Raw genomic sequence first — 53,259 nt, forward strand, 5'->3', positions numbered from 1 at the left:
CTGCTTGGGGTTGTCCGGATTCCGGTACCTCACTTGAGGAAGCTTGCGGCCTGGAGAAGGTCCGAACACCTCCTCGATCGTCAGGCCTTCGGCCTGGACGGCTCTCACGAGTTCCGAGCGCACCGTCTCCGCATTCTTTCGGTGTAACTCCCGTTTACGAATCGCGATCTGCGCCTCCAGGGCCTCGAGCTCGGAGTAGGAGAGGGCATCAATCGGGAAAGGCATGGACATACCGGGTGGGGGAGGTGCTTAGAATCTAGCCGGATCCCGCCGCCCTGTGTACCCGATGCCGCTCGGGCAGCTGGCCATTGTTGAGAGAGGACTAATCTGAGCTCGCTGCTCGGCTTCTAGGTCGTCGCGCGAGTAGCCGCAGTCGACCCACAGCAGTCGGTCGCCAAATAGTCGAGTCACTCGACATCGTGCCACCAAGCAGGCCCTCGCTGAGGAGCGTTCAGGTCCAATCGCTCTCCCGGGACCGGAGTTGAAAGCCGGACACGTCAGGCTGCCGCGTCGTCGTCCGGCGGCACCAGAATGCTCGTCATCGACCCGAGCGGGTGAAAGTCCGCGACTAGCCTACGGCAAAGGACCTGACCATCGGGTTGAAGGTGGTGATGCATGGCCGTCGGGAAGTGGCGCGGGTCCAGCGGGTGAACGGCGCGAGGGTTGTGGAAGATGTCCAGCCCTTCGGACCAGGTTTCTTGGTAGTCCTCGTCGACGGCCATCGCGAAGCGAAACGGTTCGGCTGCGTTCGGATCGGGATTAAAGGCCGTTCCCGTGCGCACCATCCGCACGCGGCGCGACCCGAAACCGGCTACGTAGCCCAACCGGTTGAACTTGGGCAGGGTCGCGCTGTTGTTGAACAGCACCGCGCTGACGTGCTCGGCGCCTTCTTGGTCGAAGAAACCGGACGGGATGACTTTGTCGCCCCAGCGATGCTCGGCGACCCGCTGCGGTTCGATTACCAGCTGGCCCTGCGCGTCGTGGTGCCAATCATGGTCGTAGCCGTATAGGTAGATGCCTAGGCCCGTGCGCGCGCGATCATGGATTGCGGTGCATGGAAGTCTTGAATTGCGAACAACAGCGGCCTGCCGGCAACGTGCGGCAGCTCCCAGTACCGGCGGCGCAGCTTCGAGAACAAGGCGCTTCCGAATTTGATCGGCATGTACTGCTTGAGGTAGGCCGTCGTCTCTTCGGGCGTTTCCGGCTCCGGGGCGGGGACGATCTGGCCGCGTTTGACTGTAGGATTGACCGTCGTGACCTCGATGGCGAGCTCGCCGCGGCCGTCATTGGCCAGGAAGTCGGGCGCGGCGCCTTGATGCCTCACGACGAAGCCGTTTTCCACCAGCAACGCGAACACGTACAGCTCCAGTAACCGGGCATCGAATGCGGTGGACTGAAACTGCTCGACGTAATTGCCGTCGATGTCATCGTGCCAGCGCATCAACGCGCTGATGAGCTCTCGCGCCGGGCTGTAGCCTTCGCCTTTGCGCAAGATGGCGAAGTGCGGGTGCAGGCGATCCTGCGGCACCTGCAGAGTGAAGAAATCCACGGCCCGGGCGGGCTCATCGCCCTGGCCGCGCTCGTCCTCCAGCCTGGCCAGCAACCCCGAGGCCTGCTCGTTCAACGCGGTGATCGCGCCCTCGGACATGTCGAAGAATTCCGTGCCGTGGATCCAGCGGAAGCGCTCGACACTGTCGCGGGCGAGGAACGCCGCCTGATAGTCGCCATCGGTGACGTCGCGCAGCACTAGGCCAAGCAGTCGGCCGTCCTCCGATTCGTACCACGAATGCTCCTCGATCAACCCCATGGCCGGTCCTAGACGACAGTAGGCGGCCAAGGCATCGAAGCGCGCCAGGCTGATCGGGTGCATCGAGGAACCTCCGTGGTCGAGTTGCATGGGGGGCTGCCGAAGCGGCTGACTGCGACGCGGAGGCATGAGGCGCCGGCGCGAAGCGACGAGGGGCACGCGGCACGGCGTCTCCGAAGTACGCGCGGTGGTCGCTGCCTACAACGCGTGGACAAGCGCAAACTGCGAGATGTCTTAGTGCTCCTCCAGTTTATCGCCGAATGCCATCCAATCGGCAGCGGGGTCACGCTTCCCGTGGAGTTCCTCCGTCAGGCCTGCACGGTCGCGGCCACCGAAACAGGGGGGGTGTTGGTTATCCTGGCCGATGAGACACGTCCAACAGCAGTGCCTACGCCGTTCAAGCCTTCCCGTCTGTCACGGCAATGCCGTCTCACGACTGAAGAACACCAACCCGACCCCTGTTTTCTGTGGTGGAGTTAGGTCTTGCTGGCGCGTTGCGATGCGTGGTCCCAGATCCTCGCGAGGATCTCCATGACGTGCTTCGGATACTCACCGCTGACGTACTCGCAGGTAAGCGGATTGGCTGTATAGAAGTAGCAGCAGAACTCAACCCAGCTTTCCGTTTTCAGCGGGCCATTGATCTTGAAGACCTTGCTTGACCTAGCCTTGATGTGCGCAGGGTTCTTCATCGTCATGTTGAAGTCGGAATCCCGCCGCTGAAAGTATTCCTCTTTTGTGAAGAGCTGGATCGCTTCGTCGAAGTGCCTGAAACAATTTGCCGAGAGGTCGACCTCTGCGTGCAGGGACTCTGCTAGCAGATAGCTCGCATTACTGGAGAAGGAGGTAGCCCCTTGCCTTAAGCTTTGGCACTGAGCCGAACTTCGCCTTCCAGCGGAAACCGCTACGCGGTTCCGCAGAGCTTGGGAGTCTTGCTTTTCAATCTCTTGCCAGTTTTCATTCGCTTTGTATACTGAACGCACCGGAACTACCTGGCCTCTTGGAAGACTAAAAGCTTCCCATCGCTTCCGCGCCTCAATGAGGTATCGGCTTCTGTAACTAAAGAAATGTCCCCATGGAACTTCAAAGGATCACGTATGGAACCCGACTTCCTCGTAATTGAACCGAATGAAAAGACGAATCTGAGTGAATTGGACCTCGAGTTGCTCGCAGCCAATGGAGACGACGTAAGCGTCTTCCTCGCGGACGAGCCACTCGATGCGTGCTGGAGCATCAACGTTTTCAAAGTTTGCGTAAAAAGCGTTTCGGCCGAAAAGATCGTTGTCGTCGCGTACCTAGCCGGCAGTCGCATCCTCACCGCGACGCTCACTGCTGAAAAGCCGTGCGTCAAGGTTAAGAAATCGGCGGGCGGAGATGCGGCCAGGATCAATGCAGAGATCTGCGCCAACTTCTCGAAGAAGGAAATCAGAACAAAGGGCCGTGTCTGTGCTTCATTCGTCTGCGTCAAGTTCAACCAGAAGATTCTGTCGTGGTGAGAACTGCCTAACCCTTCGATCAGCCGGACGTGCTCCGGTAAGCGGGGCCTGCCGGTTATCTTGAAGGCTAGGCGGAAGTGTGAGGGTTTCCCCATCGCTGTTTTCGACTGGCCCGATGGGACAATCCGCGGCCAACCGCGACGATGTCTGTACGATGGGCGGCCGCGAATCAGGCACGGCTTCGCGAACCAGCTGTGATTGGCACTGTTAAGAGCTTGGATAGTGCGTTCGCCTGAAGCGCGCCGTAAGCGCGCGTTCCAGTAGCACCGGCTGGCGCCAGTGTATCCTCTGAAAGTAGGAAAGGGCACTTGGAGAAGTGTATGCTAGACGCAGCAGAAGCAGCAGCAATTGCAACACGTATCAACATGATCGAGACCAATTCTTCACCGAGAGTGGCGCATGTTGTATGCAACGTAATCGGACCAAAAATAGCTGACGCAGCAAGCCGCGGTGAGCGTGCCGTAATGGACGTAGTTGGTGATAAGGATCTGGTTAATGATGTCGTGGCTGCGCTAGCTAGCTTGGGCTACGGCGTTCAGCCGACCACACTCACAACCCTGCACATCAGCTGGTAGCGTGGCCCAACAATTCATTCGAGCCGACGGTATGGCGGGTACGAAGACTTCGATATCGTCCTCGCTGCACCACAAGCGTTCGTCTTGAGCTGCGCGGCAGAAGCGGAGATCTCCCCCGTGTTTGTCTCCCACGAGTCTATCGAGCAGCACATCCCGCTTTTTGGGGAGCACGCAGGTGCCGGCTAACTTCCGTTAGGAGCTTCCCGTCAACTCTGCCCGAGTGATCTCCTGGCCTTGAGCTTTCTGGCGGCAGTTAGCGCCTGACTCCACCGGCTGCTTTTGGCCGACAGGCGCATGTCGACCCGAAGCCGACGTCGAGAGCATTCGAATACTATTGGAGGGGGACCTCCAAGGAGACGTCAGTGCCAGGAATCAAAACAACTGACGAAGCTGCAAACTCGAGTCAGAGGCCATGAGCCTGTCAGAGCCGCTTCAGCCCGGTGGTTTTGTGCCCATCGAAGCAAAGTTGACTATTTCTGACGCACGCAGCCCCGTTGTACTGTCGCAAGGTTCTGCGAAATTGTATTTTCCTAGCGAAACGCTTACTGGAAACGGTGAAATGCTTTTGCGATTTTTGCCGGAGCCGCGATTCTGTATCGAGACCAAATTTCAGCGCGCCCAAGACAATAATTTCGAGTACGTGTTCGTGGCTGGGGCTCTCGAATCGACCATGGAATTTGTCTTCGAAGGCCAACGAATTGACGGTTTTGCAACTAGACGTCAAGTTGTCAGGCCGGCATCAATCCTGAATTCGAGCGTAAGTAGTATCGAGCTGGACTGGAGCCCCGGCGCCATGCCGTTGTATTTTGGCGATATTGATTCCCGGTCCGTTACTTCTGTCATTCTGCACCTGTTTAATTTCCCGAATTTTAGGGGAAACCAGTCTGTACACTTTGGCGCGTCGTCGTTTGGCGCGCTACTCATTCTAGAGTCTCGGGAGAGTCGCGTTTGGATTCAAGGGCTTCCGCGAGGCGCAACAGGCAGCGCATGGAGGCGAATCAAAGCTGAAGGTGGTTGCCACCTGACGCATGTTGCCAAGCTGGAGCGAAAGGACTGTGCCGCGCTTACGCTCGCTGAGTTCGAGCTTCAGCGTGAAATGCTTGCAAGCTTCCTTTCTTTTGTCAAAGGCCGGAATTACTCGTTGGCCTACAATGTCGCGCTCTGTACTGATGGTGTCACAGCATGGCGTAGTTTTGATCACCCCACCAGCGATCACGAAGTGAACACATGGTTCTCAACAGAGGATGGGAGCCAAGCAGAGATGTTGTTTCCTCTGTTCGAGAAACGATGGAATCTATCTCCCAATTGGAGAGATTGCTTAAGTACCGCTATCTACTGGTATACGCAAGCGACGACTGAAGGAAGAATGCCCAGCATTGGGGCTGCCATAATATTAACCCAGTCCGCGTTAGAGCGACTCGCCCACCATCATGCTGTTATTGATCAAAAGGTTCTTTCCGCGGAACAGTTCAATGCGTTACGTGCTTCGGATCGAATACGCATGCTGTTGTCTAGCTTAAAAATACCGATCGAAATCACGGAAGATTTGCCGGAAATCAAGCGTTTTAACGAATTAAATAGCGGTTCGAAATTTACCGATGGGCCGCACGCATTTACGTACATCCGAAATTCGCTCGTCCACCCTGTTGCCAAGCAGGAGATGGAAGATTGTTACATTGATGCTTGGAGGCTAGGTCTCTGGTATCTAGAGCTCGCAATTCTTGCGCTATGCGAATACAGCGGGAAATATGAGAATCGCATGATAGGCGAGATGAGTTTCGTGCCATGGTATAAAAAACAGAAGGCAGGGATAACTTCATGAGGTATGCTTCTCCAGATTGCTCGCTGCGGATTTTCTGTAGAAAATGAAAGGCTGGCTAAAAGTTCTCAAGAATTGGTTGTTTAACCGTCACTTGAAAATGCGTGGGGTACACCGTTCACGCAGCACTTTTAGGGGGCAAGGAGTGACTATTGACAGCATCAGCGACAAGCTCATTCAATATCTCAACACTCCAACACCATCCTATGCGGTTCTGCTGCGAGGAGACTGGGGGGTCGGCAAATCTTTCTATTGGCAAGAATTCAAGAAGAAATACCTGCCGAAGGGGAGCCATGACATAACATTTTCAGTGGCAGGGTTGGCGACCTTGGAAGAAATTGAGCGCTCGCTCTTTCTAGCCTCAATAGAAGACATGGGACCCGGGATCCTCCAAGAAACCGGCGCTGTGGTAGGAAGAGCGCTGTTGCGTTGGGTGAAGGTTGAACCTAGCGACATCAAGCTCAAGGCAGATGTCAGACCTAACAGGACGGTTATATGCATCGATGACATTGAGCGCTTTGGCGGAGACTTTAAAGTGCTGCTCGGGTTCATTGTCTCCGTGCTAGATGACGCAAACCTACACGTTGTCCTAATCGCGGATGAAAAAAGAGCGCTTACTTTAAATGGCTATCCAGAGTGCAAAGAGCGAATCATTGCTCGCTCTTATGATGTGCAGCCGGCTTTGGAATCGTTTTTTTCGAGTACAGTAAACGAGTACCGCATTGAAAGAGTCCGGGCGTGCCTTCTTGAGAAAAAATCGGAGATGATTAGTCTGTTTTTGGAAAAAGAATTGCGTAACCTCCGCACGGTGCGCGCAGTGTTGGACGAAGTCAACACCCTTCTATCACGCATGGAGTGGCCTAATAATCGGTCGATCTCTCTAAATGCACTGCTTTCGGCCATCACTTTCCATACGATAGCGGTAAGCAGGAATCCGGCTAGTGCACCTCTTGTTGCTCATATTTTTGAACAGGGGGACTTGGGGATTGCCCTGGCCTTCAGGCAAAGTTTCAATGAAACCCAAGGGGCGGATGGCGAATCGTCAGACTCTCAGCAGTCTGGAGATCTCATGCAGAGTCTAGGGTTTGATACGGAAGCCTACGGGTGGCCCGCCTCTGCGAGCTTCGCCGCATATGTCCGAGGTCAACCTTATGACGCTGATGCTTTAGCTAATGATTTCGGTCTCTTTGGAGAACCAGATAGGCAGGGTCAAACGCTACTTGAGCAGTTCCGCAGCTACCGGTCTATGAGCGAAGACGATTTCGAAAAGGCGATAGTAGAACTCCATGCTTTACTTTCAAATCGCCACTTCGAAAGGCTCCAAGACATTCTGACTGCCCACGAAATTCTCGATCATCTGTCACGTGAGAGACTGATCCCAGAGGATGCAGATTGGTGTAGAGAGACGATTTTAGACATCATTAGTCGTTGTGATCCGGCCGGGGGAATCGGAGCTGAGCTCCATATCTGGCCGGAAAAGTCCGATGCCAATCGCGATGCGGTTATTAAAGCACTTGAGGAACTTGAAGTACGAGTCCGCGCTAAAGAGGAAGAAGCGGGAAATCGTCGCCTCCAGCTGGCAATTATTGAAGGTGAGGACGAGAGTGAGTGGGAGGCTACTGCCGTTCCCTTCGTTGATGCAGAGCCAGCCGAGATATACGAACGCCTAATCAGAGCTGGAAGGCCTGCGATCCACCGCATGTCGAAATTCTATGCGCGCCGGCTCTCCGTTTCAAACATTGCCGAATACACTGAGAAGGAGGCTCCGTTTGCCGTGCAGTTGGCGCGTGTAATTGATGCCGATCTGCCCGAGGAGGGTGTATTTACTCTGGAGCAGGCAGCACTTTGCGGGCTTGCGCGCGGACTGAAGCGGTTTGTATTGACGGTTACTGAGGGGCAGTCAACACGAACCAAGAATACCGATCTCCCTTGACAGGGGTGTAGGTAGTCACTGCTAAAATGTTAGCGCCTACCAACTTCAACGCGGTCCGCAAGTGATGCGATCGCCTGTGCCCCTTGCCTGCTCTGAAGCACAGTCAAGCTCAAGATTAGGCGAGAACGACCATTTCTGGCCGAGGCTGAGTGAAAAATCTTTGCCACTTCTGGCGGCCGCGCCACAAGTACGAATCTGAGCGCCTCTGAGAATCGAGCAGCCTCAGAATCTACATACGAGCGAGTCTCGAGGCGGCGAACTGAGCGTTAAACGGCATCGTCGGAGTTTTCACACAGCCTCGGCAGCAAGCGAAAGGTTCTTCATGAGCCAGGGAGGATCAATTTCTCCATTTGCGAAATAACTAGCTCGCGCTCTTGGTCCAAAGCTTTCGAGTCTCTTGGATCGTCGCGGGTACCTGCGTGATCGTAAAAGTGACCCATCATTTCAATCGCCAAGCGAGGCGCGATCTGTCGGCCGCGATGGTCGACGAGGTGTCGGAAGTGGATCCCAGTTTGGTACTTCGGCCAGCCCTTCTGAGCGATACGTGCTCCCAGAACGAGTTCGGCCTCCACGGCCTCAAGAAGGGACCTCGAAGCAGAGTAGGCGCTAAGGTCCCAGACGAAGAGTTGATAGCTACCCCGTCGCACGGACCATTGGTACTTATAACGAGCCTTGGCTCGGAAGCCGCCGTGGAACCGGGTAGCGATCGCCGAGATTGTCTGGCCGACGTAGACGATGGTCGCGTCATTTGGTGATCCGACTAGCATGTAGATCTTTCCACATCGCTTGATCGCGTGACCCGATAACGCAGGTGATGTCGACCATTTGCCACCGTCGCTGACAGTCAGCGAGAAAACTTCGAGGTTGCTTGCTTGGAGAAGAGCCATGGCGACCGCCGCAACTTAAGTAGCCCACAGCGTATCCGACCTACTAGCGCTTTGAGTGGATGGTTGAGCTCGGAGAAAGGATTCGCGCATTGGATCGTCCAGCTTTCTGTAGACGGCCTCACCGGCCGCTCCTGGCCGTATGTCGACCTAGTGACCGCTGCCCGAGGCCGATACGAAGCGGTCGTCCCGTATGTCTACGAAAAACTGGGCGGTCCGGGGAAACCGCTTTGCGGTTCCCCCCCGAAACGGGTTCTTGTTAGGCTTACCTCCTGTACGGGTATCGGAGTAAGGCATGAGCAATCGATTTTTTGGACTTTCCAACATCTACCTGCGTGCGGCAGTCCTGATGATCGTTGCTTCCGTGGTTTTGCTGTTTGCTACGCTCGTCATTCCTGCTGTTGGCGGTCCCGCAGTCAATTACGCCTTCGCCTTCCTGCTGCTAGCAGGTGCGCTCCTGTACGTTATCGGTCGCGTCACGAGTGTTCTTCGTTCACGGGGATCGGCACAGCAGCCCCGTTAGATCCTCCTCGTCAACTCTGACCGAGCGACCTCGTGGCCTTGAGCTTCTCGGCCGCGGCGACATGCCTGATGGCACTTTTTCCCCAATAGCCCTAGACAGCGACCAAGGGCCGCTTCTGGCGACAGCCGCTGGTCCCACTCGCGCCGATTGAAGCGCTTTGTAAATGAAGTTGGTCCATCGCCTAGAGAAACTGTCGGGGGAAGGTCAGGTCCGACGGCTACGCCTGTACCGCACAACCGGGGCCGTGTCGGAGACTACAGGCGTACTGTGCCGCTGGGCCTTCTCGTGGGCCTCAGGCCGAAGAACACGAACTTCAGGTGGCGCGGCTATGCCCAAGCGGATCTCGTTGCCATCGACGTTGACCACGACGACCTCGATGTCATCTCCGACCCGGATTCTTTGACCACGACGGCGGATCAGTGAAAGCATTCTGGCCTCCTTCCTTAGAGTGGCTTGCATACGGCGTTGAGTCTCGGCCCCGGGAGTGATGATATGCGAACAGTAGACGTGTCCGACGTCCGCCGGTTCTGCGGGTAGGAGCGTGATCGGTGCAGACGGCAGCGGCTGGTCTGATTCAAAGGACTCGGCGCTGCTTATGGTCCTTCTCGAACGGCGTCGAGGAACGATTCACACCGCGTAGCTATACTGACCGACTGACCCGCGCCTGCAGCCTGCCGATGAGCGACCGCTTCGAACTCGTATCGCCGTTCCAGCCCGCCGGCGACCAGCCGGCGGCGATCGAAAAGCTGGTGAAGGGCTTCGAGTCCGGCCTGGCGCACCAGACGCTGCTGGGCGTCACCGGCTCGGGCAAGACCTACACGATCGCCAACGTGGTCCAGGCGGTTCAGAAGCCGACGCTCGTGATGGCGCCGAACAAGACGCTGGCCGCGCAGCTGTACGGTGAGTTCAAGCAGTTCTTCCCGAACAACGCGGTCGAGTACTTCGTCAGCTACTACGACTACTACCAGCCCGAGGCCTACGTGCCGTCGACGGACACCTTCATCGAGAAGGATTCCAACGTCAACGAGCACATCGAGCAGATGCGGCTGTCGGCGACCAAGGCCCTGCTGGAGCGCAAGGATGCGTTGATCGTGTGCACCGTGTCGGCCATCTACGGCCTCGGCAGTCCCGAGGAGTACTTCCGGATGGTGCTGCACATGGTGCGCGGCGAGCGCATCGACCAGCGCGAGCTGATCCGGCGGCTGACCGAGATGCAGTACTCGCGCAACGAGTTCGAACTGCGCCGTGGCTGCTACCGCGTTCGCGGCGAGACGATCGACATCCACCCGGCCGAGTCTGAGATGGAGGCGCTGCGCATCGAGCTGTTCGACGGCGAGATCGAGAACCTGGCGATGTTCGACCCGCTGACCGGCGAGGTGCTGCGCAAGCTCCAGCGCTTCACGATCTACCCCAAGTCGCACTACGTGACCTCGCGGCGCACCGTGCTTGAGGCGATCGAGACGATCAAGGCCGAGATGAAGGAAACGCTGGAGCGCATGTATGCGGAGAACCGGCTGGTCGAGGCCCAGCGGCTGCAGCAGCGCACCACCTTCGACCTGGAGATGCTGGCCGAGGTGGGTTACTGCCAGGGCATCGAGAACTACTCCCGGCACCTGACCGGGCGCATGCCCGGCGAGCCGCCGCCGTGCCTGTACGACTACCTCCCGCCCGACGCGCTGCTGGTGGTCGACGAGTCGCACGTCACCGTGCCGCAGATCGGCGGCATGTACCGCGGCGACCGGGCACGCAAGGAAACCCTGGTGCAGTACGGCTTCCGCATGCCCTCGGCGCTGGACAACCGGCCGCTTCAGTTCGAGGAATGGGAGCTGCGCGCGCCGCGCTCGATCTTCGTCTCGGCCACGCCCAGCAAGTACGAGCTGGAGAAGTCCGGCGACCAGGTGGTGGAGCTGGTGGTGCGGCCGACCGGCCTGATCGATCCGGAGGTCGAGATCCGCCCGGTGGCGACCCAGGTCGACGACGTGCTCTCGGAGATCAACCTGCGCACGGCGATGGGCGACCGGGTGCTGATCACGACGCTGACCAAGCGCATGGCCGAGAACCTGACCGAGTACCTGTCCGAACACGACGTGCGCGTGCGCTACCTGCACTCCGACGTGGACACCGTCGAGCGGGTGGAGATCATCCGCGACCTGCGCCTGGGCCGGTTCGACGTGCTGGTCGGCATCAACCTGCTGCGCGAGGGCCTGGACATGCCCGAGGTGTCGCTGGTGGCGATCCTGGACGCCGACAAGGAGGGCTTCCTGCGCTCGGCCGGCTCGCTGATCCAGACCATCGGCCGCGCGCGCGAAACGTGCGCGGCAAGGCGATCCTGTATGCCGACAAGGTCACGAAGTCGATGCAGGCGGCACTGGACGAGACCGACCGCCGCCGCGCCAAGCAGGTGGAATACAACGCCGAGCACGGCATCGAGCCGCAGACCATCATCCGGCCGGTCACCGACATCATGGAAGGCGCGCGCGATGCCAAGGCCGACAAGGCCGGTCGCGGACGCGGCAAGGGCCGGCAGGTGGCCGACGAGGCGCCCAACTACGCCGCGATGAGTGCGAAGCAGCTTTCGGCCAAGCTCAGCGAGCTGGAGCAGCGCATGTACAAGCACGCCCAGGACCTGGAGTTCGAGGAGGCCGCGCGGCTGCGCGACGAGATCCACCGCGTCCGCGAGGCCTCGCTGCAGTCCTGAACCGGGGCCGGGGGTGATTGTGCGGGCCCGGAACTGCCGCTATACTGCGCGGCTCTTGGGCGGTTAGCTCAGCGGTAGAGCACTACCTTGACATGGTAGGGGTCACAGGTTCGAACCCTGTACCGCCCACCACGCCTCCACGGCGTGATCCCGAGAAGCGGCCGGCCTGTCCGGCCGTTGTCGTATCCGGCTTCCGGGCGTTGACCTTGGACCGGGGCCGGAATACCGTTCCACCATCGTCGCGGCATCGGGCCGCGGCCCTGCCAGAGGTGGCGTCCGCCGAAACGGCCGCCGAGCGTGCGACATGAGGACTACGCGCAGCCATTGATCGAAGCTTGCACGGGCCAGTACCGGCGGCGCGACGGCGTGCCGCGTTCCAGGGGCGCCCGGCGCCCTTTTTTGTTGCCCGAACCGTCCTCCGCTCACCGATTCCAATCCAGGTAAACGATGATCACGATCACCCTCCCCGATGGCAGCCAGCGCCAGTTCGACGCGCCGGTCACCCCGATGGACGTCGCCGCCTCGATCGGCCCCGGCCTGGCCAAGGCCACCGTGGCCGGCCGTGTCGATGGCCGCCTGGTCGACGCCTGCGACCCGATCGAGGCCGACGCCAGCCTGCAGCTGATCACCCCGAAGGACGAGGCCGGCGTCGAGATCATCCGCCACTCCTGCGCCCATCTGGTCGGGCACGCCGTCAAGCAGCTCTATCCCGAGGCCAAGATGGTCATCGGCCCGGTGATCGAGGAGGGCTTCTACTACGACATCTGGCACGAGCGCCCGTTCACGCCCGAGGACCTCGAGGCGATCGAGCAGCGGATGCGCGAGCTGATCGAGCGCGACTACGACGTCATCAAGAAGGTGACGCCGCGCGATGAGGTCATCGCCACGTTCAAGGCGCGCGGCGAGGACTACAAGCTGCGCCTGGTCGAGGACATGCCCGACGAGACGCACATGGGCCTGTACCACCACGAGGAGTACGTGGACATGTGCCGCGGCCCGCACGTGCCCAACACCCGCTTCCTGAAGGCGTTCAAGCTGTTGCGCATTTCCGGTGCGTACTGGCGCGGCGATGCGAAGAACGAGCAGCTGCAGCGCATCTACGGCACCGCCTGGGCCGACCCCAAGCAGCTCAAGGCCTACGTGGCCCGCATCGAGGAGGCCGAGAAGCGCGACCACCGCCGCATCGGCAAGCAGCTCGAGCTGTTCCACCTGCAGGAGGAAGCGCCGGGCCTGATCTTCTGGCACCCGAAGGGCTGGTCGCTGTGGCAGGTGGTCGAGCAGTACATGCGCGGCGTGTACCGCGATTCCGGCTACCAGGAGGTGCGCTGCCCGCAGATCCTCGACGTGAGCCTGTGGAAGAAGTCCGGCCACTGGGACAACTACAAGGAAAACATGTTCTTCACCGAGTCCGAGAAGCGGACCTACGCGGTGAAGCCGATGAACTGCCCGGGCCACGTGCAGATCTTCAACGCCGGCCTGCACAGCTACCGCGACCTGCCGATCCGCTACGGCGAGTTCGGCTCCTGCCACCGCAACGAGCCTTCCGGCGCGCTGCACGGCATCCTGCGCGTGCGCGGCTTCACCCAGGACGACGGCCACGTGTTCTGCACGCCCGACCAGGTCGAGGCCGAGGTCACCGATTTCCATCGCCAGGCGCTCAAGGTCTACGAGGACTTCGGCTTCGGCACCCCGCAGATCAAGATCGCGCTGCGGCCGGAATCGCGCCTGGGCGACGACGCCACCTGGGACCGCGCCGAGGATGCGCTGCGTGCGGCGCTGCGCAACGCCGGGGTGGAGTGGCAGGAGCTGCCGGGCGAGGGTGCCTTCTACGGCCCCAAGATCGAGTACCACCTCAAGGACGCGATCGGCCGCACCTGGCAGCTGGGCACGATGCAGGTCGACTTCATGATGCCCGGCCGCCTTGGCGCGGAGTATGTCGACGAGCACAGCGCCCGCCAGCACCCGGTCATGCTGCATCGCGCTATCGTGGGCTCGATGGAGCGTTTCATCGGCATCCTGATCGAAAACCATGCCGGCGCATTCCCGCCGTGGCTGGCCCCGGTGCAGGCGGTGGTGCTCAATATCACCGACGCCCAGGCCGATTACGTGCGCGAAGTGCGAAAAGCCCTTTCAAATCAAGGGTTCCGGGTGGCCGATGACTTGAGGAACGAGAAGATCGGCTATAAGATCCGCCAGCACACCTTGCAAAAGGTGCCGTATCTTCTTGTGGTGGGCGACCGCGAGAAGGAAAATGGGGAGGTGGCCGTACGCACCCGCTCCGGCGAGGACCTGGGCTCGATGAGCCTGGAGGCCTTCGTGGATCGCCTGTTGCACGAGAACGGTCCCGCCACGCTGTGATGCGTTGTGGATCAATGATTTCCTTTGGAGGATCAACGAATCAGTACTGACAAGCAGAATCGCAAGAACCAGGACATCCGCGTGCCGAACGTGCGCGTGATCGGTTCCGATGGCGAGATGGTCGGGGTGCTTACCCGCGACCAGGCGCTGGAGAAGGCCATGGAAGAGGGCCTCGACCTGGTTGAGATCCAGCCCAATGCCGATCCACCGGTGTGCCGGATCATGGATTACGGCAAGTTCAGGTTCGACGCCCAGAAGAAGGCTTCCGCGGCCAAGAAGAAGCAGAAGCAGGTCGAGCTCAAGGAACTCAAGTTCCGCCCGACCACCGACGTCGGCGACTACGACGTGAAGATGCGCAAGCTGCGCGGCTTCCTCGAGGAAGGCGACAAGGTCAAGATCAACATCCGCTTCCGTGGCCGCGAGATGGCCCACCAGGAGCTGGGCCTGGCGATGGCGAAGAAGATCGAGGAGGACCTCGCCGACGAGGTCGTCGTCGAGCAGCGCCCGCGCCTCGAGGGCCGGCAGATGGTGATGATGCTGTCGCCGAAGAAGAAGCAGTAAGCCTTCCGGCAAGCTGCTGAATTGCAAGCGCTTGCCGGCTCTGCCATACTGTGCGGCCCGCTCGACTCCGGTCGAGCGGGCATTTTGATGGACCCGTCCTTGATCCTATTGGATTCAAGGACCTACAAGCCGGATCGGGCAGGAAGGAAAGCGTGGCGCATGCCACCGCCCGGGCCAGTGACATAAAATTTCCAAAGGAACCTGCAATGCCCAAGATCAAGACCAAGCGGGCGGCGGCCAAGCGCTTCCGCAAGCTCGCGTCCGGCAAGTTCAAGGCCGGCCACGCGAACCGCAGCCACATCCTGACGAAGATGTCGACCAAGCGTAAGCGTGGCCTTCGCCAGACCAATATCGTTCGCGACGAGGATTCCGCTCGTCTGCGTCGTCTTCTTCCGTACCTGTGAGGGGCTGAGACATGGCACGAGTCAAGCGTGGTGTGACCGCCCGTCGTCGGCACAAGAAAGTCCTCAAGCTTGCGAAGGGTTACTACAACGCCCGCCGCAAGGTGTATCGCGTCGCCAAGCAGGCCGTCACCAAGGCCCAGCAGTACGCCTACATCGGCCGCAAGCAGCGCAAGCGCCAGTTCCGTAGCCTGTGGATCGTGCGCATCAATGCCGCGGCCCGCATCCACGGCCTGAGCTACAGCCGCCTGATGAACGGCCTCAAGAAGGCCAACATCGAGCTCGACCGCAAGGCCCTGGCCGACATCGCGGTGCACGATGACGTGGCCTTCGGCAAGATCGCCGAAGCCGCGAAGGCTGCGCTCGCCGCTTAAGCGCCGCACCGCCACATCGGCAGCCCGGGAACGGGCTGCCACCGTGCGTGGGGAAGGGCGGAAGTCCTTCCCCACGTTCGTTTCCGGCCGGAAACGGTGCCCCCCGGAGAATGGACCCGACCCGCGAATGAGCGACATCGACTCCCTGACCCGTTCGGCCCTGGCCGAGATCGAGGCCGCCGATCGGCTGGACACCCTCGACACGTTGCGCGTGCGCCTGCTGGGCAAGCAAGGCAGCATCACCGGCCAGCTCAAGCAGCTCGGCAAGCTGCCGGCGGAGGAGCGCCGCGCCGCCGGTGAAGCCGTCAACCGGGCCCGCGACGCCCTGGGTGAGGCGATCAGTTCACGCCGCGAGGCGCTCGAGGGCGAGGCCCTTGCCGCGCGCCTGGCGGCCGAGAACATCGATGTCAGCCTGCCCGGCCGCCGCGCCGATCGCGGCAACCTGCACCCGGTCAGCCGCACGATCGAGCGCGTCGCGTCGATCTTCGGCCAGATGGGCTACGAGTTGGCCGATGGCCCGGAAATCGAGGACGACTTCCACAACTTCGAGGCCCTCAACTTCCCCGAGCACCACCCGCGCGGGCGATGCACGACACCTTCTACTTCCCCGACGGCCGCCTGCTGCGCACCCACACCTCGCCGGTGCAGGTGCATTTCATGAAGTCGCGCAAGCCGCCGTTCCGGATGATCACGATCGGCAAGGTCTACCGCTCCGATTCCGACCAGACCCACACGCCGATGTTCCACCAGTGCGAGGGCCTGCTGGTCGACGAGACCTCGAGCTTCGCCGACCTCAAGGGCACGCTCAAGCAGTTCGTCGACGCGTTCTTCGAGCGCGATTTCGACATGCAGTTCCGGCCCAGCTACTTCCCCTTCACCGAGCCTTCGGCCGAAGTCGACATCCGCTGGGAGAAGGCGGGTGGCGAGAGCCGCTGGCTGGAGGTCCTGGGCTGCGGCATGGTCCACCCCAACGTGCTGCGCGCGGTCGGCATCGACCCGGAGCGCTACACCGGCTTCGCCTTCGGCATGGGCATCGAGCGCTTCGCGATGCTGCGCTACGGCGTCGACGACCTGCGCAGTTTCTTCGAGAACGACGCGCGCTTCCTGAAGCAGTTCGCGTGAGGCAGACCCGATGAAGTTTCCCGAATCCTGGCTGCGCGAGCACGTCCGCACGGACGCCTCGCGCGAAGAACTGGCCCGGCGCCTGACCCTCTCCGGCCTCGAGGTCGAGGAGATCACGCAGATCGGAGGCGAGCTCGAAGGCGTGGTGGTGGCCGAGATCCTGGCCTGCGAGCCGCATCCGGACGCCGATCGCCTGCAGGTGTGCCGCGTGGCCACCGGCAGTGGCGAGGTGCAGATCGTGTGTGGCGCGCCGAATGCGCGCCCCGGACTGAAGGCGCCGCTGGCGATGGTCGGCGCGGAGTTGCCCGGTGGCCTGAAGATCAAGCCGGCGAAGCTGCGTGGCATCGAGTCCAGCGGCATGCTGTGCTCGGCGAAGGAGTTGCTGATAGATGCCGATGCATCGGGCCTGCTGGAGCTGTCGGCGGATGCGCCGGTGGGTGAAGCGCTGGCGCGCCACCTGGGGCTGCCCGATGCCAGCTTCGAACTGAAGCTGACCCCGAACCTGGCGCACTGCTTCTCGATCCGCGGCGTGGCCTTCGATGTCGCGGCCAGTTTCGGCAGCACCGTGCAGCCATTCGAGATCAAGCCGGTGGCGCCGTCCACCCAGGCGCGCGTGGCGATCGCGCTGGATGCCGGTGCCGACTGCCCGCGCTACTGCGGCCGGGTCATCGAGGGCATCGAGGCCGGCGCCGCGACACCGGCGTGGATCGCCGACCGCCTGCGCCGCAGCGGCGTTCGCCCGGTCAGCCTGCTGGTCGACGTGACCCAGTACGTGATGCTGGAACTCGGCCAGCCGATGCACGCCTTCGACCGCGATGCGCTGGAAGGCCCGGTGGGTGTGCGCCGGGCGCGCCCGGGCGAGACGCTGAAGCTGCTCGACGAACGCGAGGTCACGCTGGATCCGCACTACCTGCTGGTCACCGACGGCGACCGGCCGGTGGCGCTGGCCGGGGTCATGGGCGGCTGGGACAGCCGCGTCACGCAAGCCACCCGGAACGTGTTCCTTGAAAGCGCGCATTTCGCGCCGGACGCGATCATCGGCCGGGCGCGCAAGCTCGGCATGCATACCGATGCCTCGCACCGTTTCGAGCGCGGGGTCGACCCGGAGCTGCCGCGACGGGCGCTGGAGCGGGCGACGGCGCTGATCCTCGCCGCCGCCGGTGGACAGGCTGGCCCGGTCGTGGAGGCCACCGCCGACGAGCACCTCAGGGCACCCCAGGCGGTGCGGCTGCGGCGTGGCCGTCTTGCGCGCGTGCTTGGCATCACGGTCGACGAGGCCGAGGTCGAGCGGATCCTGCGCGCGCTCGGCATGCAGGTCGATGCCACGCCGGACGGCTGGGTCGTGGTGCCGCCCAGCAGCCGCTTCGACATCGCGATCGAGGAGGACCTGGTCGAGGAGGTCGCGCGCATCCACGGCTACGACCGCATCCCGACGTCCCTGCCGACCGGCGAGATCCGCGTCGCCGCACCGGGCGAGGGCATGGTGGAGGAGGCGGCCGTGCGTCGCCAGCTGGCAGGCCGCGACTACCTCGAGGCGATCAACTACGCCTTCGTCGATCCGCGCTGGCTGGCGGACTGGGGCATGGAGCACGGCACCGTGGCGCTGGCCAACCCGCTCAGCAGCGAGTTGGCGGTGATGCGCCCCAGCCTGCTGCCGGGGCTGGTCGCCACCGTGAGGCGCAATCGTGCACGGCAGGCCGGCCGCGTGCGCCTGTTCGAGCTGGGTCGCAGTTTTTCCGCCGCCTCAGACGCCCAGGCACCGGTCGAGACCCGTCGCGTGGCCGCCGTCGCCTGTGGCCCCGCGGTGGCGGAGCAGTGGGGCGAAGCGGATCGGGAAGTCGATTTCTTCGACCTCAAGGGTGACCTGGAAAGCCTGTTCGCACTGACGGCGACGAGCGCCCTGCGCTTCGAGCGCGCGGACGTCGAGTGGTTGCACCCCGGGCGCTCGGCCCGGGTGCTGCGCGACGGCCGGGCGGTGGGCTGGATCGGACATCTGCACCCGGCGCTGGCCGCACGACTGGATCTCGACGGCGAGACCGTGGTGTTCGAGGTGGAGCTCGACGCGGTGCAATCGCGTGCAGTCGCCCGTGCCACGCCACCCTCGCGTTACCCGTCCGTCCGCCAGGACCTCGCGTTCGTCGTCCCGGAAGCCGTCTCCTGGCAGGCCATGCGCGACAGCCTGGAGCAGGCGCTCGGCCCGCTGCTGCGCGAGGTCGTGCTGTTTGACCGCTACGTCGGCAAGGGCCTAGAACCCGGGACAAAGAGTCTCGCTATGGGCTTGATCTTGCAGGATGTTTCCCGCACTCTTGCCGAATCGGATGTGGAGCAGGCCCGTGCAGCGGCAATCACTGCGCTCACGGCGGACCACGGCGCAATCATCAGGGGGTGACATGGCGCTGACCAAGGCCGAGATGGCCGAACGACTCTACGACGAAGTGGGTCTGAACAAGCGCGAGGCGAAGGAATTCGTCGACGCGTTCTTCGACTCGCTTCGCCACGCGCTGGAGAACGGGCAGCAGGTCAAGCTGTCCGGCTTCGGCAACTTCGACCTGCGGCGCAAGAACGAGCGCCCGGGCCGCAATCCCAAGACCGGCGAGGAGATCCCTATCTCCGCGCGCACGGTGGTGACCTTCCGTCCCGGTCAGAAGCTCAAGGAGCGCGTGGAGGCCTATGCTGGATCCGGGCAGTAACCGCGAACTCCCGCCGATCCCGGCGAAGCGCTACTTCACCATCGGTGAGGTCAGTGAACTGTGCGACGTGAAGCCGCACGTGCTGCGGTACTGGGAAACCGAGTTCCCCAGCCTCAGCCCGGTCAAACGGCGTGGCAACCGGCGCTACTACCAGCGCCACGACGTGCTGATGATCCGCCAGATCCGCGCCCTGCTGTATGAACAGGGCTACACGATCGGTGGCGCCCGGCTGCGGCTGGAAGGCGACCAGGGCAAGCAGGAAACGACCATGACCGGGCAGGTGATCCGCCAGGTGCGCATGGAGCTGGAGGAAGTCCTGCAATTGCTGCGCCGCTGAATCCGCTGGAAACGGCGTCGAACAAGGCGCCACCCACGCCGGGATTCCGGCTATACTTTGCGACCCCGACGGCCTGTCCGCCGGGGCGTTGTCCGCGGAACTCGGGGCGTAGCGCAGCCTGGTAGCGCACTACAATGGGGTTGTAGGGGTCGTGAGTTCGAATCTCACCGTCCCGACCACTTCGCAGACACGGAAAAGGCACCCACGCGGGTGCCTTTCTCGTTCCTGGCCCCTTGGCCTAGTCTTCCAGCTCGATCTCGGTGGCGATGTGCACGCCATGGCGATAGATGAACTCGACCTCGACCTCGTCGCCGACCCGCAGGTCGCCGAAGTAACGCAGGTCGTCGTCGTATTCGGTCCGATGGTCGGTGTAGAAGACGATGCCCTGGACCATCACGCTTTGGCTGGCCCAGTCGATCGACTCGACGTACCCCTTGATCTCGTTCTCGTCGGCCAGTGCCACCGGAGCGGCGATCGCCAGCAGCAGGCCGGTCGAGATTGCAGCGAATGCACGCTTCATTGGTGGCTCCTCCAGTGTGGACTGGACCCACTTTCCCGTTGCGACGCTGAAACACGCATGAAGCATCCGCCCACCGGCAAGGGCCGGTTCAGTACAGCACTCGTGCCCTGAGCGTCCCCGGAATCGCTGCCAGTCGGTCCTTGAGCTGGGTTGCATCCGCCGCGGCACCGCTGACGTCGATGACGACGTAGCCCACCTCACCTCGCGTCTGCAGGTACTGGCCTTCGATATTGAGCCCGCTTTCGGAGAACAGCTCGTTGACCTTGCTCAGCATGCCGGGGATGTTGCGGTGGATGTGGAGCAGGCGGCGGCTGCCGGCATGGCCGGGCAGCGACACCTCCGGGAAGTTGACCGCCGAGAGCGTGGACCCGTTGTCGGAATAGCGCACCAGCTTCGCCGCGACCTCTCGGCCGATGTTGTCCTGCGCTTCCAGCGTGCTGCCGCCCACGTGCGGCGTCAGGATGACGTTGTCCAAGCCGCGCAACGGCGAGACGAACTCGTCCTGGTTGGACTGCGGCTCGACCGGGAACACGTCGATCGCGGCCCCGGCGAGATGCCCGGCACGCAGCGCGGACGCCAGTGCATCGAGGTCGACGACCGTGCCGCGCGAAGCATTGATCAGCAGGCCGCCGCGCTTCATGCGTGCGATCGCCGCCGAGTCGATCAGCTCGCGGGTGGCCGGCGTCTCGGGCACGTGCAGCGTCACCAGGTCGGCACGCTCCAGCAACTCGTCGAGGTCGGCGGCCGCACGCGCGTTGCCCAGCGCCAGTTTCGGTTCGATGTCGTGGTAGATCACGCGCATCCCGAGGCCCTCGGCCAACAGACCCACCTGGGTGCCGATGTGGCCGTAGCCGATGATGCCCAGCACCTTGTCGCGCACCTCGTAGCTGCCGGTGGCGGACTTGATCCAGCCGCCGCGGTGGCAGGCCATGTTCTTCTCCGGCACGCGGCGCATCAGCAGGATCGCCTCGGCGATGACCAGCTCGGCCACGCTGCGCGTATTGGAGTAGGGCGCGTTGAACACCGGGATTCCCAGCGACTGCGCCGCGGCCAGGTCGACCTGGTTGGTGCCGATGCAGAAGCAGCCCACCGCCATCAGCCTCCGGCCCGCCTCGAGCGCTGCCGCGTCGAGCTGGGTGCGCGAGCGGATGCCGAGGATGTGCGTCTCGGCCAGCTTCGCGCGCAGTTCGGTGGGCTCCAGGGCCTTGGCGTGCGCTTCTATGCGCGTGTACCCCGCGGCCTTGAACGCGTCCACGGTGCTGGGGCTGACGCCCTCGAGCAGCAGCACTTGGATGTCTTCGCGCGGGAACGAGGTGTCGGCCATGTCGGGGCGGTCCTGGGGGTGGAGGATCACTATGCCAGAGCCCGGCAGGGTCGCGGGTCGCGCGCGGCATGGCGATACACTGCAAGCCCACATCCGCACGTGAACCCCGGCATGCCGACCGCCCGTGACATCGTCGACCAGCTTTCCCGCCTGCTGCCGCCGGAGCGGGTGTTGAGCGCACCTTCCGATCTGGAGCACTACGGCCGCGACTGGACCCGGCAGGTGGCGCCGGCACCCTCCGCGGTGGTGTTGCCCGGCAGCGTCGAGCAGGTCCAGGCGCTGGTGGCCTGGGCGCGTCGGACCGGCGTGCCACTGGTGCCGTCCGGTGGGCGCACCGGCCTGTCCGGCGGCGCGGTGGCCGCCAACGGCGAGGTGGTCGTGGCGATGGACAGGATGAACCGGGTGCTCGGCTTCGACGCGGCCGATCGCCGCCTGCGCGTGCAGGCCGGCGTGGTGACCGAGTCCGTACAGCGCGAGGCCCGGGCGCGTGGCCTGTTGTATCCGGTGGATTTCGCCAGCCGGGGCTCCAGCCAGATCGGCGGCAACATCGCCACCAACGCAGGCGGCATCAAGGTGCTGCGCTACGGCCTCACGCGCCAGTGGGTGTCCGGCTTGAAAGTGGTGACCGGGACCGGCGATGTGCTGGATCTCAACCAGGGGCTGGTCAAGAACGCGACCGGCTACGACCTGCGGCACCTGTTCATCGGCTCGGAAGGAACGCTGGGGTTCATCGTCGAGGCCGATCTGGTGCTGGCGCCACAGCCGCCCGAACAGCAGGTGATGGTACTGGCCGTGCCGGCGCTGGAGGCCTTGATGCCGCTGTTCGACCGGCTGCGTTCCGGACTGGTGCTCGGCGCGTTCGAGTTCTTCACCGACCAGGCGCTCTCCCATGTCCTCGCGCACGGGGGGAAGCGACCCTTCCAGGGCAGTGCGCCATTCTATGTACTGGCCGAGTTCGACGCCGACGACGAGGCGGCACTGGCCTGCTTCGAAGCCGCGGCCGACGCCGGGGAGGTGGCCGACGGCGTGGTCAGCCAGAGCCGCGCCCAGGCCGCGGAACTGTGGCATCTGCGCGAGGGAATCACCGAAAGCCTTGCTTCGCGCACGCCCTACAAGAACGACGTGTCGGTGCGGATCGGTGAGGTGCCGGCCTTCCTCTCGCGCATGCAGGCCCTGTTCCAGCGCGAGTACCCGCAGTTCGAGGTGGTCTGGTTCGGCCACCTGGGCGACGGGAACCTGCACATCAGCGTCCTTCGGCCGCAGGACATGGCGGCGGACCGCTTCGCCGCGGAGTGCGGGCGCGTCACCCGCTTGCTGGGCGAGGTGTTGCACGAGATGGGCGGCAGCATTTCCGCCGAGCATGGGTTGGGGCTGCTGAAGAAGCCCTTCCTGCGATACGTTAGGAGCGAAGAGGAGATCGCGCTGATGCGCGGGCTCAAGCGGGTGTTCGATCCGGACGGGATACTCAATCCGGGCAAGGTGGTGGACCTTTGAGCCGGGCTGGGGCGGGCGCGTGCTTCGAGCGCCTGGACGCGGCGCGCGAGACCTTGTCCGGGGCCCGTCTGGCCTTCGTCGGTGGACAGGGAAAATCCGGCACGACCTGGGTCGAGCGCCTCATCGACGCCCATCCCGACGCGGCCTGCCTGGGCGAGGGGCATTTCGCCGCGGGCCTGGGCCGCGGGTTGTACGCGGCGCTGGAGGACTACAACCGCCTGGTGGCGGCGAACAACGCGAGTTTCCCGGAACTCGAGGACTTCCCGGGCATGGATGCCGATGCGATGGCCGAACTGGTGCGGGCGGCGCTGGTGATGCAGTTCGCCCGGATCGCGCAACGAAACGCCCGTGCCCGGCTCGTGGCGGTGCGCACGCCCTCGGAGCTGGACTGGCTTCGCCAGTTGGCGATGCTCGTGCCCGGAGCCGTGTTCGTGCATGCGGTGCGCGACCCCCGCGATGTCGCCGTGTCGCTGTGGTTCCACGGCGAGCGCCTGTCCCCGGGAAGCATGACCCGCGAACACGGCACGCCGGCGCGTCTGGCGACGCGGCTTGTCCCCGGCTGGGCGCGGCATGTCCTCAACGTCAGGCAGGCGGCGGCCGAGTGCGGGGCGCACGTGCACGAGGTGCGCTACGAGCGGCTGATCCGGGAGGGGCCCGCCGAGGCCGCGGCGCTGTTCGAGGCGTTGGGCCTGGACGCTCCGCTGCCCGCGTCGCGCAGGCGCTGGAGGCGTGTCGTTTCGAGAAGCTCAGTGGCGGAAGGAAGCCCGGGGAATCGAACGCCGCTTCGCACTTCCGCAGCGGCACGGCCGGGCAATGGGCCTCGCTGATGCCGCCGGCCCCGGACGGGGGCTGGCCGGCCGATGTCGCCGGACTGCTCGATTCCCTCGGCTATGCAGCGCGCTGACCGCGCCGAGCGGCCTTCGCATGCGCGGCGCGGACGCATCGCGTAGCCTAGCGGGCTTTGGTCCCGCACGAAGACAGGAGTCACGATGTCCGCTCCCCTCCGCGAGCTCTACCCCGAGATCGAGCCCTACGACACCGGCACGCTGGCTGTCGACGGACGCCACACGCTCTACTACGAGCAAAGCGGCAACCCGAAGGGCAAGCCGGTGGTGCTGCTGCATGGCGGTCCCGGTGGTGGGTCGGCGCCGAAGATGCGCCGGCTGCACGATCCCGAGGCCTACCGGATCATCGTGTTCGACCAGCGCGGTGCCGGGCGTTCGACCCCCCACGCCGACCTGGTCGACAACACCACCTGGCACCTGGTGGCGGACATCGAGGCGCTGCGTGAACACCTTGGCGTCGAGCGCTGGCAGGTGTTCGGCGGCTCATGGGGCTCGACGCTGTCGCTGGCCTACGCCCAGGCGCATCCCGGGCGGGTGAGCGAACTGGTGCTGCGCGGCATCTTCATGCTGCGCCGGTGGGAGCTGGAGTGGTTCTACCAGGAAGGGGCGTCGCGGCTGTTCCCGGATGCCTGGGAGCGCTACCTGGAGCCGATCCCCGAGGTCGAGCGCCACGACCTGATCTCCGCCTACCACCGGCGGCTCACCTCGAACGACGAGGCCACGCGGCTGCGTGCCGCCCGCGCCTGGTCGGTTTGGGAGGCGGCCACCAGCTTCCTGCACCAGGACCCGGGCTTCATGGATTCCCACGAGGACCCCCAGTTCGCGCTGGCCTTCGCGCGCATCGAGTGCCACTACTTCGTCAACGGCGGATTCTTCGAGGTCGAGGACCAGTTGCTGCGCGACGCCCATCGGCTCAGGGACATTCCCGGAACGATCGTGCATGGACGCTACGACGTCGTGTGCCCGCTGGCGAACGCGTGGGACCTGCACAAGGCCTGGCCGGGTGCGACGCTGCGCATCTGTCCCGGTTCCGGGCATTCGGCCTTCGAGCCCGAGATCGCCAGCGCGCTGGTCGAGGCCACGACGGCTACCGCTGAGCGCGGGTCAGGGCGCAGCGTCCCAGGTCGCAGGCGTGCCGTCGGGATTGCGTTCGACGAAGTACAGCCCGGCGTAGAGCTTGGGGTCGATCGAGTAGCCCTTCGCGCGCATCGCGGCCAGCCACGCCGCGGCCTCGCGGCGCGGCACCTCGTGCACGGTGATGCGTTCGGACTCGTCGCCGCCGCCGCTGCCCACCCGGCGCAGTCCATGGGCGCGGACGAAGCCGATCACCTCGTTGCTCATCCCGGACGAGGATGGGCCAGCCATCAGGGCTTCGATGCGGCTGGCCTCCCATCCGGTCTCTTCGATCAACTCGCGGTGGGCGGCGGTCTCCATGGATTCCTGCTCGCCGAGGTCGCCGACCAGGCCGGCGGGCATCTCGATCGATGCGCACTGGATCGCCTCGCGGTATTGCTCGACGAAAAGCAGGGTGTCGTGCGGCGTGAGGGCGACGATGATGACTGCCGAGCCGGCGTTGGTGCGTTCGGCGTACTCCCAGCGCCCCCGCCGCAGCAGGCGCAGGTACTTTCCTTCGTGCAGGTTCTCGACGTCTTCCATTGGTGGAGCAACTCCGGATTCAGGGGGTGGCGAGGGCAGCGACACGACGCCGGGTCATCGGCCCCATGCGCAGTTGGTCCATCAGCTCGGTGGCCCGGGACCCATCGACGGCACCGCGCCGTCCGTCACGCAGCGCGTCGGGCAGCGGGGCATCGGTGGCGATCGTGGCCAGCCGGCGCGAGAGCAGGGCGATCGCCTGGTGCTCGGCCAGGCGCCGGGCGTGCGCTGCGGCGCCACGCAGCCTGAGGAAGGCCACCTCGGCCTTGCGCTCGAGCAGTTCGTCGAGGGTGTTGAAATGGGCGAGCAAGGCCGCGGCGGTCTTGGCACCGATGCCGGGCACCCCGGGAATGTTGTCGATCGCGTCGCCGGTCAGCCCCAGGTAGTCGGGGATCTGGTGCGCGTGCACGCCATAGCGCCCGATCACGCCGTCATGGCCCCAGCGCTGATCGCGGGCGTAGTCCCACTGCGTGTCCCCGGGTTGCAGCAACTGCGAGAGGTCCTTGTCGGCGGAAACGATCACGCAGGCCCGGCCGGGCTGGCGCAGGCGTGCCATCGCGGTGCCGATCAGGTCGTCGGCCTCGTAGCGGCCGTCGACCAGGGTCGCCAGGCCGATCGCCTCGCAAAACGCCAGGCAGTGCCGGAACTGGCGCTTGAGCTCCTCCGGGGCCGGTTCGCGGTTCGCCTTGTAGGCGGGATAGATCTCGTTGCGGAAGCTCGACTCCAGCGACTGGTCGAAGGCGACCACCACGTGGCTCGGGTGGTGGCGCTCCAGCAGTTCCAGCACGAAGCGCGCGAAGCCATGCACCGCATTGACCGGCCAGCCGTCGGCGTCGGTGAAGTCCGGTGGCATGGAGTGCCATGCGCGGAATACGTACAGGCTGGCGTCGACGAAGAAGATGTCATCGCCCTTCATGCCGGGGTCCAGTCGGTCAGCAGCGCGGCCGGGTCCGGGCGCAGGCGCTCCGGGATGGGTCCGGCCACCGAGCCGATGTGGACGAAGCCGAGCACCTGCTCGTCGGGAGCGATCGACAAGGTCTCGCGCACCTTCGGGTCGTAGGCCGCCCAGCCGGTCAGCCACTGGGCACCGAAGCCCATGCCCTGGGCGGCCTGCAGTAGCGCGAAGCAGACGCTTCCCCCCGACAGCAGCTGCTCGACCTCCGGAATCCGGTGGCCCTTGTGGATGCAGGCGACCACGGCGATGACGACCGGGGCCTGAACGAAGCGTTGCCGGTCTTTCTCCACCACCGCGTTGGAAGCATCAGGGTCGCGCTCCCGGCAGCGCTCCGCCAGGACATCACCCAGGGCGCGGCGCGCCTCCCCGCGGATGCGCACGAAGCGCCAGGGCGCAAGCCGGCCGTGGTCCGGGACCCGTACCGCGGAACGCAGCATCCGCAGCACCTGGTCGTGGTCGGGTCCCGGTTCGGAGAGCTGGCTGGAGGGCGTCGATATGCGGGAGTCGAGTACGTCAAGCAGCGTCATTATCTGACCTCGGTCGTCTTTTTTTTGCGTCGTTTCACCAGAAAACTGCGGGCGCGCTCACAAAACCGATGTGAACTCGCCCATAAGCTAGTGCTGCCCCCCCGTGTCGCCGGCATGCCCCTTGGGCTCCCGGCCACCATAGCGACCCGAGCAGCGTTCGACAGGAGTCCGGTCGTCATGAATCCGCCCCCAAGGACCAGCGATACCAGCCTTGAGTATCCCGCGCTTTTGCTGCGGTTGCAGGCGCAGGCGCTCTCGCGCATCGCGAAGGGTTTCTCCGGCGTCCTGGACAAGGTCGACGACGTGCTGTTCGACTTCCTGCAGAAGTCGATGGGCAGCGAGCAGCAGCATTATGCCGATGCGATGCGTGACGTTCGGCGCTCGCGCAGCCGCATCGAGGGCGACCTGGTCAGCCATCTGGAGGCCGCGTTCAACGCGTTGCACCAGGGCGACCCACTGGATGCGGAAAGCTCGCTGGTGGACGAGGCGCCGGGCACCCTGACCCTGGTCAGCGAGGACGCACTCGAGGGCCAGATCGCCGCGCGCATGCTGGCTGCATCGATCCATCGCGACCACTCCGCACTGTTGACCGCGCTGGACAAGCGCCTGGGCTGGGTGGCAGGCCGCATCGAGCTCAACGAGCAGACCAATCCGATCGGGCCGGGGCACGTGGCCGTGGGCGTGCATGCCGCATTCCGGGCCATCGACATCGAGCCCGCGGTCCGACTGATCCTGTTCAAGCTGGTCGAGCGCGAGCTCGCCGGTACGCTGGGAGCGTGTTACGAAGAGGCCAACCGCCTGCTGGTGCAGGCGGGCATCCTGCCGCACCTGCATCGCCAGCCGCAGGCACCCGCCCGGCGGCCGCCCCCCCCGGCGTTCGCGCGCCGAGGACAACACGGAAGGCCACGCGCCGGGGATGGATCCGGGCCAGGCAAGCTACGCCGAAGAGGGTCCGGGAGGTCACGGCGGCGGGGGCTATGGCAGCCAGGCCGGGGGCGAGCGGTCCACAGGTTACGGCGGCTATGCCAGCGGGCGACCGCTGGAGCCTTCCGAGCAGGCCCTGTTCTCGACGCTCAGCGAGATGCTGCGTTCCTGGCGCCACGTCAACGACGGGGGCGGCGGCGCAGGCGCCGAGGGTGGGGCCACAAGGTCGCGTCGGGACGGTTCCCCCGACGCCCGGCCGCTGACCGCGCCGGAAATGATCTCGGTGCTTTCGATGCTGCAGCCGGAAGTGCCCATCGGGCTCCGGCTGGCGATCGATGATCCCAGCCAACCCATCACGCAACGACTCAAGACCGAGCTGCTGGCCAGTGCCCAGCGGCTTGGGCTGGACCCCGAGCAGGCCTGCCTGAGCCCCGCCGACGAGGATGCGATCGACCTGGTGGGCATGCTCTTCGACGTGCTGCTCGACGAGCGCGAGCTGGTCGGGTCGGGCCGCAACCTGCTGGGCCGCCTGGTGGTCCCCTACATCAAGGTGGCCCTGCTCGACCGGCGCATGTTCCTGCGCAAGACCCACCCGGCGCGGCGGCTGCTCAATGCGCTGGCCGAAGCCTGCGAGGGCAACGAAGGTGATACGCCACACGATCGCGCCCTGCTCAGCAAGGCCGAGGAGACCGTCGAGCGGCTGCTGTCGGATTTCAACGAGAACGTTGCGATCTTCAAGACGCTGGAGGAGGAGTTCCGCTCCTTCCTCGACCAGCACCGCAAGCGCGTGGAGCTGGCCGAGAAGCGGACCGCCGAGGCGCAGCGCGGCCAGGAGCGGCTGGAAACCGCACGCCACCGTGCGCTGGCGGCACTCGAGGAGCGCCTTGGTGATCGCAAGTTGCGCGCCGTGGCGCAGACCACGCTGCGGCGATACTGGATCCATCACGCCACGGTCGTCGAGCTGCGGCACGGCGAGGACTCCGAGCAGTACGCCTCGGCGTTGCGGGTCGTGGAACTGGTCGTGTCGTGCCTGGATGCGGCCGCCTCCGGTGCGGGCTCGCTGTCGGCGCTGCTTCCGAACCTGGAGAGCGCGCTGGCACCGGTGCTGGCCTCCTCGGGCACCACCGGGCAGAGTGCCGAGGAACTCGTGCGCTTGCTGGAGCGGGAGCTTTCCGGCGAGGACGGGACATCGATGGAGGTCGCTGCGGGCGACGTGGTTGCCGAGCTGGAGACGGCGCTGCCGGACGCGGAACCGGCTCCGATCCCGGTTCCGGCCAGGGACGAGGCGGCGCCCGAGGGTCTGCGCCTGGTGTCGGACCGCGACAAGCTCGACTACGATCCCGACGATGCGGAGAAGATCCGGGCGCTGGCCATGGGAACCTGGGTCGAGTTCGTCGGCGAAGATGGCACCGTCCAACCGGCCAAGCTGTCCTGGCAGAGCCCGATCTCTTCGCGGCTGCTGTTCGTCAACCGACGCGGCGGTCGACTGTGCGTGGCATCCGCCGAGGAGCTCGCGGCGATGATGCGCAACGACCGGCTGCGCATCCGTGCGGTGAACACCGCCTTCGAGCGCGCCATGCACCAGGTGCTGGGCAAGCTCAAGACCGGCGGCACGGCCGGCGAGGCCTGATCCAGCCCTCGCTGGCGATGCGGCGAGGGCGTGCTAGCATCGCCACGAACGGGGTCCGGGGAGCGGTTCGTGGCGACAACGATCTTGGCCTTGCGCGAGTCGGCCGCAGGTGAGCGCCGTGTGGCGATCACGCCGGAGACCGCGAAGAAACTGACTGCCGCCGGCGCGCGCGTGGTGCTTGAGCCCGGCGCCGGCGAGAAGGCGCACTTTCCCGACGCCGCCTATTCCGATGTCGAGTTCCTCGACGCCGACGCGGCACTGCCGCAGGCGGACGTGGTGCTGTGCGTGCAGCCACCCTCGCAGGCGAGCCTGGGCGCGCTGCGCAAGGGTTGCGTGCTGGTCGGCATGCTGGCACCCCACGCCGACGACGCCCGGGTGCGAACGCTGGCACAGGCGGGCATCAGCGCCTTCTCGATGGAACTGCTGCCGCGCACCACGCGCGCGCAATCGATGGACGTGCTCAGCTCACAGGCCGGCATGGCCGGTTACAAGGCGATGCTGATCGCGGCACAGCTGGCACCGCGCTTCTTCCCGATGCTCACGACCGCGGCCGGCACGATCAGGCCCAGCAAGGTGCTGGTGATCGGTGCGGGTGTCGCCGGTCTGCAGGCGATCGCGACCGCACGCCGCCTCGGCGCGCAGGTGGAGGGTTTCGACGTGCGTCCGGAGACACGCGAGCAGATCGAATCACTCGGTGCCCGCTTCCTCGACCTGGGCGTCTCTGCGGCGGGCGAGGGCGGGTATGCGCGCGAGCTGACGGCCGAGGAGCGCGCCGAGCAGCAGCGCCGGCTGGGCGAGCACCTCAAGGGCGTGGACGTGGTGGTGACCACGGCGGCCGTCCCGGGCAGGCCGGCCCCGCGCATCGTCAGCGCGGCGATGGTCGGCGCGATGAAGCCGGGCAGCGTGCTCGTCGACCTGGCGGCGGAGTCGGGGGGCAACTGCGAGCTCACCCGGCCCGGCGAGCGGGTCGACAGCGATGGCGTCACGGTCTTCGGCCCCACCGGGCTCGCCAGCCTGGGCGCGCTGCACGCGAGCGAGATGTATGCGCGCAACCTGTACAACTTCGTCTCGCTGATGCTGGCCGGCGATGCGTTCAAGCTCGATTTCGAGGACGACCTGATCGCCGGCGCGTGCCTGGTCCACGACGGGCGCATCCACCACGGGCCGACCCGTGACCGCATCGAGGGCACGCGAGCATGATCGACGGTTTCCTGGCGCTCTACATCTTCCTGCTCGCCGCGGTGGCGGGCTACGAGATCATCGGCCGGGTGCCGGTGATCCTGCACACGCCACTGATGTCGGGTTCGAACTTCGTCCACGGCATCGTGCTGATCGGCGCGATGATCGTGCTCGGCCACGCCGACACGACGCTGGAGAAGGTCATCGGCTTTGTCGGTGTGGTCATGGGCGCCGGCAACGCCGCCGGGGGCTACGTGGTGACCGAGCGCATGCTGGAGATGTTCAAGTCGAGCAAGAAGCCCGGGGGTGGCGCATGAGCGCCTGGCTCCCGCTGCTGGCCAAGACCGGCTACTTCATCGCCGCCGCGTTGTTCATCTTCGGACTCAAGCGCATGGCCTCGCCGGTGACCGCGCGCAGCGGCATCCAGTGGGCCGGCGTCGGCATGGTCATCGCCACGGTGGCGGCGCTGCTGACGCTCACGCCGGATCCGCAGGCGTTGCTGGGCGTGAAGAACCTCGAGTTGATCCTGGCCGGCATCGCGGTGGGCGGCGTGCTGGCCTGGGTGTCGGGCAAGCGCGTGGCGATCACCGACATGCCTCAAATGGTGGCGCTTTACAACGGCCTGGGCGGCGGCGCGGCCGCCGCCATCGGCGCGGTGGAGCTGGCGAAGTTCTCGACCGGCGGTGCGCCATCCCCGGGCATGACCGTGCTGGTGCTCGCCACGCTCGGCGCGCTGATCGGTTCGGTCGCGCTGACCGGCTCCATCATCGCCTGGGCCAAGCTGGACGGAAGGCTCGACAGGCGCTTCGTCTTCCCCGGGCAGCAGCTGTTCAACGCCGCCATCGGCCTGCTGGCCGTGGGCCTGGGTGCGGCAACGGTGCTGTGGCTGCAGCAGCCGGTGATCGTCGGTTTCTTCGTCACCGCGCTGGTGCTGGGTGTGCTGATGACGCTGCCCATCGGCGGCGCGGACATGCCCGTCGTGATTTCCCTGTACAACGCACTCACCGGCCTGGCCGTGGCCTTCGAGGGCTACGTGCTGCAGAACGAGGCCCTGATCATCGCCGGCACCGTGGTCGGTGCGGCGGGCACGATGCTGACCCGGCTGATGGCCAAGGCGATGAACCGTTCGCTGTTCAGCGTGCTGTTCGGCAGTTTCGGCGCCGGCGGCGGGGTTGCGGCCGAGATCGACGGCGCGCAGAAGCCGATCGACGCGGGGGATGTCGCCTCGATGATGGGCTATGCCGAGCGCGTGGTGATCGTGCCCGGTTACGGCATGGCCGTGGCCCAGGCGCAGCACAAGATATGGGAATTGGCCCAGCAGCTCATGGCGCGCGGGGTCAAGGTGAAGTTCGCCATCCATCCGGTGGCCGGACGCATGCCGGGGCACATGAACGTGCTGCTGGCCGAGGCGGGCGTCCCCTATGACCTGATCGCCGACATGGACGACGTGAACCCGGAGTTCCCGAACACCGACGTCTCCCTGGTCATCGGCGCCAACGACGTGGTCAATCCGGTCGCCAAGACCGATCCGGCCAGCCCGATCTACGGCATGCCGATCCTGGACGTGTCGAGGTCGAAGAACACCGTCGTCATCAAGCGTGGCAAGGGCACCGGCTTCGCCGGCATCGAGAACGCCCTGTTCTACGCCGACAACACGCGCATGCTTTATGGCGATGGCGCGGAGATGGCGAACCAGCTGGTGGCCGAGGTCAAGGCCCTCGACGGCGGCCACTGAGCAGGCCGCCGGCCACCGCCACCAGCAGCGCCAGCGCCAGCATCGCGAAGCCCGCTCGGCCATTGGCCATGGTCGCCAGTGCCCAGGCATGGTCCACGCCCAGGCGCTGGGCGGAAGCCAGCATCGGCAGTCCCATCATCCGCCCCACCACGGTGGCCGCCATCATCCAGTTGGCCAGCATGAACGTGGCCAGCGTGCCCCCGCGGCCATCAGCGCGGCGGCCCGTCCCGCCGGAAAGCCGAACAGACGCAGGAGCACCACGGCGTCCACGGCGGCCACCAGCGCCATCCAGCCCGCGGCGTTTCCCAGCAGCATCGCCACCACCACCCAGATCGCGGCAACGCCGAGCACGCCGGCAAGGCAGGCGAACAGGGCAAGCAACCACTGGGAAGGCTGGGGCGCGGAGGGCAAGGGGCGGGCGACCTGACGGATGGCCGGGCAGTCTAGCCGCCCCGGCGCCCGATGTCCCCCGCCGGAGGGTGTGTTCATCGACGCGGCCCCGGTAACGGCGGGGGCCGCGATACAATGGGCGCTCGATTCCATTGAAGCGTGCCCCGAGATGTACAGCCGAACCAGCGAACCCGTCCGCCTCGAGCGTGATTGCCCTGCCGTCCTGGTTCCCCAGGGCGAGGCGGTGACGCTGCCGGCCGGCAGCGTGGGCTACATCACGCAGGCGCTCGGGGGCAGCTTCACCGTGTTCGTGGAGGGCAACCTGTTCCGGATCGCGGGCAGCGATGCCGACGCGATCGGCAAGGAGCCGGTGGCGCCGCCGGAGCTTCCCGAGGATGCCGCCGACACCGATGTCGAGCAGTTGGTCTGGAAGCAGCTGCGCACCTGCTTCGATCCCGAGATCCCGATCAACGTGGTCGACCTGGGGCTCATCTACGAGTGCGAGCTGGGCCGCAACCCCGAGGGTGAACGCATGGTCGAAATTCGCATGACGCTCACCGCCCCGGGCTGTGGCATGGGCGACATCCTGGTGGACGACGTCCGCGCCAAGGTCGAGATGATCCCGACCATCGCCGAGGCTGACGTGGAACTCGTCTTCGACCGCCGTGGAACCAGACGATGATGTCGGAAGCCGCCCGGCTGGAAACCGGGATGCTCTGAAGCCGGGCCGGGTGGCGTTGCCCGGCGGGTTTCGGTGTCGACTCTATTGACGGAAAAATCCCGGGGCTGCTAGCTTCAGGGCGTCACCCTCCGATGCTTGTGTCGGACTGGTGTCTCCTGTCTGGCATCGGTGCGCGAAGGCTCCCCCGGGACCCCTCGCGGAGGACGCGTTTCCCGGTGTTCGGGCAGGGTGGGATCGGGCCCAGGCCCGACGCAGCGTCCACTCAGGGGTCTCCAACGTGAATCATTCCTCCTCGCACCGCCTGCAACTGCTCGTGCTGGCCACGGCAGCGGTCATGGCGCCCGCCGTCATCGCGTCCGATGCCGGCCGTACCGGTGGCGCCCGCCAGGGCATCGCCGTTGAATCCCCTCGTCAGGGTGGTGAGTTCGACCAGTTCATCATCAAGTACCGTGAAGGCAGCCGTGAGCAGGCCTCCGCTGCCTCGATGCATGGCCACCTTGACCAGGCCGCGCGCACGTTGGGCCTGCGCGCCTCGCACCTGCGCCCGATGGCGATGGGCGCCGACGTGATCCGCACCGACCGCAAGCTTGATGCGGCGCAAGCCCGCCGCTTCATCGGCGAGCTCTCGCGCAACCCGGCCGTGGCATACGTCGAGATCGACGCGGTGATGCAGCCGCTGATGACCCCGAACGACCCGCTTTATTCGGCGCAGTGGCACTACTACGAGGCGCTTGGTGGCATCAACGCCCCCGCGGCGTGGGACATCAGCACCGGCGAAGGCGTCGTCATCGCGGTGATCGACACCGGCGTGGCGGACCATCCCGACATGCAGGTCAACCTGGTGCCCGGCTACGACTTCATCTCCGACCCCGATCGTGCCCGCGATGGCGACGGGCGTGATGCCGACCCGACCGACCAGGGCGACTGGCGCGTGGCGAACCAGTGCCCCAGCAGCACCGGTGCTGCGAACAGCTCCTGGCACGGCACGCACGTGGCCGGTACCGTCGCTGCCGACACGACAACGGTGTCGGCGTGGCAGGCGTGGCCTTTGGAGGCAAGGTGCAGCACCTGCGGGTACTCGGCCTGTGCGGCGGCGTGCTCTCCGACATCGCCGATGCGATCGTGTGGGCGGCCGGAGGAGAGGTTGCCGGCATCGACGCCAATCCGACCCCGGCGCAGGTGATCAACCTGAGCCTGGGCGGAAGCGGCCAGTGCGGGGCGACCTACCAGGCCGCGATGGACATCGCCCACGCCAGGGGCGCCGTCGTGGTGGTGGCGGCCGGCAATGCCAACACCAATGTCGCCAATGCCCGTCCGGCCAACTGCGACAAGGTCATCGCCGTGGGAGCGACCGACCGCAATGCGCGTCGCTCCAGCTTCTCGAACTACGGCTTGGGCATCGACCTCTCGGCGCCGGGTTCCGGCAGCCCGAACTCGATCGCCTCGCTCGGCAATGCGGGCACGACGGTCCAGGCCGCGCCGAACTACACCTACAAGTCGGGTACCTCGATGGCTGCCCCGCACGTGGCCGGCGTGGCTGCACTGGTGATCGCCGCCTCCGGCGAAACGCTGTCCCCGGACGAGGTCAAGGAGATCCTGGTCAACACGGTCAAGCCGTTCAATGAGACGCCGAACTGCACGATCTATTGCGGTTCCGGCATCGTCGACGCGGCCTACGCGGTGGCGGTGGCAGCCGGTGAGGAGCCGCTGCCGGAGAACCCGAACCCGCCGCCGGCGCCACAGCCGCCGCCGGCCCTGGTGGTGCTCGAGAACGGCGTCCCGGTGACCGGCCTGGCGACGAGCGACTGGGGCGACCGCACGTTCTCGATCGATGTGCCCGAAGGGGCGTCCAACCTGCGCTTCACGATATCCGGAGGCACGGGCGACGCGGACCTGCACACGCGCTTCGGCGCGCTGCCGACCACCACGGTCTACGACTGCAGGCCGTATCGCGACGGCAACAACGAGGAATGCGTCGTCGCCGAACCGCAGGCGGGCACCTACTACGCGATGCTCACGACCTACCAGCCGTACGCGGGCGTCACGCTGGTGGCCAGCTATGGGATGCCCCCACAGGACCTCACGGTCGTCTCGAGCGGTGCGCGCATGCGGCCGCTGCACACGCTGGGCTGGACCGGTGGCGGCGGACAGGTGGAGATCTTCCGCAACGGCGTGCTGGTGCATGCCGGTGCCAACACCGGAAGCTGGTCGCACCAGGTAGTGGTGTCCAGCGGCCCCTCCACCTACCAGGTCTGCAATGCCGGCAGCGAGGCGTGTTCGGCCAGCGTCAGCCTGCGTTGAGTATCGCGGCCTCGGCAGATCCGGGGCCGGCAGCGGATTCCAGGGGCCCGGCGAAAGCCGGGCCCTTCTTCGTTCTGCGCGTCGTCGTTGGACAGGCCCAGGCGCTCCCCCGCCCGTCATTGCCTCCGACCCCGGCCACTGCTAGTTTCAGGCCTGCATCCGGTCCGGTTCCCGAATCGGAGCCAGCGTCCGCCAGGAAGGTGGGCGAGCCTGCACACCCACCACATCCGGGGAAGTCACAGTGAACAGAGTTTGCAAGGTGGGGGTGCCGCTGGCCGCGGCGCTTGCCTTGGCCGTCGTGGCTGGAACAGGCATTGCGGTGGCTGGCACGACCGGCAAGCAACCCATGGATGGCGGTCAGGAGACGGACCGCGCGATGCAGGCGGGCCAGCGCTTCATCGTGCGGTTCCATGGGGCCGCCGAAGCGCACGAGGTCGAGTCGGTGCTGAACCAGGCGGCCGCCCAGGCCTTCCCGGCCCCGGCGCTGTCCGCCCGCACGCGCACGGCAGCGCAAGCCGGCATGTCGGTGCGATTCGTGCGTTCCGGGGCCCTCGGGTTCCAGGTCGTGGAGAGCTCGCGCGCCCTGGATGCGCTCGAGGCTGAATCCTTCATGGCCTCCGTCCATGCGCTGCCGGAAGTCGACCACATCGAGCGCGATGCGCTGATGCAACGGCAGCTCGATCCGGATGACGAGCTGTACGAGGAGTTGCAATGGAACTTCTTCGAGCCCACCGGGGGCGCGAACCTGGCCAACGCCTGGCCACGTTCGACCGGTGGCGGCATCGTCGTGGCGGTACTCGACACAGGCTACCTGCCGCATGAAGACCTGCTCGGCAGCCTGGTTTCGGTGGGTTACGACTTCATCGCCGACTCCGAAACCTCGCGCAAGGCGCCAGGTCGCAGCGTGGATGCGATCGACCCGGGTGACTGGCATGGCGGCGAGTGCAACTTCGGTACCCCCGAACCGAGCAGCTGGCACGGCAGCCACGTGGCGGGAACGATCGCGGCGATCACCAACAACGGCATCGGCGTCGCCGGGGCGGCACCGGATGCGCAGGTGCTGCCGCTGCGCGTGCTCGGAAAGTGTGGTGGTTTCCTGTCCGACATCGCCGACGCCATCGTCTGGGCCGCAGGCGGCGAGGTGCCTGGGCTCCCGGACAACCCGGACGTGGCCGAAGTCATCAACATGAGTCTCGGGGGTGGCGGGGCCTGCGGCGCCGTGTACCAGTCGGCGATCGACTTCGCCGTGTCGCAGGGCACGACGGTCGTCGTCGCCGCCGGCAACGCCGGGGCGGACGCCGCCGGTTCGCGCCCGGCGAACTGCGACAACGTCATCGTGGTGGCATCCAATACGCGCACCGGCACGAAGTCCGGTTTTTCCAACTTCGGTGCGGCCATCGACGTGACCGCGCCCGGCACCGGCATCGTGTCGACCGTGGACAGCGGAACCCAGGGCCCGGAGGGCGATGACTACGCGATCTACAGCGGGACGTCCATGGCGGCGCCCCACGTGGCCGCCATCGTGGCCTTGATGCAGGCCGTGGCCGACACACCGTTGTCGCCGGCCCAGGTGGAGTCCATCCTCAAGGACACCGCGCGGCCGCTGCCCGAGCCGGATTCCTGTCCGGGTGGCTGCGGCGCGGGGATCGTCGACGCCAATGCCGCCGTCGCGGTGAGCCAGGGCGAGGAGCCGCCCGAGCCTCCGGAGGTGCCGCCACCCGCGCCGCCTGCGCCACTGTTCAAGGACATCCCCGTCGAAGGCCTTTCCGGCGCCGCGGGCGAGGAGATCCCGTTCCTCCTTACGGTGCCCGAGGACGTCACCCAGCTGGTGATCACGATCAGCGGCGGCAGCGGCGACGCCGACCTGTACGTCCGCCATGGGGGCCAGGTGTACGAGGGGCTGTGGGACTGTCGGCCCTGGGCGAGCGGCAACGAGGAGACCTGCACTTTCCCCATGCCCGAGGCCGGTGACTGGTACATCAAGGTCATCGGCTACACGGCATTCGACGGCGTCACCCTGCTGGCGACGTGGAGCGACGAGCCCCCCCAGGCGCCGATCGCGCTGGAGAGCGGTATCCCGGTCACCGGGCTCGAGGGTGCCGTGGCCAGCGAGAGGTTCTTCTTCATCGAGGTGCCCGAAGGGGCATCGAACCTGGTGTTCCAGATGTCCGGCGGCACCGGGGATGCGGACCTCTACACCCGCTTCGGCGCGCAGCCGACCTCCGGCAGCTGGGATTGCCGCCCCTACGCGCCGGGCAACAACGAAACCTGCACCGTGGCGGCACCCGAGGCAGGCACCCATCACGCGATGATCCGTGGCTTCTCCGCCTATGCCGGGGTCAGCCTCGTGGCGAGCTTCCAGATCGGGGATCCGGCGGTGCCGGGTGGCTTGTCGGTCGACGTCGGCGGTGCCCGCATGCGTCCCCGGCACAGCCTGGACTGGACGGGGGGTGGCGACCGGGTCGACATCCTGTTCAACGGAAAGATCGTCCACACCGGCGAGAACACCGGTGGGTGGTCGCAGACCGTGGCGGTGGTGCGCGGCGGGTCGAGCTATACGGTGTGCAATGCCGGTACGCTGGAGTGCAGCGACACGATCGACGTCGACTGAGGCCCCGACCGGGGCATCCCCGGATCCGGACACGCAAGGCACCGGTCGACGCCGGGCCTTTCGTCATTCCGACGCGCGGCTCAGATCGCTTCGAAGCGGTTCGCGGCCACGTTCTTGCGCACCCTCGCCGGATCCCAGATGCGTCCATTCATTGCGATGAAAACGCCGGGCGGCATGCTCTGCACCGCGCCGACGGCGGTGCCGATGTTGAATTCCGCGTCCGAGCCGCGGAACCGGGCCGGGTTGAGCGCGCCGGTCAGCACGATCGTGCGGTCGGGGATGTCCGCCAGCACGCGCGCGGTCTCGACCATCGAGTCCGTGCCGTGGGTGATCAGGACGTGGCGTGCGGGCTGCGCGAGGACCGTGGATCGGATCAGTGCGCGATCCTCCTCGGTGATGTGCAGGCTGTCCTTGCGCAGGATCGGTATGACCTGGAAGCGGAAGGCCACGCCCAGCTCCTCCAGGATCCGCCCGATCTGGGGCTCGCCGATCTGGTAGTCGGACTTGTCGTCGAAGTAGATCTTGTCGATCGTGCCGCCGGTGGTGACGACGCAGAGCTGGTCCATGGGTGTTCGCAGGAGCCGGGTGAGGTCGCGGATTATACGCGGGCACCCGTCGCCAGGGCGTTCAGCCCCGCCCGAAGCGGGCCCGGACGCCGTCCCAGCTCGACGCGGTGACCACCGCCGATGCCAGGGCGATCTCCAGCAGTGCAAGCCCGCGCACGGCCGGTACGGTCCAGGCTTCCATGACGCCGTGGCTGAAGTAGAACAGGCAGGCCACGCCACACCAGAACGCCGCCGAGCGTCGCCCCAGGGCACCGAGCACGAGGCCCGGCGCCGAGGGCAGCAGCATCAACCCCACCGCGATGCCCGCGGAGAGCTGCGCTGGCGGATGCAGCCAGCCGTACCAGGCCACCAGGAGCAGGCACAGGGCAAGCTGCAGCAGCACCGCGACGCGCTGTGCATTGCTCATGCGCCGGCCTCCAGTTGCCGGCACACCGTGGCGATGCGCCGGCCGAGGGCCCGTGACAGCACCTTCTCGTCGTCGGTCAGGTTCGGGTCGTCGGCTTCGCCGGCCACATGGCTGGCACCGTAGGGCGTACCGCCGCTGCGGGTGCTCGAAAGCACCGGCTCGGAGTACGGGATGCCCATGACCAGCATGCCGTGGTGCAGCAGCGGCACCATCATCGACAGCAGTGTCGACTCCTGCCCGCCGTGCATCGAAGCGGTGGAAGTGAACACGGCGGCGGGTTTCCCCACCAGGCCCCCGGAGGCCCACAGGTCTCCCAGGCCGTCGAGGAAGTGCTTCACCGGGGCCGCCATGTTGCCGAACCGCGTCGGGCTGCCCAGCACCAGGCCGCTGCAGTCCTCGAGGTCGTCACGGGTCAGGTAGGGGGCACCCGACTCGGGTTCGGGCGGTGCGGCTTCGCGCGTCACGACGGCCACTGGCGGGATGCTGCGCAGTCGGGCCTGCATGCCCGGGCATTCCTCGACACCACGGGCGATCTGGCGGGCGAGGTTCGCGACCGAGCCGCCCCGGCTGTAGTAGGCGATCAGGATTTCACTCATGCGGCCAAGGGTAGCCGATGCCGCGGCGTGCCGGTATGCAGGTGTGTCGGGGACTGGGGTAGTCTGCGGCGATGGAACGATTCATAAAGGTCAGGCGTTGGCTGTCGGGGCGCGAGCGGGAACGCGTCGTCGCGCTCGCGCGTTATCTGTGGCGGCGATTCCTCGAGGACCGCTGTTTCGAGACCGCGGGCGCACTGAGCTACACGACGGTGTTCGCGATGGTGCCGTTGACCGCGGTGGCCTTGGCGGTGCTGTCCGCGTTCCCGGTCTTCGGCACCTGGACGAGTGCGCTGACCGACTTCGTGTTCAGCAATTTCGTCCCCGAGTCGGCCCGCGCCGTGGAGGCCTACATCCTCGGTTTCGCCCAGGGCGTGGGAGGACTGACCCTGGCCGGTGCGACGGTGCTGTTCATCGCCGCCCTGCTGACCCTGGGTGGCATCGAGAGCACGTTCAACCGCATCTGGCGTGTCCCCCAGGCGCGGCCCCCGGTGATGCGCCTGCTGGTCTACTGGTCGCTGCTGACCCTGGGGACCCTGCTGGTGGCAGCGGCACTTGGATTCACCTCCTACTTCGTCGCCACCTCGTTCCAGGGCGAAGGCGGGGCGGTCGGGGTCGGCCAGCGCCTGTTGCGGCTGCTGCCCAGCGTGATGACGCTGGGCGCGTTCACGCTTGCCTTCATGGTCGTGCCCAACCGCCGCGTCGAGACGAAGCATGCGCTGGCCGGCGCCGCGCTGGCCACGGTGCTGTTCGAATTCACCAAGCTCGGCCTGACGCTTTACCTGCGCAGCGTGCCCACCTACCAGCAGCTCTACGGAGCGCTGGCGGTCATCCCCATCTTCCTGATCTGGGTGTACCTGAGCTGGGTCGCGATCCTGCTTGGGGCATCGCTCGCGGCTTCGCTGTCGGGCTTCCGCTTCCAGCCGCGCGCCATGCGCCTGCCGGAGGGTTTCGAGCTGTACGGCATGCTGCGCCTGCTGGGCCGTTTCCGGCAGGCCCAGCGCGAGGGCGCGGCCTTGCAGGTGTCCGAACTCCACGACCTGGAGCCGATCCTGAGCGACGACCAGCTGCAGGAAATGCTTCGCTTGCTGGCCACGCGCAAGGTGATCCGACGCGACGAGGACGGCAGCTGGATGCTGTCGCGCGACCTCAACCACCTGCCCCTCTCGGAGCTTTACGATACCGGCGGTGTGCGCATTCCCGTGGCCGAGGTGCCGGTGCCCTGCCGCGACGACGACCTCGGGCAGGCGGCGTTGGCCGGCCTGGATGAACTGCGGATCCCGCTGCGCCAGGCACTGAAGATGCCGGTGGGACGACTGATCGAAAAAACGGGGGACGCGTGATGGGTTGGAAGAAGATGTTGCTGGTGGCGGGCGTCGGGCTGTTGGTTGCCTGCGCCGGTGAGCCCGAGCAGACGCCGGATGCACCGGCGACGGGGCAGCCGGGTGGGCAGGCACGGACGGCACCGGTGCAGGCGGATGCGCAAGGCGGGCAGGGGGAAGGCACCAGCCTGCCTTCGCTGGCGCTCGACACCCTGGACGGCACGCGTTTCGACCTCGCGGCGATGCGCGGGGAGTGGGTGGTGGTGAATTTCTGGGCGACCTGGTGCGCGCCCTGCCTGAAGGAGATCCCCGACCTGTCGGCGCTGCACGATGCCCGGGCCGACCTCACGGTGATCGGCCTGGCCTACGAGGATATCGAGCCGCAGGACATGCGCGAGTTCCTCGTCAGGGTGCCGGCCAGCTACCCGATCGCGATCATCGATCCCTACGCCGCTGCGCCCGCCGGCGACTTCGCCACGCCGCGCGGACTGCCGATGACCTACCTGATAGCCCCGGATGGCAGCGTGGCCCGCCGTTTCCTGGGGCCGGTGACCTCGGAGGAGATCAACCAGGCGATCGACGAGCACGTCGCCGGCTGAGCGACCGCGGACTCAGTACGCGCCGACGATCGGCTTGACCGGTCCGCGGAACTCCTCCACCCCGGGTGGACCCGGCAGGGGTTCCAGCGTGACGGGCTCCGCCTCCAGCCTGCGGTCGGGCCACTGGTCGAGCAGGTGCTGGATCAGGTTGAGCCTGCCGGCACGCTGGTCGTTGAAGTCGACCAGCGTCCACGGCGCGTACGGCGTGTGGGTGTGTTCGAGCATCAGGTCGCGTGCCTCGCCGTACTCCCGGTACTTCCGGCGCGCCTGCAGGTCGACCGGGGAGAGCTTCCAGCGCTTGCGCGGGTCGGCCGCGCGCTCGGCGAAGCGCTCCTCCTGTTTCTCCTGGTCGACCGACAACCAGTACTTGACGAGGCGGATCCCGCTGTCGACAAGTGCCCGCTCGAACACGGGGGCCTCGCGCAGGAAGGCATGGTGCTCCTGCGGCGTGCAGAAGCCCATGACCGGCTCGACGCCGGCGCGGTTGTACCAGCTGCGGTCGAACAGCACGAGTTCTCCCGCCGACGGCAGGTGCTGCACGTAGCGCTGGAAGTACCACTGGCTGCGCTCGCGCTCGTCGGGCCTGGGCAGGGCCACCACGTGGACCTGGCGCGGGTTGAGTCGCTGGGTGATCGCATTGATCGTGCCGCCCTTGCCGGCGGTGTCGCGGCCCTCCATCAGCACCACCACGCGCTGGCCGCTGTGGCGCAGCCAGTGCGCCAGCGCGTTGAGCTCCACCTGGAGCGGGGCCAGGGCCTTTTCGTATGCCTTGCGCTTCATTGCGGCTGCTCCGGAGGGATCCTGCGGCCGAGTCTACGCGGGTGCGCTCAGTCCTCGCGCGTGAGCAGCTTGAGTTCGTCGGCCTGCTGCTCGGCGGTCAGCCGGTCGACCAGTTCGTCGAGCTCGCCCTGCAGGATCTCCGGCAGGCGATACAGGGTCAGCCCCTCGACGCGGTGGTCGGTGATGCGACCCTGGGGGAAGTTGTAGGTCCGGATGCGCTGGCTGCGGTCGCCGCTGCCGACCTGGAGGCGCCGGGATTCGGCCTGCACGGCGGCCTGCCGGCTGCGCTCGTCGTCCAGCAGCCGTGCCTTGAGCAGCGACAGCGCGCGGGCCCGGTTCTTGTGCTGGCTGCGCTCCTCCTGGCACTCCACCACCAGGCCCGAGGGCAGGTGGGTGATGCGGATCGCCGAGTCGGTCTTGTTGACGTGCTGGCCGCCGGCACCCGAGGCGCGGAAGGTGTCGACCTTCAGGTCGGCATCGCGGATCTCGATCTCGGCGATGTCGTCGAGCTCGGGCAGGATCGCGACGGTGGCCGCCGAAGTGTGGATGCGGCCCTGCGACTCGGTGGCCGGAACCCGCTGGACGCGGTGCGTGCCGGACTCGAACTTCAATCGCGAATAGGCCCCGCGGCCCTCGATCCGGGCGACGACCTCGCGGAACCCGCCGTGCTCGCCCTCGTTGGCCGAGAGGATCTCGACCTGCCAGCGACGCGACTCGGCATAGCGCGTGTACATGCGCAGCAGGTCGCCGGCGAAGATGGCCGCCTCGTCGCCGCCGGTGCCGGCGCGGATTTCCAGGAACAGGTTCGCCTCGTCGCGCGGGTCGACCGGGACGAGCAGCAGGCCCAGTGCATGCTCAAGCTCGGCCAGACGGGCCCGTGCCGACGGCAGCTCGGCTTCCGCCAGCTCGCGCAGCTCGGGATCCTCCAGCATGGACTGGGCACCGCTGATCTCGGCTTCCGCACGCTGGTATGCGGCGAGGTTGTCGACCACCGGCTGCAGTTGCGAGAACTCCTGGTTCAGGGTCCTGAAACGCGTGTTGTCGGCGATGACGTCCGGCTCGGCCAGCAGGCGCCCCACCTCCTCGTGGCGTTCGGCGAGGGCGTCAAGCTTTCGGCGGAGGCTGGGCAGCATCGTGGTCGGGATCGCTCGCGGGGGAGGGGTCTTCGTCGTTCGTGAACAGGCGCTCTGCGTGGCGCAGCAGCTCGGCGTCGCCGCGCTGGGCGGCCTGGCGCAGCGCGGCGGTCGGCGCGTGCAACAGCTTGTTGGTCAGCGAGTGTGCCAGCTGCTGCATGACGGTCTCCGGGTCGCGACCGGCGACGAGTTGCTGGCGGGCCCGGGCCATGGCCTGGTCGCGCAGCGACTCACCCTGGTCGCGCATCCGGCGCAGCACGTCCTGGCGCTCGGTGCCCTGCCACCAGTTCATGAAGTGCTCGACCTGCAGCTCGATGATCGCCTCGGCCTCGTGGGCAGCCTCGCGACGCGAGCGACGATTCTCCTCGACGACCTGTTCGAGGTCGTCCACCGTGTAGAGGTAGACGTCGTCGAGGTCGGCGACGCCGGACTCGATGTCGCGTGGCACGGCGAGGTCGAGCATGAACATCGGCCGCCGGCGCCGCTGGCGAAGCGCAGCCCCGACGTCGGCGGTGCGGATGACCGGGTCGCGCGACGCGGTGGCGGAGATGACCACGTCCGCCTCGGCCAGGTGGCGGCCGATCTCGGAAAGCGGCAGCGCATAGCCCCCGAACCGGCTGGCCAGCGCCTGTGCATGTTCCAGCGTGCGGTTGGCCACCAAGAGACGCTTCGCGCGGGCGTCGACCAGATGCCGTGCGGCGAGTTCGATCGTTTCCCCGGCGCCGACCAGCATGACCGTTGCCTGGTCGAGTTCGGCGAACACCTGCTGCGCCAGGCGCACGCCGGCGAAGGCGACCGATACCGGGTTCGCGCCGATGCGGGTGTCGGTGCGCACCCGCTTGGCCACGGAAAAACACTGCTGGAACAACCGGTCCATCGGCGTGCGCAGGGCCGACGCCTCGCGTGCCACCGACCAGGCTTCCTTCACCTGGCCCAGGATCTGCGGCTCGCCCAGGACCAGGGAGTCCAGCCCGGTGGCCACCCGGAACAGGTGGCGCACCGCATCGGCGTCGACGTGCTGGTACAGGTAGTCGCGCAGCGTGGCCTCACCCAGGTCGTGGTGGCGGGCCAGCCAGGCCACGGCTGCGTCGCCATGGCCTTCGTCCACGCTGGCGTAGAGCTCGGTGCGGTTGCAGGTCGACAGCAGGGCCGCCTCGCGCACACCGGGCAGCGCCAGCAGCTCGCGCAGGGCGAGGCTGGTGCGGTCCCCGCTGAACGCGATCTGTTCGCGCAGCGATACCGGTGCGGTCTGGTGGTTGAGCCCGAGGGCAATCAGCGCCATGCGTGGGATAGGGGTTCGGGTAAGCTTCCGCACAGATGCGGCGTTCGTGCCGCGAATTCTACCGGCACACGGGCGCGCAACCCATGACTTGGCTCAATCCGTGTTCACTCGCCGGGCTCCTGCTGTCCGCGGGAATCGCCCTGGCACCGCCTCCCGCGCACGCGCAGGAGGACCCCCTGGTCGAGGCGATGGCGGGGGAGTTCGCGGTGCAGACCGGGGATTTCCAGGCCGCTGCCCGCCATTACCTGAACGCGGCGCGGGCCAGCGACGACCCGGCACTGGCAGAGCGGGCCGCCCAGGCCGCCATGCTGGCCGGTGATCCGGCGTTGGCCAGGCAGGCGGTCGCGCGCTGGACCGAGCTCGATCCCGATTCGCGCGGACTGCTGGCCACCCGGGCCATCCAGGCGATGCGCGCCGACGACACGGAGGGGGCCGTGGACGCACTGGCCTCCTTGCTGGCATTGCCTGAGGAAGGGGGGTCCCGGGTGGTGCTGCAGGTGCTCTCCGGCACCCAGGACGAGGCGCTGGCAGGACGGGTGCTGTCGGGATTGCTGCAGCGCGACGCGCTGCCCGGGGACGATTTCCAGGCCTGGCTCGCCTTCGCGGGCCTGGCCCAACGCTGGGGAGACCCGGAGCTGACCACCACCCTGGTGTCCGGCGCGGTCTCGCGATTCCCCGACGAGCCTCGGGCCTGGCTGCTCAAGGCCGCCCAGCTGCGCGTCGAAGGCGACCTGGGCGGCGCGCGCGCCGCGGTGGAGCGCGCGTTGGCCGCCGAGCCCGGTGACACCGGGCTGCGCATTGCCGCCGCGGGCGAGCTCGAGCGCATGGGGGATGCCGAGGCGGCCGAGCGCGTGCTGGCCGAGGCGACCCAGGACGACACGATCTTCTCGACCCGGGCGGCCTACCTGGCGCGCGCCCGGGACAATTCCGGCCTGGCCGACCTCGCCGACGAGATCGAAGCCAGCCTGGCGGACTCGCCGGGGCCTGCCAGCGCGGTCCGACGACTCCTGCTGGGCCAGATCAGCGAATACCTGGGGCAGTTCGAGGCGGCCGTGCGCTGGTACGCGAGCGTCCCGGAAGGGCGCGTCTGGGCGCAGGCCCAGTTGCGCACGGCCCGCGCCGAGGCTGCGCGCGGAAGGCTGGAGGAGGCGCTGGAGGTGCTGCGCAGCCTGCAGCTCGACTACGACTCTGATGGCGAGGTCATCCGCGACGCCTACCTGTTCGAGGCCGAGCTCTACACGCAGGCCGGGCGGGACACGGAGGCGCTGGCCGCCTACGGCCGTGGCCTGGGCATCTTCGAGGACGACCCGCTGCTGCTCTACGCGAGGGCCCTGGCCTGGGTGGCGATGGACCGGATCGCGGAAGCCGAGGTCGACCTCCGGAGGATCCTGGTGTTCGAGCCGGACAACGCGGCGGCGCTCAATGCGCTGGGTTACACGCTGGCCGATCGCACCGACCGCCACGAGGAGGCGCTGGGTTACATCGAGCGGGCGCTGGCCCTGGACCCCGGCAATCCGGCCATCATCGATTCACTGGGTTGGGTGTTGTACCGCCTCGGGCGGGTCCCCGAGGCGCTCGAACATCTCGAGCGCGCCTGGTCGATCCTGCCCGATGCCGAGATCGGCGCCCATCTCGGCGAAGTGTTGTGGAGCCTGGGCGAGCGTCGCGAGGCCAGGCGGATCTGGTCCGAGGCCCGGGAACTCGATGCCGAGAACGAGGTTTTGAAGGAAACGATGGAGCGACTCGACCGATGAACCCGCACCTGCGCCTTGCCCTGTCCCTGCTGCCCCTCATGCTTTTGCTGGCCTGTGTACGCGCACCGGTGCGCATCGATGCCGATGACGCGCTGCTGGCGGGCCAGCAGGTTCGCGAGGCGACGCTGGAGCGCCAGGGCGCCTGGACACTCGTCGGGCGCATCGCCGTTTCCGATGGCCAGGATGGCGGCAGCGGCCGGATCCAGTGGGCCCAGGACGGCGAGCGTTTCGACATCCGGCTCAGCGCACCGGTGTCGCGCCAGAGCTGGCGGCTGAGTGGGCAGCCGGGCGCGGCTCGACTCGAAGGCCTGGAGGGTGGCCCCCTGGACGGGCCCGACGCCGAGGCGCTGCTGTACGAGGCGACCGGCTGGCTGATTCCCCTGGCCGACATGGCGCGCTGGGCCCGGGGCATGCGTGGCGACGGGGTCGCGCGGGTCAGCTTCGACGAGCGCGGCCTGCCGTCGCTCATCGAGCAGGCCGGATGGGCGATCGAGTATCGCGACTGGGTGGACGCCGGCGACCCCCGGTTGCCGCGACGGGTGTTCGCCGAGCGTGGCCAGGCGCGCGTGCGCCTGCAGGTCGAGCGCTGGGAGGCGACGGGTGGCTGAGGCGGCTCGCACGGCGTGGTCGGATTGGCCCGCGCCGGCGAAACTGAACCTCATGCTGCGCGTGGTCGGCCGCCGGGAAGATGGCTACCACGAGCTGCAGAGCGTTTTCCAGCTGCTGGACTGGGGCGACTGCGTGCGCCTGCGCCTGCGCCGCGACGGCCGCATCGAACGCGTCGGACCGGGCGCGACGGATCGGCCCGAGCAGGACCTGGCGGTGCGGGCCGCCCGTGCACTGGCGGAGGCCGCCGGCACCGTTCCCGGGGCCGACATCGCGCTGGACAAGCGAATTCCGGCCGGGGGTGGGTTTGGAGGAGGGTCTTCCGACGCCGCGACGGTGCTGCTGGCCCTGGACCGCCTCTGGGGGCTGGATCTGGGCGAGGAGCGCCTGGCCGGGATCGGCCTGTCCCTGGGCGCGGATGTCCCGGTGTTCGTACGTGGCCGCAGTGCCTGGGCCGAGGGGGTCGGCGAGCGGCTGACCCCGATGACCCTGCCGCCACGCTGGTACCTGCTGCTCGACACCGGCACCCACGTGCCCACCGCGGCGCTGTTCCAAGCACCTGATTTGACCCGGGATGCCAGCCCGGCGACAATATCCGACTTCGTTTCCGGCCGATGCGTCGAGAATGTCTTCCAGCCCTTGGTGGCCGCGCGCGAACCGCGCGTGGCGCAGGCGCTGGCGGACTTGTCGCGTTTCGGCACGGCCCGCATGACGGGCACGGGTGGTGGCTGTTTCGTCGCGTTCGATACGCGCGAGGGGGCCGAGGCCGCCCGGCGTCAGCTGGTCGCGGGCTGGTCGGTTCACGTGGCGCGCGGGTTGGACCGCTCGCCGCTGCTCGACGCGCTCGCTTCGGCCGGAACCGGGACGACAGGGGCGTCGCCAAGCGGTTAAGGCACCAGGTTTTGATCCTGGCATGCGTAGGTTCGAATCCTACCGCCCCTGCCAGATTTCCACGCTCGCGTTGGACAAGTCGGAGATTGCACGTGCAAAACGATGGCAACCTGCTGGTGTTTTCCGGCAACGCCAACCGCCCGTTGGCCCAGGCGGTGTGTCGCCAGCTCGGGACGCGTCCCGGCAAGGCGCTGGTGAGCCGCTTCTCCGACGGGGAAGTGCAGGTCGAGATCGAGGAGAACGTGCGCCGGCAGGAGGTGTTCGTGGTCCAGTCCACCTGCGCGCCGACCGCCGAGAACTTCATGGAGCTGCTGGTGCTGATCGACGCGCTCAAGCGCGCATCGGCGGCCAGCGTGACCGCGGTGGTGCCGTATTTCGGCTACGCCCGGCAGGATCGGCGCCCGCGTTCGGCGCGCGTGCCGATCACCGCCAAGGTGGCGGCGAAGATGTTCTCCTCGGTCAACACCGACCGGGTGCTGACCGTCGACCTGCATGCCGACCAGATCCAGGGCTTCTTCGACATGCCCGTGGACAACGTCTACGCCTCGCCGCTGCTGCTGGCGGACATCTGGCGCAGCCACGGGACCAACGACCTCATCGTGGTCAGTCCCGACGTCGGTGGCGTGGTGCGTGCCCGGGCGATCGCCAAGCGCCTCGACGACGCCGACCTGGCAATCATCGACAAGCGCCGTCCGAAGGCCAACGTCGCCACGGTGATGAACATCATCGGTGACGTGGAGGGCAAGACCTGCGTCCTGGTCGACGACATCGTGGACACCGCCGGCACCCTGTGCGCGGCTGCCGCTGCCCTGAAGCAGAATGGCGCCCGCAAGGTGCTTGCCTACTGCACCCACCCGGTGCTCAGTGGTGCGGCGATCAGCAACATCACCAACTCCCAGCTCGACGAGCTGGTGGTCACCGACACGATCCCGTTGTCGGAAGCGGCCCGCGAATGCGACCGCATCCGCCAGCTCAGTGTCGCCGAACTGCTTGCCGAGACGATCCGCCGGATCGCGTTCGGCGAGTCGGTCAGTTCACTCTACGTGGACTGACTTCCATCGCCTCCCTGGTCGCGGGGAGGCGCTCGGGCCATCCGGCCCACAACCAACGAAGGTGTACAAGACAATGTCCGATCACAAGATTTTCGCCGCCCCCCGTGGCGACCAGGGCAAGGGTGCGAGCCGCCGCCTGCGTCGTAGCGGTCAGGTGCCGGCCATCGTATACGGCGGCGACGCCGACCCGGTCGCGATCCAGATCGACCACAACAAGCTGCTGCACATCGCCGAGAACGAGTGGTTCTACGCCGCCGTGATCGATCTCGAGGTCGAGGCCGAGGGCAAGAAGGGCAAGGCCACCAGCACCAAGGTCCTGCTGCGTGACCTGCAGCGCCACCCGTTCAAGGCGCAGATCATGCACGTGGACTTCATGCGCGTGGACGAGAGCCATGCCATCAAGGTCGCGGTGCCGCTGCACTTCCTCAACGAGGACACCTCGCCGGCCGGCAAGTCCTCGGGCGTCGTGGTCTCCCACGAGATGAACGAAGTTCTGGTGAGCTGCATGCCCAAGGACCTCCCGGAGTTCCTGGAAGTCGACCTGGCCGACCTGGAGCTTGGCGGCGTCGTGCATCTGTCGGAGATCAAGCTGCCCAAGGGCGTCGAGATCCCCGAGCTGAAGCTGGGCCCGGACCACGACCACGCGGTCGTCACCGCCAAGCGTGCCCGCGTCGAAGCCGAGGAAACCGAGGACACCGCCGAGACGAAGCTGGTCGAGTCGGGCGAGCCGATCGAAGAGAAGAAGGGCGAGTAAGCCCGGCGCCCCGCCGGTGTCCACCGGCGGGGCCCGTTGCCTGCCATGGCCAAGCTTCGACTGATCATCGGCCTCGGCAACCCGGGGCCCGAGCACCTCCGGACCCGGCACAATGCCGGGTTCTGGTTTCTGGACGCCCTGGCCCTGCGGCTGGGCGCGAAGCTGGCCGTGGACGGCAAGCTGTACGGCGAGTCGGCCAAGGTCGAGATCGCCGGTGAACCGGTGTGGCTGCTCAAGCCCGCCACCTACATGAACCGCAGCGGCCAGTCGGTCGGTGCGGCGCTGCGCTACTTCAAGATCGAGCCCGAGCAATGCCTGGTCGCGCACGACGACCTGGACCTGCCGCCGGGCGTGGCGCGGCTGAAGTTCGACGGCGGCCATGGCGGCCAGAACGGGCTGCGCGACATCGTGCGCCACCTGGGCCACGGCCGCTTCCATCGGCTGCGCATCGGCATCGGCCATCCCGGCAACAAGGACCGCGTGACGCCCTGGGTGCTGGGCCGGCCCAGCGTGGATGACGAAGCCGCGATGCTGCGGGCGATCTCCGAAGCGCTCGATGTCACGCCGCTGATCGTGGGCGAAGAGACCAACGAGGCGATGAAGCGCCTGCACACGGCCACTGCGGCGGCCGCCAAGCAATAAGCCAGAGGAAACAAGCATGGGCATCAAATGCGGCATCGTCGGCCTGCCCAACGTCGGCAAGTCCACCCTGTTCAACGCGCTGACCAAGGCCGGCATCGCCGCGGCCAACTTCCCGTTCTGCACGATCGAACCCAATGTCGGCGTGGTGCCGGTGCCGGACCCGCGGCTCAAGCAACTGGCCGACATCGTCAAGCCGCAGAAGGTGATCCCGACCTCGGTCGAGTTCGTCGACATCGCCGGGCTGGTGGCTGGCGCGTCGACCGGCGAGGGCCTGGGCAACAAGTTCCTGGCCCATATCCGCGAGGTCGATGCGATCGCCCATGTGGTGCGCTGCTTCGAGGACAGCGACGTGGTGCACGTCTCGGGCAAGGTCGACCCCATCTCCGACATCGAGACGATCGACACCGAGCTGGCGCTGGCCGACCTGGATTCGGTCGAGCGCGCCCACACGCGCGCCGAGAAGACGGCCAAGGCGGGCGACAAGGAGGCCATCGCGCGCAAGGAGGTGCTGGGCCGGATCCGTGCCGGGCTGGAGCAGGGCACCGCGGTGCGCGCGCAGCCGTTGAGCGAGGAGGACCGTGCGCTGGTGCGCGACATGTTCCTGCTGACCGCCAAGCCGGTCATGTACGTGGCCAACGTCCGCGAGGATGGCTTCGAGGACAACCCGCACCTGGACCGCGTGCGCGAGCGCGCCGTGGCCGAGGGTGCCGAGGTGGTGCCGGTGTGTGCGGCGATCGAGGAGGAGATGAGCCAGCTCGAGGACGTCGACCGCGACGAGTTCCTCGCCGACCTGGGCCTCGACGAGCCGGGCCTGAACCGGGTCATCCGCGCCGCCTACAAGCTGCTGGGCCTGCAGACCTACTTCACCGCCGGGCCCAAGGAGGTCCGGGCCTGGCAATTCCGCAAGGGTGCCACCGCGCCGCAGGCCGCGGCGGTGATCCACACCGACTTCGAGAAGGGCTTCATCCGCGCCGAGACGATCGGCTTCGACGACTACATCAAGTACCGCGGCGAAGCCGGGGCCAAGGAGGCCGGGCGCCTTCGCCTGGAGGGCAAGGAATACGTGGTCGCCGAGGCCGACGTGCTGCACTTCCGGTTCAACGTCTGAGGGTCCACGGGTGAACGCCAGCCAGCCCAGCATCGTGCAGTGGGTCCGGGCGCAGCGCGCCCGCCTGGGCGCGTGGGTCGAGTCGCCACCGATCCAGCGGCTGGTGATCGGCCTGATCGTGCTCAACGCGATCACGCTGGGCCTGGAGACCTCGCCGGAGATCGTTGCCGGCGCCGGCGGCCTGCTGGGCTGGGTCGACCGCATCGCGCTGACCGTCTTCACCGTCGAGATCGGCCTGAAGCTGGTGGCCCAGGGGCGCGGCTTCTTCCGCAGCCCGTGGAACATCTTCGATGCACTGGTGGTGGGCATCGCCCTGGTGCCGGCGTCCGGGCCGTTCGCGGTGCTGCGCGCGCTCCGGGTGCTGCGCATCCTGCGCCTGGCCTCGATGATGCCGCGCATGCGCTTCGTGGTGGAGGCGCTGCTGCACGCGATCCCCGGCCTGGGGGCGATCGGCGCGCTTCTGGGGCTGATCTTCTACGTCTTCGCGGTGGTGGCCACCAGCCTGTTCGGCGCGTCCTTCCCGGACTGGTTCGGCACGTTGGGCAAGTCGCTCTACACCCTGTTCCAGGTCATGACGCTGGAAAGCTGGTCGATGGGCATCGCCCGGCCGGTCATCGCCGAGTATCCGTGGGCCTGGGCGTTCTTCATCCCGTTCATCCTGTCGGCCACCTTCACGATGCTCAACCTGTTCATCGCGGTGATCGTCAATACGATGCAGACGCTCGACGCGCAGCACGCCGGGGCGGCGGGACTGACGCCGGTGGTCGATGCGGGGCGTGCCGTCGAGCCGGCGCTGGCGGAGCAGATGAGCGGGGAGATCCGCCAGTTGCGGGAGGAAATTGCCCTGCTGCGGCAAGGACTTGGCGAAGCGGCCCGCGGTGTTGGCACGGAAATGCACGCAGACCGTTGACGTACACGGGACGTTGACGCAGAATAGCTGGCTCTGTTGCGGAGGGATACCCAAGCGGCCAACGGGGGCAGACTGTAAATCTGCTGGCTTACGCCTTCGGTGGTTCGAATCCACCTCCCTCCACCAGTTCCAGGCGTTTTTATGTGTCTCCCGGCGCGGGAGTAGTTCAATGGTAGAACCTCAGCCTTCCAAGCTGATGGTGCGGGTTCGATTCCCGTCTCCCGCTCCATTGTCCGGCCCGCGTGGCGGTGCCAAGGCGCTGCCGGGGTGGCGTTGGATCCGCCAGGTTGCACCACAATTCGGCGCTCATGTAGCTCAGTCGGTAGAGCACTTCCTTGGTAAGGAAGAGGTCGCTGGTTCGATTCCAGTCATGAGCACCATCCCTTTCGATCCCTGAACTCACCGGAAGCTTTCGAAATGTCCAAGGAAAAGTTCGAGCGCAAGAAGCCGCACGTGAACGTCGGCACGATCGGCCACGTCGACCACGGCAAGACCACGCTGACCGCCGCGCTGACC

48 protein-coding genes, 6 tRNA genes and 6 pseudogenes are annotated in these 53,259 nt (G+C 66.4%); 42 read left to right on the top strand and 18 right to left on the bottom strand.

What is annotated here, in order from left to right; translation table 11 throughout:
• Positions 1-497: 497 nt before the first annotated feature.
• The 3 genes from FU658_RS15090 to FU658_RS14330 all read right to left on the bottom strand — a co-directional run bounded on the left by FU658_RS15090 (position 498) and on the right by FU658_RS14330 (position 2,787).
• On the bottom strand, positions 498-866 hold the full coding sequence (locus FU658_RS15090) for a hypothetical protein (RefSeq protein WP_255505415.1): 369 nt from the start codon (positions 864-866) through the stop codon (positions 498-500).
• A 152-nt stretch (positions 867-1,018) separates the two neighbouring features.
• The gene (locus FU658_RS15095) at positions 1,019-1,870 is read right to left on the bottom strand and encodes a hypothetical protein (RefSeq protein WP_255505416.1); all 852 of its coding nucleotides are present in this window, start codon (positions 1,868-1,870) and stop codon (positions 1,019-1,021) included.
• 413 nt (positions 1,871-2,283) lie between these two features.
• Positions 2,284-2,787 carry a hypothetical protein gene (locus FU658_RS14330; RefSeq protein WP_187265922.1) on the bottom strand — a complete coding sequence of 168 codons (504 nt, stop codon included), beginning with the start codon at positions 2,785-2,787 and terminating at the stop codon, positions 2,284-2,286.
• Positions 2,788-2,901: 114 nt separating this feature from the next.
• On the opposite strand from FU658_RS14330, the gene FU658_RS04850 reads away from it, so the two are divergent.
• The 3 genes from FU658_RS04850 (at position 2,902) to FU658_RS04860 (ending at position 7,627) form a co-directional block, all read left to right on the top strand.
• Positions 2,902-3,300 carry a hypothetical protein gene (locus FU658_RS04850; protein ID WP_147891026.1) on the top strand — a complete coding sequence of 133 codons (399 nt, stop codon included), beginning with the start codon at positions 2,902-2,904 and terminating at the stop codon, positions 3,298-3,300.
• A 987-nt stretch (positions 3,301-4,287) separates the two neighbouring features.
• Positions 4,288-5,697: a YopA family protein gene (locus FU658_RS04855; protein WP_147891027.1), complete on the top strand. Its 1,410-nt coding sequence runs from the start codon at positions 4,288-4,290 to the stop codon at positions 5,695-5,697.
• A gap of 43 nt (positions 5,698-5,740) precedes the next feature.
• Positions 5,741-7,627: a P-loop NTPase fold protein gene (locus FU658_RS04860; protein ID WP_147891028.1), complete on the top strand. Its 1,887-nt coding sequence runs from the start codon at positions 5,741-5,743 to the stop codon at positions 7,625-7,627.
• Positions 7,628-7,947: 320 nt separating this feature from the next.
• Here the strand turns inward: FU658_RS04860 and FU658_RS04865 are convergent, their stop codons facing one another.
• Positions 7,948-8,514 (bottom strand): hypothetical protein, encoded by a 567-nt coding sequence (locus FU658_RS04865; protein WP_147891029.1) that lies wholly within the window; start codon positions 8,512-8,514, stop codon positions 7,948-7,950.
• Between the two features lie 292 nt (positions 8,515-8,806).
• On the opposite strand from FU658_RS04865, the gene FU658_RS04870 reads away from it, so the two are divergent.
• Positions 8,807-9,034: a hypothetical protein gene (locus FU658_RS04870; RefSeq protein ID WP_147891030.1), complete on the top strand. Its 228-nt coding sequence runs from the start codon at positions 8,807-8,809 to the stop codon at positions 9,032-9,034.
• 204 nt (positions 9,035-9,238) lie between these two features.
• On the opposite strand, the gene FU658_RS15950 is transcribed toward FU658_RS04870, so the two are convergent.
• Positions 9,239-9,493, bottom strand: a complete 255-nt coding sequence (locus FU658_RS15950) for a carbon storage regulator (RefSeq protein WP_147891031.1) — start codon at positions 9,491-9,493, stop codon at positions 9,239-9,241.
• 218 nt (positions 9,494-9,711) lie between these two features.
• Between FU658_RS15950 and uvrB the strand changes: the two are divergent.
• The 11 genes and pseudogenes from uvrB (at position 9,712) to FU658_RS04930 (ending at position 19,754) form a co-directional block, all read left to right on the top strand.
• A pseudogene (gene uvrB / locus FU658_RS04880) lies at positions 9,712-11,732 on the top strand (excinuclease ABC subunit UvrB).
• Positions 11,733-11,789: 57 nt separating this feature from the next.
• Positions 11,790-11,864 (top strand) — tRNA-Val (locus tag FU658_RS04885).
• Positions 11,865-12,179: 315 nt separating this feature from the next.
• Positions 12,180-14,090 (top strand): threonine--tRNA ligase, encoded by a 1,911-nt coding sequence (gene thrS / locus FU658_RS04890; protein ID WP_147891032.1) that lies wholly within the window; start codon positions 12,180-12,182, stop codon positions 14,088-14,090.
• Between the two features lie 39 nt (positions 14,091-14,129).
• Positions 14,130-14,651 carry a translation initiation factor IF-3 gene (gene infC / locus FU658_RS04895; RefSeq protein ID WP_425477583.1) on the top strand — a complete coding sequence of 174 codons (522 nt, stop codon included), beginning with the start codon at positions 14,130-14,132 and terminating at the stop codon, positions 14,649-14,651.
• Positions 14,652-14,857: 206 nt separating this feature from the next.
• Positions 14,858-15,055: a 50S ribosomal protein L35 gene (gene rpmI / locus FU658_RS04900; RefSeq protein ID WP_147891034.1), complete on the top strand. Its 198-nt coding sequence runs from the start codon at positions 14,858-14,860 to the stop codon at positions 15,053-15,055.
• An 11-nt stretch (positions 15,056-15,066) separates the two neighbouring features.
• Positions 15,067-15,426: a 50S ribosomal protein L20 gene (gene rplT / locus FU658_RS04905; protein ID WP_147891035.1), complete on the top strand. Its 360-nt coding sequence runs from the start codon at positions 15,067-15,069 to the stop codon at positions 15,424-15,426.
• Positions 15,427-15,553: 127 nt separating this feature from the next.
• Positions 15,554-16,548: pseudogene (gene pheS / locus FU658_RS04910) on the top strand (phenylalanine--tRNA ligase subunit alpha).
• Between the two features lie 10 nt (positions 16,549-16,558).
• Positions 16,559-18,937, top strand: a complete 2,379-nt coding sequence (gene pheT, locus FU658_RS04915) for a phenylalanine--tRNA ligase subunit beta (RefSeq protein WP_147891036.1) — start codon at positions 16,559-16,561, stop codon at positions 18,935-18,937.
• Between the two features lies 1 nt (position 18,938).
• Positions 18,939-19,238, top strand: coding sequence for an integration host factor subunit alpha (locus tag FU658_RS04920; protein WP_147891037.1), 300 nt, complete (start codon positions 18,939-18,941; stop codon positions 19,236-19,238).
• A complete protein-coding gene (locus FU658_RS04925) occupies positions 19,219-19,575 on the top strand; it encodes a MerR family transcriptional regulator (protein ID WP_147891038.1) in 357 nt (118 codons plus the stop codon). The genes FU658_RS04920 and FU658_RS04925 overlap by 20 nt, the downstream gene beginning before the upstream one ends.
• Positions 19,576-19,677: 102 nt before the next feature.
• Positions 19,678-19,754 (top strand) — tRNA-Pro (locus FU658_RS04930).
• Positions 19,755-19,813: 59 nt separating this feature from the next.
• On the opposite strand, the gene FU658_RS04935 is transcribed toward FU658_RS04930, so the two are convergent.
• Positions 19,814-20,095: a DUF5666 domain-containing protein gene (locus tag FU658_RS04935; RefSeq protein WP_147891039.1), complete on the bottom strand. Its 282-nt coding sequence runs from the start codon at positions 20,093-20,095 to the stop codon at positions 19,814-19,816.
• Positions 20,096-20,183: 88 nt separating this feature from the next.
• Positions 20,184-21,419, bottom strand: coding sequence for a phosphoglycerate dehydrogenase (serA, locus tag FU658_RS04940; protein WP_147891040.1), 1,236 nt, complete (start codon positions 21,417-21,419; stop codon positions 20,184-20,186).
• Between the two features lie 111 nt (positions 21,420-21,530).
• On the opposite strand from serA, the gene FU658_RS04945 reads away from it, so the two are divergent.
• The 3 genes and pseudogenes from FU658_RS04945 to pip all read left to right on the top strand — a co-directional run.
• Positions 21,531-22,913, top strand: coding sequence for an FAD-binding oxidoreductase (locus tag FU658_RS04945; protein WP_147891041.1), 1,383 nt, complete (start codon positions 21,531-21,533; stop codon positions 22,911-22,913).
• Positions 22,910-23,740 carry a sulfotransferase family protein gene (locus FU658_RS04950; protein ID WP_147891042.1) on the top strand — a complete coding sequence of 277 codons (831 nt, stop codon included), beginning with the start codon at positions 22,910-22,912 and terminating at the stop codon, positions 23,738-23,740. Before FU658_RS04945 ends, FU658_RS04950 begins: the two co-directional genes overlap by 4 nt.
• A 162-nt stretch (positions 23,741-23,902) precedes the next feature.
• A pseudogene (gene pip, locus FU658_RS04955) lies at positions 23,903-24,853 on the top strand (prolyl aminopeptidase); the annotation flags it as partial.
• Between the two features lie 9 nt (positions 24,854-24,862).
• Here pip and FU658_RS04960 read toward each other — a convergent pair.
• From FU658_RS04960 to FU658_RS04970, 3 genes are read right to left on the bottom strand one after another with little or no spacing between them, the layout of a single operon-like run.
• Positions 24,863-25,414: an NUDIX hydrolase gene (locus FU658_RS04960; protein ID WP_147891043.1), complete on the bottom strand. Its 552-nt coding sequence runs from the start codon at positions 25,412-25,414 to the stop codon at positions 24,863-24,865.
• Between the two features lie 19 nt (positions 25,415-25,433).
• Complete coding sequence (locus FU658_RS04965) at positions 25,434-26,327, bottom strand: 5'-3' exonuclease (RefSeq protein WP_147891044.1); 894 nt, start codon at positions 26,325-26,327, stop codon at positions 25,434-25,436.
• Positions 26,324-26,893 carry a nitroreductase family protein gene (locus tag FU658_RS04970; RefSeq protein WP_147891045.1) on the bottom strand — a complete coding sequence of 190 codons (570 nt, stop codon included), beginning with the start codon at positions 26,891-26,893 and terminating at the stop codon, positions 26,324-26,326. Before FU658_RS04970 ends, FU658_RS04965 begins: the two co-directional genes overlap by 4 nt.
• A 177-nt stretch (positions 26,894-27,070) precedes the next feature.
• On the opposite strand from FU658_RS04970, the pseudogene FU658_RS15100 reads away from it, so the two are divergent.
• The 5 genes and pseudogenes from FU658_RS15100 to FU658_RS04995 form a co-directional block, all read left to right on the top strand.
• Positions 27,071-27,748: pseudogene (locus FU658_RS15100) on the top strand (DUF1631 family protein); the annotation flags it as partial.
• A gap of 61 nt (positions 27,749-27,809) precedes the next feature.
• The gene (locus tag FU658_RS04980; protein ID WP_255505417.1) at positions 27,810-29,447 is read left to right on the top strand and encodes a DUF1631 family protein; all 1,638 of its coding nucleotides are present in this window, start codon (positions 27,810-27,812) and stop codon (positions 29,445-29,447) included.
• Positions 29,448-29,516: 69 nt separating this feature from the next.
• Positions 29,517-30,647, top strand: a complete 1,131-nt coding sequence (locus FU658_RS04985) for an NAD(P) transhydrogenase subunit alpha (protein WP_147891048.1) — start codon at positions 29,517-29,519, stop codon at positions 30,645-30,647.
• Positions 30,644-30,943 carry an NAD(P) transhydrogenase subunit alpha part 2 gene (locus tag FU658_RS04990; RefSeq protein WP_147891049.1) on the top strand — a complete coding sequence of 100 codons (300 nt, stop codon included), beginning with the start codon at positions 30,644-30,646 and terminating at the stop codon, positions 30,941-30,943. Before FU658_RS04985 ends, FU658_RS04990 begins: the two co-directional genes overlap by 4 nt.
• Complete coding sequence (locus FU658_RS04995) at positions 30,940-32,361, top strand: NAD(P)(+) transhydrogenase (Re/Si-specific) subunit beta (protein ID WP_147891050.1); 1,422 nt, start codon at positions 30,940-30,942, stop codon at positions 32,359-32,361. The genes FU658_RS04990 and FU658_RS04995 overlap by 4 nt, the downstream gene beginning before the upstream one ends.
• Here FU658_RS04995 and FU658_RS05000 read toward each other — a convergent pair.
• Positions 32,336-32,542 carry a hypothetical protein gene (locus FU658_RS05000; RefSeq protein ID WP_147891051.1) on the bottom strand — a complete coding sequence of 69 codons (207 nt, stop codon included), beginning with the start codon at positions 32,540-32,542 and terminating at the stop codon, positions 32,336-32,338. The two genes, FU658_RS04995 and FU658_RS05000, sit on opposite strands and share 26 nt — an antisense overlap.
• The gene (locus tag FU658_RS05005; RefSeq protein WP_147891052.1) at positions 32,524-32,772 is read right to left on the bottom strand and encodes a hypothetical protein; all 249 of its coding nucleotides are present in this window, start codon (positions 32,770-32,772) and stop codon (positions 32,524-32,526) included. Before FU658_RS05005 ends, FU658_RS05000 begins: the two co-directional genes overlap by 19 nt.
• Before the next feature lie 148 nt (positions 32,773-32,920).
• Here FU658_RS05005 and sufT point away from each other — a divergent pair.
• From sufT to FU658_RS05025, 4 genes and pseudogenes are all read left to right on the top strand, one after another.
• Positions 32,921-33,471: pseudogene (gene sufT / locus FU658_RS05010) on the top strand (putative Fe-S cluster assembly protein SufT).
• A gap of 788 nt (positions 33,472-34,259) precedes the next feature.
• Positions 34,260-34,987: pseudogene (locus tag FU658_RS15105) on the top strand (S8 family serine peptidase); the annotation flags it as partial.
• A 279-nt stretch (positions 34,988-35,266) separates the two neighbouring features.
• Positions 35,267-35,734 (top strand): PPC domain-containing protein, encoded by a 468-nt coding sequence (locus FU658_RS15110; RefSeq protein ID WP_255505431.1) that lies wholly within the window; start codon positions 35,267-35,269, stop codon positions 35,732-35,734.
• A 346-nt stretch (positions 35,735-36,080) separates the two neighbouring features.
• Positions 36,081-38,345, top strand: coding sequence for a S8 family peptidase (locus FU658_RS05025; protein WP_255505418.1), 2,265 nt, complete (start codon positions 36,081-36,083; stop codon positions 38,343-38,345).
• Between the two features lie 80 nt (positions 38,346-38,425).
• Here the strand turns inward: FU658_RS05025 and FU658_RS05030 are convergent, their stop codons facing one another.
• From FU658_RS05030 to wrbA, 3 genes are all read right to left on the bottom strand, one after another.
• Complete coding sequence (locus FU658_RS05030; protein ID WP_147891054.1) at positions 38,426-38,911, bottom strand: asparaginase domain-containing protein; 486 nt, start codon at positions 38,909-38,911, stop codon at positions 38,426-38,428.
• A gap of 61 nt (positions 38,912-38,972) precedes the next feature.
• Positions 38,973-39,317: a DUF2069 domain-containing protein gene (locus tag FU658_RS05035; RefSeq protein ID WP_147891055.1), complete on the bottom strand. Its 345-nt coding sequence runs from the start codon at positions 39,315-39,317 to the stop codon at positions 38,973-38,975.
• Positions 39,314-39,913: an NAD(P)H:quinone oxidoreductase gene (gene wrbA / locus FU658_RS05040; RefSeq protein WP_147891056.1), complete on the bottom strand. Its 600-nt coding sequence runs from the start codon at positions 39,911-39,913 to the stop codon at positions 39,314-39,316. Before wrbA ends, FU658_RS05035 begins: the two co-directional genes overlap by 4 nt.
• 71 nt (positions 39,914-39,984) lie before the next feature.
• On the opposite strand from wrbA, the gene FU658_RS05045 reads away from it, so the two are divergent.
• Positions 39,985-41,253 carry a YihY family inner membrane protein gene (locus FU658_RS05045; RefSeq protein WP_147891057.1) on the top strand — a complete coding sequence of 423 codons (1,269 nt, stop codon included), beginning with the start codon at positions 39,985-39,987 and terminating at the stop codon, positions 41,251-41,253.
• A 14-nt stretch (positions 41,254-41,267) separates the two neighbouring features.
• The gene (locus tag FU658_RS05050) at positions 41,268-41,831 is read left to right on the top strand and encodes a TlpA family protein disulfide reductase (RefSeq protein ID WP_425477584.1); all 564 of its coding nucleotides are present in this window, start codon (positions 41,268-41,270) and stop codon (positions 41,829-41,831) included.
• A gap of 12 nt (positions 41,832-41,843) precedes the next feature.
• On the opposite strand, the gene ppk2 is transcribed toward FU658_RS05050, so the two are convergent.
• From ppk2 to hemA, 3 genes are read right to left on the bottom strand one after another with little or no spacing between them, the layout of a single operon-like run.
• Positions 41,844-42,611, bottom strand: coding sequence for a polyphosphate kinase 2 (ppk2, locus tag FU658_RS05055; RefSeq protein ID WP_147891059.1), 768 nt, complete (start codon positions 42,609-42,611; stop codon positions 41,844-41,846).
• A 47-nt stretch (positions 42,612-42,658) separates the two neighbouring features.
• The gene (prfA, locus tag FU658_RS05060) at positions 42,659-43,744 is read right to left on the bottom strand and encodes a peptide chain release factor 1 (protein ID WP_147891060.1); all 1,086 of its coding nucleotides are present in this window, start codon (positions 43,742-43,744) and stop codon (positions 42,659-42,661) included.
• The gene (gene hemA / locus FU658_RS05065; RefSeq protein ID WP_147891061.1) at positions 43,716-45,026 is read right to left on the bottom strand and encodes a glutamyl-tRNA reductase; all 1,311 of its coding nucleotides are present in this window, start codon (positions 45,024-45,026) and stop codon (positions 43,716-43,718) included. The genes prfA and hemA overlap by 29 nt, the downstream gene beginning before the upstream one ends.
• Before the next feature lie 83 nt (positions 45,027-45,109).
• On the opposite strand from hemA, the gene FU658_RS05070 reads away from it, so the two are divergent.
• The 13 genes from FU658_RS05070 to FU658_RS05130 form a co-directional block, all read left to right on the top strand.
• Entirely contained in the window at positions 45,110-46,780 is a 1,671-nt protein-coding gene (locus FU658_RS05070) for a tetratricopeptide repeat protein (RefSeq protein WP_187265925.1), read from the top strand.
• On the top strand, positions 46,777-47,388 hold the full coding sequence (lolB, locus tag FU658_RS05075) for a lipoprotein insertase outer membrane protein LolB (protein ID WP_147891063.1): 612 nt from the start codon (positions 46,777-46,779) through the stop codon (positions 47,386-47,388). The genes FU658_RS05070 and lolB overlap by 4 nt, the downstream gene beginning before the upstream one ends.
• A 52-nt stretch (positions 47,389-47,440) precedes the next feature.
• Positions 47,441-48,277, top strand: a complete 837-nt coding sequence (gene ispE / locus FU658_RS05080) for a 4-(cytidine 5'-diphospho)-2-C-methyl-D-erythritol kinase (RefSeq protein WP_147891101.1) — start codon at positions 47,441-47,443, stop codon at positions 48,275-48,277.
• Positions 48,256-48,331 (top strand) — tRNA-Gln (locus FU658_RS05085). Before ispE ends, FU658_RS05085 begins: the two co-directional genes overlap by 22 nt.
• A 38-nt stretch (positions 48,332-48,369) precedes the next feature.
• Positions 48,370-49,329: a ribose-phosphate diphosphokinase gene (locus tag FU658_RS05090; RefSeq protein ID WP_147891064.1), complete on the top strand. Its 960-nt coding sequence runs from the start codon at positions 48,370-48,372 to the stop codon at positions 49,327-49,329.
• A 73-nt stretch (positions 49,330-49,402) separates the two neighbouring features.
• Complete coding sequence (locus FU658_RS05095; protein ID WP_147891065.1) at positions 49,403-50,083, top strand: 50S ribosomal protein L25/general stress protein Ctc; 681 nt, start codon at positions 49,403-49,405, stop codon at positions 50,081-50,083.
• A gap of 45 nt (positions 50,084-50,128) precedes the next feature.
• Positions 50,129-50,725, top strand: a complete 597-nt coding sequence (pth, locus tag FU658_RS05100) for an aminoacyl-tRNA hydrolase (RefSeq protein WP_147891066.1) — start codon at positions 50,129-50,131, stop codon at positions 50,723-50,725.
• Between the two features lie 16 nt (positions 50,726-50,741).
• Entirely contained in the window at positions 50,742-51,833 is a 1,092-nt protein-coding gene (gene ychF, locus FU658_RS05105) for a redox-regulated ATPase YchF (protein WP_147891067.1), read from the top strand.
• A gap of 10 nt (positions 51,834-51,843) precedes the next feature.
• Positions 51,844-52,743 (top strand): ion transporter, encoded by a 900-nt coding sequence (locus tag FU658_RS05110; RefSeq protein ID WP_222708354.1) that lies wholly within the window; start codon positions 51,844-51,846, stop codon positions 52,741-52,743.
• Between the two features lie 40 nt (positions 52,744-52,783).
• A tRNA-Tyr gene (locus FU658_RS05115) sits at positions 52,784-52,869 on the top strand.
• Between the two features lie 29 nt (positions 52,870-52,898).
• Positions 52,899-52,972 (top strand) — tRNA-Gly (locus tag FU658_RS05120).
• A gap of 75 nt (positions 52,973-53,047) precedes the next feature.
• Positions 53,048-53,123 (top strand) — tRNA-Thr (locus tag FU658_RS05125).
• Between the two features lie 37 nt (positions 53,124-53,160).
• A partial coding sequence (locus FU658_RS05130) for a GTP-binding protein (RefSeq protein WP_038082120.1) occupies positions 53,161-53,259 on the top strand: 99 nt, incomplete at its 3' end.

Source organism: Alkalisalibacterium limincola, assembly GCF_008017755.1.
Taxonomy (GTDB): domain Bacteria; phylum Pseudomonadota; class Gammaproteobacteria; order Xanthomonadales; family Xanthomonadaceae; genus Alkalisalibacterium; species Alkalisalibacterium limincola.

What these genes read in the sequence shown, in the direction of transcription:
- FU658_RS15095 (WP_255505416.1), bottom strand. Translation starts at nt 1,870, where the DNA reads ATGCACCCGATCAGCCTGGCGCGCTTCGATGCCTTGGCCGCCTACTGT.
- FU658_RS04850 (WP_147891026.1), top strand. Translation starts at nt 2,902, where the DNA reads ATGGAACCCGACTTCCTCGTAATTGAACCGAATGAAAAGACGAATCTG.
- FU658_RS04855 (WP_147891027.1), top strand. Translation starts at nt 4,288, where the DNA reads ATGAGCCTGTCAGAGCCGCTTCAGCCCGGTGGTTTTGTGCCCATCGAA.
- FU658_RS04860 (WP_147891028.1), top strand. Translation starts at nt 5,741, where the DNA reads ATGAAAGGCTGGCTAAAAGTTCTCAAGAATTGGTTGTTTAACCGTCAC.
- FU658_RS04865 (WP_147891029.1), bottom strand. Translation starts at nt 8,514, where the DNA reads ATGGCTCTTCTCCAAGCAAGCAACCTCGAAGTTTTCTCGCTGACTGTC.
- FU658_RS04870 (WP_147891030.1), top strand. Translation starts at nt 8,807, where the DNA reads ATGAGCAATCGATTTTTTGGACTTTCCAACATCTACCTGCGTGCGGCA.
- FU658_RS15950 (WP_147891031.1), bottom strand. Translation starts at nt 9,493, where the DNA reads ATGCAAGCCACTCTAAGGAAGGAGGCCAGAATGCTTTCACTGATCCGC.
- thrS (WP_147891032.1), top strand. Translation starts at nt 12,180, where the DNA reads ATGATCACGATCACCCTCCCCGATGGCAGCCAGCGCCAGTTCGACGCG.
- rpmI (WP_147891034.1), top strand. Translation starts at nt 14,858, where the DNA reads ATGCCCAAGATCAAGACCAAGCGGGCGGCGGCCAAGCGCTTCCGCAAG.
- rplT (WP_147891035.1), top strand. Translation starts at nt 15,067, where the DNA reads ATGGCACGAGTCAAGCGTGGTGTGACCGCCCGTCGTCGGCACAAGAAA.
- pheT (WP_147891036.1), top strand. Translation starts at nt 16,559, where the DNA reads ATGAAGTTTCCCGAATCCTGGCTGCGCGAGCACGTCCGCACGGACGCC.
- FU658_RS04920 (WP_147891037.1), top strand. Translation starts at nt 18,939, where the DNA reads ATGGCGCTGACCAAGGCCGAGATGGCCGAACGACTCTACGACGAAGTG.
- FU658_RS04925 (WP_147891038.1), top strand. Translation starts at nt 19,219, where the DNA reads ATGCTGGATCCGGGCAGTAACCGCGAACTCCCGCCGATCCCGGCGAAG.
- FU658_RS04935 (WP_147891039.1), bottom strand. Translation starts at nt 20,095, where the DNA reads ATGAAGCGTGCATTCGCTGCAATCTCGACCGGCCTGCTGCTGGCGATC.
- serA (WP_147891040.1), bottom strand. Translation starts at nt 21,419, where the DNA reads ATGGCCGACACCTCGTTCCCGCGCGAAGACATCCAAGTGCTGCTGCTC.
- FU658_RS04945 (WP_147891041.1), top strand. Translation starts at nt 21,531, where the DNA reads ATGCCGACCGCCCGTGACATCGTCGACCAGCTTTCCCGCCTGCTGCCG.
- FU658_RS04960 (WP_147891043.1), bottom strand. Translation starts at nt 25,414, where the DNA reads ATGGAAGACGTCGAGAACCTGCACGAAGGAAAGTACCTGCGCCTGCTG.
- FU658_RS04965 (WP_147891044.1), bottom strand. Translation starts at nt 26,327, where the DNA reads ATGAAGGGCGATGACATCTTCTTCGTCGACGCCAGCCTGTACGTATTC.
- FU658_RS04970 (WP_147891045.1), bottom strand. Translation starts at nt 26,893, where the DNA reads ATGACGCTGCTTGACGTACTCGACTCCCGCATATCGACGCCCTCCAGC.
- FU658_RS04980 (WP_255505417.1), top strand. Translation starts at nt 27,810, where the DNA reads ATGGATCCGGGCCAGGCAAGCTACGCCGAAGAGGGTCCGGGAGGTCAC.
- FU658_RS04990 (WP_147891049.1), top strand. Translation starts at nt 30,644, where the DNA reads ATGATCGACGGTTTCCTGGCGCTCTACATCTTCCTGCTCGCCGCGGTG.
- FU658_RS04995 (WP_147891050.1), top strand. Translation starts at nt 30,940, where the DNA reads ATGAGCGCCTGGCTCCCGCTGCTGGCCAAGACCGGCTACTTCATCGCC.
- FU658_RS05000 (WP_147891051.1), bottom strand. Translation starts at nt 32,542, where the DNA reads ATGCTGGCCAACTGGATGATGGCGGCCACCGTGGTGGGGCGGATGATG.
- FU658_RS05025 (WP_255505418.1), top strand. Translation starts at nt 36,081, where the DNA reads ATGGATGGCGGTCAGGAGACGGACCGCGCGATGCAGGCGGGCCAGCGC.
- FU658_RS05030 (WP_147891054.1), bottom strand. Translation starts at nt 38,911, where the DNA reads ATGGACCAGCTCTGCGTCGTCACCACCGGCGGCACGATCGACAAGATC.
- FU658_RS05035 (WP_147891055.1), bottom strand. Translation starts at nt 39,317, where the DNA reads ATGAGCAATGCACAGCGCGTCGCGGTGCTGCTGCAGCTTGCCCTGTGC.
- wrbA (WP_147891056.1), bottom strand. Translation starts at nt 39,913, where the DNA reads ATGAGTGAAATCCTGATCGCCTACTACAGCCGGGGCGGCTCGGTCGCG.
- FU658_RS05045 (WP_147891057.1), top strand. Translation starts at nt 39,985, where the DNA reads ATGGAACGATTCATAAAGGTCAGGCGTTGGCTGTCGGGGCGCGAGCGG.
- FU658_RS05050 (WP_425477584.1), top strand. Translation starts at nt 41,268, where the DNA reads ATGTTGCTGGTGGCGGGCGTCGGGCTGTTGGTTGCCTGCGCCGGTGAG.
- ppk2 (WP_147891059.1), bottom strand. Translation starts at nt 42,611, where the DNA reads ATGAAGCGCAAGGCATACGAAAAGGCCCTGGCCCCGCTCCAGGTGGAG.
- prfA (WP_147891060.1), bottom strand. Translation starts at nt 43,744, where the DNA reads ATGCTGCCCAGCCTCCGCCGAAAGCTTGACGCCCTCGCCGAACGCCAC.
- hemA (WP_147891061.1), bottom strand. Translation starts at nt 45,026, where the DNA reads ATGGCGCTGATTGCCCTCGGGCTCAACCACCAGACCGCACCGGTATCG.
- FU658_RS05070 (WP_187265925.1), top strand. Translation starts at nt 45,110, where the DNA reads ATGACTTGGCTCAATCCGTGTTCACTCGCCGGGCTCCTGCTGTCCGCG.
- lolB (WP_147891063.1), top strand. Translation starts at nt 46,777, where the DNA reads ATGAACCCGCACCTGCGCCTTGCCCTGTCCCTGCTGCCCCTCATGCTT.
- ispE (WP_147891101.1), top strand. Translation starts at nt 47,441, where the DNA reads ATGCTGCGCGTGGTCGGCCGCCGGGAAGATGGCTACCACGAGCTGCAG.
- FU658_RS05095 (WP_147891065.1), top strand. Translation starts at nt 49,403, where the DNA reads ATGTCCGATCACAAGATTTTCGCCGCCCCCCGTGGCGACCAGGGCAAG.
- pth (WP_147891066.1), top strand. Translation starts at nt 50,129, where the DNA reads ATGGCCAAGCTTCGACTGATCATCGGCCTCGGCAACCCGGGGCCCGAG.
- ychF (WP_147891067.1), top strand. Translation starts at nt 50,742, where the DNA reads ATGGGCATCAAATGCGGCATCGTCGGCCTGCCCAACGTCGGCAAGTCC.